The 57671-nt window shown below is 43.2% G+C and carries 54 protein-coding genes and 1 riboswitch (1 of these 55 running past the window's edge); of the genes, 17 read left to right on the top strand and 37 right to left on the bottom strand.

From position 1 onward, the window contains the following. The 4 genes from ABD734_RS00650 to ABD734_RS00665 form a co-directional block, all read left to right on the top strand. On the top strand, positions 1–519 hold a 519-nt coding region (locus ABD734_RS00650), incomplete at its 5' end, for an IS30 family transposase (RefSeq protein ID WP_344700688.1). Positions 520–1050: 531 nt separating this feature from the next. Beyond that, on the top strand, positions 1051–1428 hold the full coding sequence (locus ABD734_RS00655) for a hypothetical protein (RefSeq protein ID WP_344700689.1): 378 nt from the start codon (positions 1051–1053) through the stop codon (positions 1426–1428). 479 nt (positions 1429–1907) lie between these two features. After that, positions 1908–2528, top strand: a complete 621-nt coding sequence (locus ABD734_RS00660) for an NAD(P)-dependent oxidoreductase (protein WP_344700690.1) — start codon at positions 1908–1910, stop codon at positions 2526–2528. Positions 2529–2626: 98 nt separating this feature from the next. Beyond that, positions 2627–4333, top strand: a complete 1707-nt coding sequence (locus ABD734_RS00665; protein WP_344700691.1) for an ABC-ATPase domain-containing protein — start codon at positions 2627–2629, stop codon at positions 4331–4333. Between the two features lie 94 nt (positions 4334–4427). On the opposite strand, the gene ABD734_RS00670 is transcribed toward ABD734_RS00665, so the two are convergent. Then, a complete protein-coding gene (locus ABD734_RS00670) occupies positions 4428–5201 on the bottom strand; it encodes an SDR family NAD(P)-dependent oxidoreductase (RefSeq protein ID WP_344700692.1) in 774 nt (257 codons plus the stop codon). 130 nt (positions 5202–5331) lie between these two features. After that, on the bottom strand, positions 5332–6411 hold the full coding sequence (locus tag ABD734_RS00675; RefSeq protein ID WP_344700693.1) for an aldo/keto reductase: 1080 nt from the start codon (positions 6409–6411) through the stop codon (positions 5332–5334). Between the two features lie 178 nt (positions 6412–6589). Between ABD734_RS00675 and ABD734_RS00680 the strand changes: the two genes are divergently transcribed. Further along, positions 6590–8848: an excinuclease ABC subunit UvrA gene (locus ABD734_RS00680; protein ID WP_344700694.1), complete on the top strand. Its 2259-nt coding sequence runs from the start codon at positions 6590–6592 to the stop codon at positions 8846–8848. Between the two features lie 156 nt (positions 8849–9004). Here ABD734_RS00680 and ABD734_RS00685 read toward each other — a convergent pair whose 3' ends face one another. The 3 genes from ABD734_RS00685 to ABD734_RS00695 form a co-directional block, all read right to left on the bottom strand. Continuing rightward, positions 9005–10051: a C45 family autoproteolytic acyltransferase/hydrolase gene (locus tag ABD734_RS00685; RefSeq protein ID WP_344700695.1), complete on the bottom strand. Its 1047-nt coding sequence runs from the start codon at positions 10049–10051 to the stop codon at positions 9005–9007. Between the two features lie 196 nt (positions 10052–10247). Further along, complete coding sequence (locus tag ABD734_RS00690; protein WP_344700696.1) at positions 10248–10604, bottom strand: SpoIIAA family protein; 357 nt, start codon at positions 10602–10604, stop codon at positions 10248–10250. Between the two features lie 348 nt (positions 10605–10952). After that, the gene (locus ABD734_RS00695; RefSeq protein ID WP_344700697.1) at positions 10953–12443 is read right to left on the bottom strand and encodes a peptide MFS transporter; all 1491 of its coding nucleotides are present in this window, start codon (positions 12441–12443) and stop codon (positions 10953–10955) included. 305 nt (positions 12444–12748) lie between these two features. Between ABD734_RS00695 and ABD734_RS00700 the strand changes: the two genes are divergently transcribed. The 3 genes from ABD734_RS00700 (at position 12749) to ABD734_RS00710 (ending at position 15686) form a co-directional block, all read left to right on the top strand. Beyond that, positions 12749–13639: an RluA family pseudouridine synthase gene (locus ABD734_RS00700; RefSeq protein ID WP_344700698.1), complete on the top strand. Its 891-nt coding sequence runs from the start codon at positions 12749–12751 to the stop codon at positions 13637–13639. A 150-nt stretch (positions 13640–13789) separates the two neighbouring features. Continuing rightward, the gene (locus tag ABD734_RS00705) at positions 13790–14479 is read left to right on the top strand and encodes a FadR/GntR family transcriptional regulator (RefSeq protein ID WP_344700699.1); all 690 of its coding nucleotides are present in this window, start codon (positions 13790–13792) and stop codon (positions 14477–14479) included. 4 nt (positions 14480–14483) lie between these two features. Next, positions 14484–15686 carry a CynX/NimT family MFS transporter gene (locus tag ABD734_RS00710; protein WP_344700700.1) on the top strand — a complete coding sequence of 401 codons (1203 nt, stop codon included), beginning with the start codon at positions 14484–14486 and terminating at the stop codon, positions 15684–15686. 99 nt (positions 15687–15785) lie between these two features. On the opposite strand, the gene ABD734_RS00715 is transcribed toward ABD734_RS00710, so the two are convergent. Together ABD734_RS00715 and ABD734_RS00720 are read right to left on the bottom strand one after the other, a co-directional pair. Continuing rightward, entirely contained in the window at positions 15786–16910 is a 1125-nt protein-coding gene (locus ABD734_RS00715; RefSeq protein WP_344700701.1) for a tyramine oxidase subunit B, read from the bottom strand. Between the two features lie 54 nt (positions 16911–16964). Next, positions 16965–17426: a GNAT family N-acetyltransferase gene (locus tag ABD734_RS00720; protein WP_344700702.1), complete on the bottom strand. Its 462-nt coding sequence runs from the start codon at positions 17424–17426 to the stop codon at positions 16965–16967. 219 nt (positions 17427–17645) lie between these two features. On the opposite strand from ABD734_RS00720, the gene ABD734_RS00725 reads away from it, so the two are divergent. Together ABD734_RS00725 and ABD734_RS00730 are read left to right on the top strand one after the other, a co-directional pair. Continuing rightward, positions 17646–17984 (top strand): PadR family transcriptional regulator, encoded by a 339-nt coding sequence (locus ABD734_RS00725; protein WP_344700703.1) that lies wholly within the window; start codon positions 17646–17648, stop codon positions 17982–17984. Continuing rightward, the gene (locus ABD734_RS00730; protein WP_344700704.1) at positions 17974–18753 is read left to right on the top strand and encodes a hypothetical protein; all 780 of its coding nucleotides are present in this window, start codon (positions 17974–17976) and stop codon (positions 18751–18753) included. The genes ABD734_RS00725 and ABD734_RS00730 overlap by 11 nt, the downstream gene beginning before the upstream one ends. A gap of 119 nt (positions 18754–18872) precedes the next feature. On the opposite strand, the gene ABD734_RS00735 is transcribed toward ABD734_RS00730, so the two are convergent. The 4 genes from ABD734_RS00735 to ABD734_RS00750 all read right to left on the bottom strand — a co-directional run bounded on the left by ABD734_RS00735 (position 18873) and on the right by ABD734_RS00750 (position 23375). Then, entirely contained in the window at positions 18873–19760 is an 888-nt protein-coding gene (locus ABD734_RS00735) for a glycine betaine ABC transporter substrate-binding protein (protein ID WP_344700705.1), read from the bottom strand. 21 nt (positions 19761–19781) lie between these two features. Then, positions 19782–20612: an ABC transporter permease gene (locus ABD734_RS00740; RefSeq protein ID WP_344700706.1), complete on the bottom strand. Its 831-nt coding sequence runs from the start codon at positions 20610–20612 to the stop codon at positions 19782–19784. After that, entirely contained in the window at positions 20602–21642 is a 1041-nt protein-coding gene (locus tag ABD734_RS00745) for a quaternary amine ABC transporter ATP-binding protein (RefSeq protein WP_344700707.1), read from the bottom strand. Before ABD734_RS00745 ends, ABD734_RS00740 begins: the two co-directional genes overlap by 11 nt. Positions 21643–21917: 275 nt before the next feature. Further along, positions 21918–23375, bottom strand: a complete 1458-nt coding sequence (locus tag ABD734_RS00750; RefSeq protein WP_344700708.1) for a flotillin family protein — start codon at positions 23373–23375, stop codon at positions 21918–21920. A 401-nt stretch (positions 23376–23776) separates the two neighbouring features. Between ABD734_RS00750 and brnQ the strand changes: the two genes are divergently transcribed. Continuing rightward, the gene (gene brnQ / locus ABD734_RS00755; protein ID WP_344700709.1) at positions 23777–25123 is read left to right on the top strand and encodes a branched-chain amino acid transport system II carrier protein; all 1347 of its coding nucleotides are present in this window, start codon (positions 23777–23779) and stop codon (positions 25121–25123) included. Positions 25124–25163: 40 nt separating this feature from the next. Here brnQ and thiE read toward each other — a convergent pair whose 3' ends face one another. The 8 genes from thiE to ABD734_RS00795 all read right to left on the bottom strand — a co-directional run bounded on the left by thiE (position 25164) and on the right by ABD734_RS00795 (position 32820). Next, entirely contained in the window at positions 25164–25784 is a 621-nt protein-coding gene (thiE, locus tag ABD734_RS00760) for a thiamine phosphate synthase (protein WP_344700710.1), read from the bottom strand. Continuing rightward, positions 25781–26566, bottom strand: a complete 786-nt coding sequence (gene thiM, locus ABD734_RS00765) for a hydroxyethylthiazole kinase (protein WP_344700711.1) — start codon at positions 26564–26566, stop codon at positions 25781–25783. Before thiM ends, thiE begins: the two co-directional genes overlap by 4 nt. A gap of 3 nt (positions 26567–26569) precedes the next feature. Beyond that, positions 26570–27364 carry a bifunctional hydroxymethylpyrimidine kinase/phosphomethylpyrimidine kinase gene (thiD, locus tag ABD734_RS00770; RefSeq protein WP_344700712.1) on the bottom strand — a complete coding sequence of 265 codons (795 nt, stop codon included), beginning with the start codon at positions 27362–27364 and terminating at the stop codon, positions 26570–26572. Then, on the bottom strand, positions 27357–28043 hold the full coding sequence (gene tenA, locus ABD734_RS00775; protein ID WP_344700713.1) for a thiaminase II: 687 nt from the start codon (positions 28041–28043) through the stop codon (positions 27357–27359). Before tenA ends, thiD begins: the two co-directional genes overlap by 8 nt. A gap of 70 nt (positions 28044–28113) precedes the next feature. Continuing rightward, a riboswitch (TPP riboswitch) is annotated at positions 28114–28213 on the bottom strand. 178 nt (positions 28214–28391) lie between these two features. Beyond that, complete coding sequence (locus ABD734_RS00780) at positions 28392–29339, bottom strand: metal ABC transporter solute-binding protein, Zn/Mn family (protein WP_344700714.1); 948 nt, start codon at positions 29337–29339, stop codon at positions 28392–28394. Between the two features lie 37 nt (positions 29340–29376). Beyond that, positions 29377–30222 carry a metal ABC transporter permease gene (locus ABD734_RS00785; protein ID WP_344700715.1) on the bottom strand — a complete coding sequence of 282 codons (846 nt, stop codon included), beginning with the start codon at positions 30220–30222 and terminating at the stop codon, positions 29377–29379. After that, positions 30219–30965: a metal ABC transporter ATP-binding protein gene (locus ABD734_RS00790; RefSeq protein ID WP_344700716.1), complete on the bottom strand. Its 747-nt coding sequence runs from the start codon at positions 30963–30965 to the stop codon at positions 30219–30221. The genes ABD734_RS00785 and ABD734_RS00790 overlap by 4 nt, the downstream gene beginning before the upstream one ends. Positions 30966–31167: 202 nt before the next feature. Then, a complete protein-coding gene (locus tag ABD734_RS00795) occupies positions 31168–32820 on the bottom strand; it encodes a YhgE/Pip domain-containing protein (protein ID WP_344700717.1) in 1653 nt (550 codons plus the stop codon). Between the two features lie 149 nt (positions 32821–32969). Between ABD734_RS00795 and ABD734_RS00800 the strand changes: the two genes are divergently transcribed. Both ABD734_RS00800 and ABD734_RS00805 read left to right on the top strand, forming a co-directional pair. Further along, the gene (locus tag ABD734_RS00800) at positions 32970–33560 is read left to right on the top strand and encodes a TetR/AcrR family transcriptional regulator (protein ID WP_344700718.1); all 591 of its coding nucleotides are present in this window, start codon (positions 32970–32972) and stop codon (positions 33558–33560) included. Between the two features lie 92 nt (positions 33561–33652). Then, positions 33653–35071 (top strand): polysaccharide deacetylase family protein, encoded by a 1419-nt coding sequence (locus ABD734_RS00805; RefSeq protein ID WP_344700719.1) that lies wholly within the window; start codon positions 33653–33655, stop codon positions 35069–35071. 78 nt (positions 35072–35149) lie between these two features. Here the strand turns inward: ABD734_RS00805 and ABD734_RS00810 are convergent, their stop codons facing one another. The 4 genes from ABD734_RS00810 to ABD734_RS00825 form a co-directional block, all read right to left on the bottom strand. Continuing rightward, the gene (locus ABD734_RS00810; protein WP_344700720.1) at positions 35150–35809 is read right to left on the bottom strand and encodes a metal-dependent transcriptional regulator; all 660 of its coding nucleotides are present in this window, start codon (positions 35807–35809) and stop codon (positions 35150–35152) included. A 201-nt stretch (positions 35810–36010) separates the two neighbouring features. Beyond that, positions 36011–36721 carry an aggregation-promoting factor C-terminal-like domain-containing protein gene (locus ABD734_RS00815; protein WP_344700721.1) on the bottom strand — a complete coding sequence of 237 codons (711 nt, stop codon included), beginning with the start codon at positions 36719–36721 and terminating at the stop codon, positions 36011–36013. 384 nt (positions 36722–37105) lie between these two features. Beyond that, on the bottom strand, positions 37106–38857 hold the full coding sequence (locus ABD734_RS00820; RefSeq protein WP_344700722.1) for a GMC family oxidoreductase: 1752 nt from the start codon (positions 38855–38857) through the stop codon (positions 37106–37108). Beyond that, positions 38858–39640 carry a gluconate 2-dehydrogenase subunit 3 family protein gene (locus tag ABD734_RS00825; RefSeq protein WP_344700723.1) on the bottom strand — a complete coding sequence of 261 codons (783 nt, stop codon included), beginning with the start codon at positions 39638–39640 and terminating at the stop codon, positions 38858–38860. Between the two features lie 288 nt (positions 39641–39928). Here ABD734_RS00825 and ABD734_RS00830 point away from each other — a divergent pair, with 288 nt between their 5' ends. Both ABD734_RS00830 and ABD734_RS00835 read left to right on the top strand, forming a co-directional pair. Continuing rightward, a complete protein-coding gene (locus ABD734_RS00830; protein ID WP_344700724.1) occupies positions 39929–40240 on the top strand; it encodes a rhodanese-like domain-containing protein in 312 nt (103 codons plus the stop codon). A gap of 178 nt (positions 40241–40418) precedes the next feature. Continuing rightward, on the top strand, positions 40419–41090 hold the full coding sequence (locus ABD734_RS00835; protein WP_344700725.1) for an RluA family pseudouridine synthase: 672 nt from the start codon (positions 40419–40421) through the stop codon (positions 41088–41090). Between the two features lie 119 nt (positions 41091–41209). Here ABD734_RS00835 and ABD734_RS00840 read toward each other — a convergent pair whose 3' ends face one another. From ABD734_RS00840 to ABD734_RS00890, 11 genes are all read right to left on the bottom strand, one after another. Further along, positions 41210–42763: a BCCT family transporter gene (locus ABD734_RS00840; RefSeq protein ID WP_344700726.1), complete on the bottom strand. Its 1554-nt coding sequence runs from the start codon at positions 42761–42763 to the stop codon at positions 41210–41212. A 101-nt stretch (positions 42764–42864) separates the two neighbouring features. After that, positions 42865–44379, bottom strand: a complete 1515-nt coding sequence (locus ABD734_RS00845) for an ABC transporter permease/substrate-binding protein (protein ID WP_344700727.1) — start codon at positions 44377–44379, stop codon at positions 42865–42867. Next, positions 44379–45329 (bottom strand): ABC transporter ATP-binding protein, encoded by a 951-nt coding sequence (locus ABD734_RS00850; RefSeq protein ID WP_344700728.1) that lies wholly within the window; start codon positions 45327–45329, stop codon positions 44379–44381. Before ABD734_RS00850 ends, ABD734_RS00845 begins: the two co-directional genes overlap by 1 nt. Before the next feature lie 51 nt (positions 45330–45380). Continuing rightward, the gene (locus ABD734_RS00855) at positions 45381–45929 is read right to left on the bottom strand and encodes a DUF488 domain-containing protein (RefSeq protein ID WP_344700729.1); all 549 of its coding nucleotides are present in this window, start codon (positions 45927–45929) and stop codon (positions 45381–45383) included. A gap of 69 nt (positions 45930–45998) precedes the next feature. Then, positions 45999–46613 (bottom strand): helical membrane plugin domain-containing protein, encoded by a 615-nt coding sequence (locus ABD734_RS00860; protein ID WP_344700730.1) that lies wholly within the window; start codon positions 46611–46613, stop codon positions 45999–46001. After that, the gene (gene fdhF, locus ABD734_RS00865; protein ID WP_344700731.1) at positions 46613–49561 is read right to left on the bottom strand and encodes a formate dehydrogenase subunit alpha; all 2949 of its coding nucleotides are present in this window, start codon (positions 49559–49561) and stop codon (positions 46613–46615) included. Before fdhF ends, ABD734_RS00860 begins: the two co-directional genes overlap by 1 nt. A 485-nt stretch (positions 49562–50046) precedes the next feature. Continuing rightward, complete coding sequence (locus ABD734_RS00870; RefSeq protein WP_344700732.1) at positions 50047–50541, bottom strand: CHAP domain-containing protein; 495 nt, start codon at positions 50539–50541, stop codon at positions 50047–50049. 100 nt (positions 50542–50641) lie between these two features. Next, the gene (locus tag ABD734_RS00875; RefSeq protein WP_344700733.1) at positions 50642–50992 is read right to left on the bottom strand and encodes a hypothetical protein; all 351 of its coding nucleotides are present in this window, start codon (positions 50990–50992) and stop codon (positions 50642–50644) included. Positions 50993–51072: 80 nt separating this feature from the next. Next, a complete protein-coding gene (locus ABD734_RS00880; RefSeq protein WP_344700744.1) occupies positions 51073–53004 on the bottom strand; it encodes a fructose-1,6-bisphosphatase in 1932 nt (643 codons plus the stop codon). Between the two features lie 385 nt (positions 53005–53389). Continuing rightward, positions 53390–54340 carry a TDT family transporter gene (locus tag ABD734_RS00885; protein WP_344700734.1) on the bottom strand — a complete coding sequence of 317 codons (951 nt, stop codon included), beginning with the start codon at positions 54338–54340 and terminating at the stop codon, positions 53390–53392. A gap of 132 nt (positions 54341–54472) precedes the next feature. Further along, positions 54473–54907, bottom strand: coding sequence for an antibiotic biosynthesis monooxygenase family protein (locus ABD734_RS00890; RefSeq protein ID WP_344700735.1), 435 nt, complete (start codon positions 54905–54907; stop codon positions 54473–54475). A 187-nt stretch (positions 54908–55094) separates the two neighbouring features. Here ABD734_RS00890 and ABD734_RS00895 point away from each other — a divergent pair, with 187 nt between their 5' ends. Continuing rightward, entirely contained in the window at positions 55095–55418 is a 324-nt protein-coding gene (locus tag ABD734_RS00895; RefSeq protein ID WP_344700736.1) for an antibiotic biosynthesis monooxygenase, read from the top strand. Between the two features lie 91 nt (positions 55419–55509). Here ABD734_RS00895 and ABD734_RS00900 read toward each other — a convergent pair whose 3' ends face one another. Together ABD734_RS00900 and ABD734_RS00905 are read right to left on the bottom strand one after the other, a co-directional pair. Beyond that, a complete protein-coding gene (locus tag ABD734_RS00900) occupies positions 55510–56505 on the bottom strand; it encodes an NADP-dependent oxidoreductase (protein ID WP_344700737.1) in 996 nt (331 codons plus the stop codon). 108 nt (positions 56506–56613) lie between these two features. Then, complete coding sequence (locus ABD734_RS00905; protein WP_344700738.1) at positions 56614–56832, bottom strand: heavy-metal-associated domain-containing protein; 219 nt, start codon at positions 56830–56832, stop codon at positions 56614–56616. 250 nt (positions 56833–57082) lie between these two features. On the opposite strand from ABD734_RS00905, the gene ABD734_RS00910 reads away from it, so the two are divergent. Beyond that, a complete protein-coding gene (locus ABD734_RS00910) occupies positions 57083–57619 on the top strand; it encodes a class I SAM-dependent methyltransferase (RefSeq protein ID WP_344700739.1) in 537 nt (178 codons plus the stop codon). 24 nt (positions 57620–57643) lie between these two features. On the opposite strand, the gene ABD734_RS00915 is transcribed toward ABD734_RS00910, so the two are convergent. Then, a protein-coding gene (locus ABD734_RS00915) for a recombinase family protein (protein ID WP_344700740.1) crosses the window boundary here: on the bottom strand, positions 57644–57671 show its end. It continues 512 nt past the right edge of the window; 28 of the gene's 540 nt are visible here — the last part of the coding sequence; its start codon lies beyond the right edge, outside the window; the stop codon is at positions 57644–57646.

Here is a 57671-nt window from a genome sequence, read left to right on the forward strand (position 1 = left end):
TTTGATGCGGCCAAGCTGCCAATGCAGGGCAAGCGAAAACCGAATGGCCATCAGGAACGCCGGGGCAGACAAGCCTTCAGGCGTAATATCTCTGAAAGAGTGGATGACTATCCCACTTTCAATGAAGAGTTCGGCCACCTTGAAGGCGACACCATTGTCGGTGTCCGTCACAAGAGTGCGGTCATCACGCTGGTTGAGCGTCTGTCAAAAGCCATCATCACATTAAAACCCAAAGGCAGAACCGCACTGGATATTGAGTCTGCCATTAATACATGGTGTCAAAAGATGCCTAGAAACCTATTCAAATCCATCACCTTCGATTGTGGCAAGGAGTTCTNCGGCTTGCTCAGAAGGGGTGGCCTGCCTAAAGATATGGATTTCAACACGGTCGACCAAGCTTTTATCTCATCGGTTGCCGCCAGAAGGAATCATATCCCAAGAAAATCATTGAACTATCGTACACCATTGGAAGTTTTTTTGGGTTACATGGGTGAGAAAGAACTGTCTAGCTTATTTTGACAAACGAAATATTTAAAAAACGATAATTTATGTCTCTTTATCCTAGAAAAATATAAGGTGAATAATAACGGTTAGACTATAACAATAATTTTGCAATTATAACTTCTAATTCTCGAAACAAACAATTTTGTAGTAGTATTTCATCAAGGGCGCTTTTATTTAAAAAATGATATCATTGTGAGGAAGTATCTGTGTGTGACAAAGAATTCACAACCAGGGATCGATACATATATAGACACTAAGTTATTCTACTTTTTGAACCTTAGTTACCATTCACTGGTAATTGAATGAGTGATTTGATGCAGTGTTTAAGAGATGTAAGGTGTCAATTATAATTGAGTAAATAACTTGAAAATCAAGGTTAACTAAAGTGAATGCTACCAAGCAGAATCACAACTTATGAAACGTTCGATTTTCTAAACTCCTTTGAAAGCAATTATAAGTCATATGTGTAGGTTATTTCATTAAGGAAACAGGTGTAATTTATGCAGATTCTCATTAGATATAATATTTATAGGGGTTGAATTTGACTTGAATTATAATAAATCATTCAAAGAATTATTTGAAGATAAATTGTTGAGAGACTATCCTGAAAAAATTATAAAGGGTATGAACGAACAAACAGTTGTACTTCAACAGATAAAAACCTTCTGTGAACTTAACTCATTGGATTATAGACAGGAGCTTAAGAATTTAGGTTTTCAGCAATATAGGAAAGGTACAATATTAGAAAATGAGATTCCCGATCTGCTAGAAGATATTTTTCCTGATAAAACAATTGAAAAACTGGGTTCGATTAGAGAATGTCATTCTCAATTAGATACAAGGATTAATAAATTTCATAAAGAAAGAAAAATGTCTAAAAAAGAATATTTAAAATCTATAGGATTTAATGTACGCCGATTGTAAAATTAAGCTAGACACCTAAAAAGGGTCACGCGTGATACACTCAAAATGAGTTTTCCGACCAAAGAAAATCATAGGAGTGATCACGCATGACCTACACCCATATTACCACGGACGNCATCATTTAATTGCGCATCGATTATCAATTCAGTTTTCATGGAAGTCCTCCTTACTACATAGTGCATTTATAATTGAGCCAAGCACTTACCTGGATTAAAAAGTGATAAGTGAAGTTCTTGAGTTGTTAATACAAGTATATAATGAAAAATACTATTGTCGGGCATTTTTGTACAAGCGGTCATAAATCATACGCAACCGGTCAATCGAAGTGAATAATATACTAAAAAAACGATGAATAATTGAAATGGGTAGAGGCATCAAAGAGAATGTAAGTGGGTATATTTAGGGAAGAGACGAAAAAGAGATATATGATTAGTTCTAATTTAAACTGATGCAAATCATTAAAAAGGTGGAGATTTGGAATGAACATTTTACTATTAGGTGCGACCGGACGGGTCGGCAGCCATATATTGAAACATGCACTTGATGAAGCGCACCACGTCACAGTCCTTGTGCGTGATGCAGAGAAATTACAAAGTGAAAGCGCGAATTTAACAGTTGTCGAGGGTAATGTAATGAACAGGTCAGATGTACTGAATGCGATGAACGGTAAAGACATGGTGATCAGTGCACTTGGTACGGATGGCACTACTACGCTCTCAGAAGGCCTCCCTTCAGTTATAGAAGGGATGGAAGAAAGAGGCTTAAAACGTCTCATCACCATCGGGACTGGTGGGATATTGAACAGCAGGACAGAGCCCGGGTTGTTGCGTTATCAATCGAACGAATCGAAAAGAAAAACGACACGGGCGGCAGAGGAACACCATAAAGTCTACAACCTCCTTGAAGACTCACAACTTGATTGGACGATCGTCTGCCCTACCTACTTGCCGGATGGTGAATATACGGGTCAATATCGGGCAGAACGTGACTATCTTCCTGAAGGTGGTAAAATGATTTCTGTTCCTGACACGGCGGAATTTGCATACAGCCAGATAGAGGATGAGAGATATATAAGGAGCCGCGTAGGACTGGCGTATTAATATCCCTTGCGTCTAACGGCACAACCCTAATCAGACGACAGGTCTATTTAAAATATTAAATAGACAATAGACATATATTTTCCAGGAGGCGCATATGTATGAAAAACGCTGAACAACTTAAATCTGCACTGAACAAACTGGACGGACAGAAGTACGGCACCTATAAACAGTTGAAAGGGACTTATCAGTTCGACCGCTTCAAGTTGGCAATCGATCACGTACAGGTCGACCCTTACGCCCCGCCATCCAAAATGCGGATTATAATGAATCGTGATACAGCAGGAATTCCAGCCGAATTGCTCGATTCAAAGGACAAAATCATAGCAGTAGCGGATTTTCTGACACGTGCATTTGGTGAGAGTATTAAAAAACATAAAAACGGCGCTAAAATGAACAGTAAAAACATCAAGATCCTGATTGACCGCCCCGGTGAAGAAATTTTGGAGCGGACTTCTGTCGTCATCGGTGAACATGAGCTCGAAGTACGCTTCGAAGTCGGTCTGCCGGCTGCAGGCCGGAGGATTCTGGGCAAGGCAGCAGCGGATATAATTACTGGTATACTGCCTAAAATTGCAGATGACTCCCTGCTGTATCAGAACCTTGACCAGAAAGGACTTGAGAAGCAGGTGAGTCTGGTGCTCGATCAGATGCATATTCGACAAGTGCTTAATCAAAAGAATCTAGTGGCATTTGTGGCGAACGGTGCCATCCTGCCCCGCAATAGCGGTGTATCGGATAAGCCTTTAGAGGGGGCGGTGCCTTTTTCAAGCCCAGACAATCTTAAGGTTACAATCGATCTCCCGAGCGGAAATGCAGTTACAGGGATGGGGATTGCTGAAGGCATCACCCTGATCGTCGGGGGTGGCTATCACGGCAAGTCCACCCTGCTCCAAGCGTTGGAACGCGGTGTCTACAATCATGTTCCGGGGGACGGCCGCGAGATGGTCATTACACGGAGTGATGCAGCGAAGATCCGAGCGGAAGATGGCCGTAATATCGAGAAGGTGAACATCAGTACATTCATCAATAATCTGCCTGCGAAAAAGGATACACGCGCCTTTTCAACGGAGAATGCGAGCGGCAGTACATCCCAGGCTGCGAATGTGATGGAGGCACTGGAATCAGATGCCAGCCTCCTATTGATCGATGAAGATACTTCAGCGACCAACTTCATGATTCGGGACGCCCGGATGCAGAAGCTCATTGCCCCTGATAAAGAACCCATCACACCTTTTTCCGAAAAGGTGAAACCATTGTACGATGATGAAAATGTCTCAACCATACTGATAGTAGGCGGCTCCGGCGACTATTTCGATGTCGCGGACCAGGTGCTGATGATGGATGAATACAGGTTGAAAGACGTGACGGATGCCGCAAAGGAAATTGCTGCGTCAGATGCAGATAAAAAAGGAAATATGTCAGACGAGAAATTCGGCGAGATCAGCCAGAGGATTCCACTGAAGTCAGGGTTCTCGAAATCCGGAAAAGATGATCGGCTGAAAGCAAAGGGGCGCACTACGATAATGTATGGCAAGGAGCCGATTGAGTTGGCAGGGCTGGAACAGCTTGTAGATGACAGCCAGACGAACTGTATTGCAGTCATGATTGATTATCTCAGACACAACGTACTGGATGACACTCTGACATTATCCGAGGCCTTCGACCAGGTCTACAAGCATATGGAACGTAATGGACTGGATGCGCTCTCGCCCTACTCCGGTCATCCTGGTAACTTGGCGCGGCCGAGGAAGCAGGAATTCATCGGTGCACTCAACCGTTATCGCGGTTTCAAAATCAAAGGATGACCTATAAGGACTTTTATGAAAAGTACACAAACCAATATTAAAGAAGGATAGATTCGATCAACGAATCTATCCTTCTTTTTTGGTTTCACATATTCTATTGCTGCAGTTTTCCGGCCGTGTATCCGCCATCGACAGGTATCGTAACCCCACTGATCTGTCTGGCCAAATCCGAGCATAGAAACATAACAGCGTTGCCCTGGTCCTGAGGGGTCGCCATCTCACCTCTAGGCAGGGATTCGAGCACGCCATTATACTGTTCAGGATGACTCTCCGCCCATCCTTCAATCGCTGGAGTGATTGTGGCACCCGGAGCAATTGCGTTTATCCTTATATTCTGTTTGCCGTATTCGAGTGCGACTGATTTCGTCAGTCCAACTACACCGTGTTTAGAGGCGGTGTATGGAACCATATTTGGAGACCCTTCCAGGCCGGCTCCTGAAGCGGAATTGACGATGGCGCCGCCACCTGTCTTCAGCATCGCATTGACTTGGTGCTTAACGCAGTAGAAGACGCCATATAAGTTTATTTTTATGGTCTTATCCCAGTCTTTCGCGTCCATATCTCCTATTTTGACCTGGCCTGCATTGATGCCGGCATTGTTATGGGCAAAATCCAACTTGCCGAAAGCGGAGACGGTTTCATTCACCAGTGCTTCAACCTGTGTTTCATCACTCACATCACATTTGAAGAATTGTGCCTCGCCTCCGTTGTCTTTTATGATTTTGACGGTTTCCTGGCCGCCTTCTTCACTGATATCGGATACCATCACTTTCGCACCCGCTTCTGCCAAAGCAACAGCGCTTGCACGCCCGATGCCTGAACCAGCTGCTGTGACGAGCCCGGCTTTATCCTTCATAAGTCCTGTCATGGGAACATCCCTTCCTTAAATGGTTTTACATCATTATATTATCCTAACTTTGGATTTGGAGAAAATAAAATGACATGCAAGAAAAATGGCGATCCAATCCGACAAAGGAATGCATCACCATTATCTTATCTTATAACTCTTTATCTTTCTGATCCATAAGCTTATTGTATGCTTCAAGATACGTTTTTTCTGAATCGGAAGCCCGATCCATCGCATTCATGGCTCTGTGCCATAGTGGATAGATCGGCTCTGGTTGCGTCAGATCATTTATCTGGACGATTTCATTATCCGTCAGCTGCAAATCGTACGACGCAATATTTTCCTCAAGCTGAGCCTTGTTCCTCGTACCAAGAATTACAGAATCGACATTCGGTCTGTCCCGCAGCCAGGCCAAGACGACTTGCGGAACAGTGGCGTTATGGCCGGAAGCCACGTCCTGAAGCATTTCGACGAGATCAAAGAATAGTTTTTCATCTTTGACATAAGGTTCCCCCCAACCTTCACCTTGGCGGGTACCTGGTTCTGCTTTTTTATCTCTTGAAATCTTGCCGGTCAACAGACCTTCACCAAGCGGTGACCATATCGTATTGCCGATGCCCAGTTCTTTTGCTGCGGGCAGCAGTTCATACTCCGCTTCCCGGGATTCAGGCGTGTAATAGATCTGATGGGCAATTGGTGGCATCAAATTATTTTCAACGGCGAATGTGTGGGTTTTGGCCAAGGCCCATCCACTGTAGTTGGACACACCCCAGTATCTGATCTTGCCTCTTCTGATGAGGTCATTCATCGCCAGAACGGTTTCTTCAACTGAAACCTGGCCATCCCATACATGGACGTAATAAAGGTCCAGGTAGTCGGTGCCGAGCCTATTGAGTGTCTCATCGATGGATGCCTCGATATTGATGCGGGTCGCGCCGACATCATTCGGATTATCGGTCAGCTGGAAACCTGTCTTGCTGGCGATCACCATATCTTTGCGCTTATCCCGAATTGCTTTGCCGAGCACAATTTCAGCATCACCCTTGGCGTAAAGGTTCGCAGTATCGAAGTGGTTGATGCCATGCTCCAGGGCATAGTCGACCAACGCATCTGCGGTACTCTGATCCATGTCTCCTGCGGCTTCAAAACCTTTCGTTCCGCTGAACGGAATGGTTCCGAGTGCATATTTGGACACGTTCAGACCAGAATCTCCTAGTAGTCTATAATCCATCTTCATCCCTCCATTGCTTTTTCTCTACCCTGCTCTTAATTTAGTAAAACTTGAAGACGAGATGTCATCCCATCACCCATAGAATCCTAACCATTTCATTCGATATGCTGCCGAAGTGATATATGCTAGAATACATGCAAGCAACAACTATTGGCAAAACAGCAGAAGGGGCGGTAATATGTCGAATGAAAAAGACGAAATCATTTTGCGTGGTCTTAGAGCGAATAACCTGAAGAATATCGACCTCAACATCCAAAAGGAAAAGATTACGGTTTTCACAGGCATTTCGGGTTCAGGGAAAAGTTCTGTCGTCTTCGATACACTCGCAACGGAAAGCAGACGGCAGATGACAATGAATTATCCGATGTATGTAAGAAATCAGATGCCTCGATACGAACGTCCGAAAGCGGACCTGATGAAGCAACTCAGCTCCGTGGTCGTCGTCGAACAGCGGCCGATCAGCGGAAATTCCCGCTCGACAGTCGGTACGTATATGGATGTCGACCCACTCATCAGACTTTTGTTCTCACGCATCGGCGATCCCCCGATTGAATCTGCAACGGATTTCTCCAATCAAAGTTCTTTCGGAAAATGCCCATCGTGCAACGGTTTCGGTGAAATTGTCGCTCCCGACCTCCATAAATTGGTCGACGTCGATAAATCGCTGAAGGAATATGCGGTACGGTTCAAGCCACTGTCGCCATCTGGCTGGCAAGGTAGATGGATGATTACAGGAGAATTGTTCAATCCCGATATTCCAATCAAAGAATTTTCAGAAGAAGACTATCAACTCTTCATCTATGGACCACCTGAAGGGGAGCGTGTTTTCGCCCCCTTCCACACTAAAGACGGACCGCATCCTCATGAATGGGATGGCTTGCTGCCACGCTTCACGCGCCTGTACATCAATCGGGATGTATCAAAACTCGCCCAGACTTCACTGGATGACGTGTTGGAGATGACCAGCCGGCAACCTTGTCCGACATGTCAAGGCTCCGGATTGAATCCGGAAGTATTGGCATGCAAGATCAATGGTTCTAACATCGCAGATTATGATGGATTCGAGCTGATGGAATTATTGACGGAGCTTGAAAGGATCGACGACCCTATTGGTTCTGCAATCGCCCTCCAAACAATCCCCTCCATCAGACAACTTATAGACTTGGGGCTTGGCTATCTGAGTCTCTCCCGGAAGATGGAGACGCTCTCCGGTGGAGAGGCCCAACGTGTAAAAATAGCGCGTCACCTAGGCAGCAGCCTGAACAACATCACATATATATTTGATGAGCCTACTGCGGGTCTACACCCGGAGGAAGTGGCATTGCTCATACAGATGCTGGAGCAGATTAAGGCGCAACATAATACTGTCGTCGTCATTGAGCATGACACCTCTGTCATCAAGGTTGCTGATGAAATTGTTGAAATGGGCCCAGATGCCGGGACGCATGGCGGAGAAGTCATCTATCAGGGAGATCAACAAGGCTTGGAGCAGTCCCCCGCTGCGACAACGCTCCAGCGTACAGTTGAAATCAATGAACAACCGCGTCAGGCTGAAGAATCGTTTTCCATCAAACATGCATCAATGAATAACTTGAAGGATATAACAGTCGATATCCCGAAAAATATCCTCGTTTCTGTCTGTGGGGTATCCGGTTCCGGCAAGAGTTCATTTATGCTGGAAGCATTTCCTGGGAAATATCCAGAAGCAATTATGGTCGGTCAAGCACCGATCGGCATCTCGAGCCGTTCGACACTGGCCACATATATGGGGATCATGGACGATATACGGGCGATATTCGCGCGGGAAACAGGCGAGCCTGCCGGATTGTTCAGCTTTAATTCACTGGGCGCCTGTCCAGTCTGCGACGGCAAGGGAATCACTAAGCCGGATGTCGCGTTTGCCGACCCTGTCACGGTGACTTGTGAGGCTTGTGGGGGCACAAGGTATTCCGACGAGGCATTGTCACATTCGTACAAGGGGAAGAATATCGTGGAAGTTCTCGACCTTACAATCGAGGAAGCGAAAGCCTTTTTTGAACTGCCGAAAGTGATAAAACGCATCAGTACTTTAATGGATGTCGGCTTGGAATATCTAACCCTCGGACAGACCACAAGTTCCCTGAGCGGAGGAGAAGTGCAGCGGCTGAAGCTGGCGAGCCATCTGAAAAGAGAAGGACAGATCTATATTCTGGATGAACCTTCCCTAGGTCTGCATGCGCAAGACAACGATAAACTGCTTGATGTCTTCCAACGTCTTGTGGATCAAGGGAATTCAGTCATCATCATTGAGCATAATGTCGATTTCATAGCGGCAAGTGATTGGATAATCGAACTTGGTCCGGGTGGAGGCAAGAATGGCGGTGAAGTGATTTTTGAAGGAACGCCACAGAAAATGGCTACTGCTGACACACTGACTGCAAAGTGGCTGAGGCGCTGAAGGCGTAGTTCAGCTGAAAATATGAATATGCAATAGAAAAACCATCTCTTAAGCAGGTTGATACCTTAGCTTATGAGATGGTTTTCATTGTACATAAAAAAGCTGGAGACAAGCATATCTCCAGCTTTTTAAAACCGATATTTAAAATTAACAGTTCTATAACCCCATATTGACGAACGGACGATGATAGTCAAGAGTACCTTTAATCTGTTTCACGTTGACATCTGTACCTTCGAGCCATTTCTTAAAATCAAAGATGACAGGTTTTTTGTCCGGTCCGATGACGAACCATGCTTTTGATGCTTTAGGGAAATAAACCGATGTGTGGATAGTGCCTGCAGAGGCGTCATATTTATTTGAAAATACGCCATGTTCGGGATTGTTCATAACCTTGAAAGCTTCGTAGGGATTCGTGGAATATTGCTGCTGTTCCTGTATCGTCTGCTCGCGCTGGCGTGTTTCTTCCTGGCGGTAGCGGTTCTCTTCATCAAGGAGATGGAAATGGTTTGTACATACATTTGACCTTCTGGCCACGACTTTTCTCGGAGAGGCTTCAATGACATAGGAAACGCCCTCCGGATCCAGAACTACATAACTGAACGACTGCCGGTGGGGTATCTCTTTCAATAGTGCGACAGCCTCATCCACATTTGCGCATGTTTCCAATATCAGACGGCCGATCATATTACATAGGAAGCCATCATCTGAATTTTTACTGTGGGTGAAGTTGTATCCCATCACAAGCCCCTTCTCATTCATACCATCTATACGTCCAGTAATCTGCATGGATGGGCCGATTGTAGCGTATCCATGATCTGTTGGGGCATAGAATAGATAACGGCCTTCATACCCACGCGGGTGGCTGTCGTAGTTGCGGACCATGAAGTCGCTATCAGTGAATATCGAGCATCCACTCCTGACGTATTCCAGATAATAGCCGCCAAATAACCGGAATGCTTCTTCCATCTCCGTGTCGAGGGCATCTGCGAGACCATAGATTTCATCAAGGATGGCCGGCGAGAATTGTGAGATGATGGATATGAATTTTTCCGGGTTGATGAGGAAATGCCGATCTTTTTTAGGCCCCCACTGTTTTTCACGATTTGGAAGTATCAGGGAGTCTCTGAGCTGTACGCCCTGATAGTAGCCAAAATCATAATGCGTGCCTCTATATTGGAAGACATCGCTGTAGAATTGTTTCATTATATCTCCGCCTCTAAATATTCTTCATATCAGTATACATATTTTATGGGAAAATACATTAATATTGCTTGTATAAAGTAACTGCCATCTAGTCGGCAGATCTACTCTGCCCGAACAAAAAAGCAGATGGGAAGATTTAGGCACTCTTCCCATCTGCTTAATCCGCAAGATTACACGCAGTAATGATTTTAATATTTTATTTTTGTAGCCATTCCCAGGCCTTATTGATTTCAGCCTTATCGAAGTGCTGAACTTCTATGCCGGGAAGCCAATCGACCACGCTTGCTCCCATATCCACCCACGACTGGTTGGATACGAAGGCAAACTTTTCATATTGCTTCCAATGTTTAAGGTCTACAGCACCCCCACTCAGGAAGGCATCTGCGTCTGTTCCTTCCACATCCTTTATATAGATGAGGCCACTGAGTCTTTTATCATCCCCATACTTACCATCCATAAATGCTTCCGCATTTTCTACGTCATTTTGCGTCAGTTCGCCATCCATTTCGATATATACAATATTCGGGTAACGACTGTCTTCAATCTTCATCATCGTTAAACCAACTCCTTGGATGATGTTTCTACTCTCTATGATTTTACCCGTTACTAGGCGATCTGAAACAGGAATGGGGTTGGTTACAACAGTGGAAACTGTGCGATACAAGGGCGTTATCTGCATATTATGGAACTGTATTTGATAACGCTGTTACTTATGGCCAATCCCTTTAAAACGCTTTAATAGCAGTGTTAATTGATATCTAAAAATGGTATTAAAGTGTGCATAACGCTAGTGCGACCGCCGTTATATATAAGGAAATACCCGCATCCTTTACATGCGGGTATTTTGAGTAGGACTCCGTATAGAAGTCCGATATTCATAGGTTGTTTTGATATGAATTATTTAAGTTTCACTCATCAAGTTCTTAAGTTTTGGACTTACAAGTATTAGGAGCACCCCGATACCTAGAGCAGTAAGGCCAGAATATAGGAAGTAATCTTCTGTACTGATGATGCTGTAGATTTTCACCATCTGCGCGTTGAGCCCCTGAGCCATGGCGTTCGATAGGAACCATACGCTCATCATCTGTGAAGTGAATGCCTTAGGAGCAAGTCTGGTCGTTGTAGAGAGCCCGATAGGTGAGATGCACAATTCCCCGAGTGTGATGAGCATAAAGCTCAAGACGAGCCATATCGGGTTGATCAGTTCCTGTCCGCCCGTCAACGGTATTATCATCAGAAGGTACGCTGCTGCCGCCAATATGACGCCTAAGGCGAACTTGATTACGGTTGAAGGGTTGAATCTGCCCAATTTAACCCAAAGCAATGAAAAGATCGGTGCAAATATAAGGATGAACATTGGGTTCAGTGATTGGAACCAAGCAGCTGGAATATGAAAATCTATCAATCCGTTAGTCAAGTTGGCCATGCTCAACTCCGTCTTCTTATCGGAGAATTGGGCCAGAATCGTTGAACCTTGTTCCTGGATCATCCAAAAGGCGACCGAAGCAATGAAGAGAGGTATGTACGCAAATACATTACGCTTTTCACTTTTTTCAACCTTTTTACTTTTTAAGATTACAATAATGTATATAGTCGGCAATAGGACACCGATCAGAGTGATTACATTGGAAAAATTGCTTATTTTAAGTTCATCAGTCAAATACGCAATGATGACGAGCGCTGCAATGATTACCGCAGCTATGGTCAAATACTTCAGTGCATTGAGTTTATCGCTTTTACTCAATGGATCAGGCACGTCTTTACCCAAGTCTCCAAGGAATTTATTGCCGGTGAGAACATAGATGACGAGCCCTATGAACATACCGATTGCTGCTGCAGCAAACCCTGCATGGAACCCAACGTTCACCTGCAACCACCCTATAATCAATGGAGAGATGAGCGCGCCCATGTTGATGGACATATAGAAGAGTGTGAACCCTGAATCGATGCGGGAATCATTCTTTTCATATAGCATGCCTACTGTTGTACTTATGTTTGGCTTCAATAACCCTGACCCGATTATAATGAACAGCAGGGCAACCATCAGAAGCGTGAAGTTGCCTGGTATTGCCATTAGAATATGTCCGATCATAATCAGGACCCCGCCATAGAATAAGGCGTTTCGCGTACCGGTGATCCTGTCAGCCACCCAGCCGCCGATGGTGCCGGTCATATATATTAAAGCACCATATATGGAAACGATCTGCAGTGCTGTGCTCTGATCGAGTCCAAAGCCGCCTTTAGTGACAGAATAATAAATATAGTAGGCCAGTATGGCCTTCATGCCATAGTAGCTGAATCTTTCCCAGAACTCTGTAAAGAATAGTGTAGATAGGCCTTTTGGATGACCAAAGAAACCTTTATCTGGAACGTTAGTATTTTGATTTGCCATTGTTATCCTCCTCAATATTATAAATTTAAACATTGGATATTATAATTTTCAAACTAAAATTGGTCGAAAAAGTATGAATTATGGATTATTACAATAATTATTTAGTTCAATAGAGATAAATGACTATATACAAGTATAATGTAAATTTAAGTTAAAAATGATTATCATATGATAGAAGCACAATACATCATGCAAAATTGATAGTATAGTAGTATGAGATGTAAAATATTTTAGGCTTCTGCCCGGAAGAATCATGAAATAAACGAGAATAGCTTAAAATTATGGTGAAATAAAGGAGATTTATAATGAAACGGAGAGATAATCGGAAGCAAGGAGATCTGGAATGGATTGTTGAAGAACCATCAGAGCTTCTGAAGTTTTTGTTTGCAGCTATGCCCTCCCGCAGCAGGAAATCAGTGAAGGATCATTTGAGTCATGGTCAGGTCTTCGTCAATGGAGAAGGTACAACGCAGTTCAACGAGGCACTGAAGCCAGGCGATCATGTTAAAATTCTTCCCAAGATAGCGTCGAAGAATGTAAAGATCAAAGGCATCAAGATTCTGCATGAAGATGATGACATTGTCGTAATCGAAAAGGAGGCAGGGATTCTTTCTATTGCATCAGATAAAGAGAATCAGATGACCGCGTATCGTCAATTGGCAAGTTACCTGAAGGAGGTCAATCCCAAGAATCGGATATTTGTTGTTCATCGTTTGGATCGTGAGACCTCCGGCATCATGATATTTGCGAAAAGCAAATACATTCAGCAGAAGCTGCAGAATGCATGGAAAGAGGCTGTGCCGGAACGGATGTACATTGCGCTGGTCGAAGGAAAAGTGAAGGAGAACGGCACGATCACATCATGGCTGACTGAGAATAAGGCATTGATCATGCGCTCGAGTAAAAATCCGAATGAAGGAAAAAAGGCAGTCACTCATTATAAAATAGTGAAGTCCAATCGCAATTTTACATTGCTGCAGGTGAATCTGGAGACTGGGCGTAAAAACCAGATCCGCGTGCATATGCAAGACATTGGGCACCCTATCGTGGGGGATAAGAAATACGGTTCAAGAATCAATCCAATCGGCAGGATTGGATTGCATGCGCATGCGATGACTTTCATCCATCCGACAACTAAAGAAACCATGCGATTTGAGTCGGAGATACCTAAGTCATTCACGAAAAAAATAAATTGATGAAAAATCTTTATCCTGGCATGTCTCATTAGGCATGTCGGGTATTTTTTTGACTGAATATTATGGCTATATAAATCGCATTGCGAGTAATTATGAGGCATGATAATATGACCACTATACCAATCATCCTACAAATTTAAGGAGAAAAATATGATACATAAAACGAACCGTGTTCATCTGGTAGAACAAGTGGCCATACAGATGGAAGATCTGATAGTGTCTGGCGTGTGGCCAGTAGATGAAAAAATACCGCCGGAGATGGAGTTGATGAAAGAGTTTGATGTCAGTCGAAACACATTGCGTGAAGCGATACGTGCTTTAGTCCATGCAGGGTTACTTGAATCCAGGCAAGGCAGCGGCACCGTCGTCCGTTCTGCAAATGCGCTCAGCGCGACTTTAAAGCGCTACATCAAAAAATCAGCTTTACTGGATACGCTTGATGTTCGTTTGGCTCTGGAGCAGCAGGCTGCACAATTGGCAGCCAGGCATAGGAATGAGACAGATTTGGCAACACTTGAACAATGTATTGAGGCTTGCCGACAAGCGGTACGGGATAAAGATCGTAAAAAGTTCGTCGCAATGGATACACGCTTTCATCAGACTGTAGTCCAGGCCTCTGATAATCAATTGTTGATTGATCTATATGAACCGCTCCTAGAAAACATTTCGGAATCGATAGAAGCACTGATGGATTTAAAGACACCATTAAAATATGAAGAAGAACTGCATCTTGATTTATTTGCAGCAATACAGAATAAAGACAAAAGGGCAGCTTCAGTGTATGTCGAAGAGTACATCGGCGCACTGAAAAAAGACGCCGCTGAAATGATGGAGGAATAATTGCATGGATAGGAACGGAAGATCATATGGATCAAAATTTGGTTCAAAGCGTAATTGGCTGCTGGTCATAGGAATTATTCTGGTGGGAGCCAATTTAAGGGGGCCTCTGACCTCGGTGGGAGTTCTGATCCCATTCATCAGGGAAGATCTTGCAATCAGCAATGCGGTCGCCGGCGCCATCACCACATTACCGCTGTTGGCATTCGCCCTCCTCTCCCCGATCGCCCCTAAAATCGCCAATCGGATTGGTATGGAGCGGACTGTCGCCTTATCGCTAGTTATACTTATTGCAGGAATTGCAGTCCGCTCGATTTCAGGAATCAATTTTCTTTTCTTGGGCACTTTCTTCATAGGCCTGGCAATATCAGTAGGAAATGTACTGATACCTGGCATCATAAAAGTGAAGTTTCCATATAAAATCGGTTTGATGATGGGTATCTATGCCATCTTCATGAATGTGTTCGGAGCGCTTGGCTCAGGAGTCAGTGCCCCACTTGCCTCAATGGGAAATTTCGGGTGGCAAGGTTCCTTGGGCATGTGGCTCATACTGGCTGCAGTATCACTACTGGTCTGGTTGCCCCAACTTAAAGAAAAAGAAGATAGGCAAGCGGGCGTCAAGAAAGATAAGGATAGTAGTTTACTGCGCTCTCCGCTAGCATGGAAGATTACGATATTCATGGGGAGTCAATCGTTGATTTTCTATACATTGGTCACTTGGTTGCCGGATATTCTGCAGCAGAATGGCTATGATTCCAATGCAGCCGGCTGGATGGTCTTCCTGATGCAGTTTGCCATCATCCCTGTTACTTTTGTTGTGCCAGTAGTAGCGGAGAAGATGAAGAATCAGGTTGCGTTGAGTTTCATGACGGGCGCTCTGTTCATTACCGGCTTAGCCGGATTGCTCCAAGGCAGTGCATTGCTTGTGCCGCTATGGGCAATCCTGATCGGAGTGGCAGCAGGGAGTGCCTTCAGCTTATCCATGATGTTCTTCACTCTGAGGACGAAAGATGGTAAAGAGGCTGCAACATTGTCAGGAATGGCTCAATCATTCGGTTATCTACTTGCTGCGGTCGGCCCGGTGCTGGTTGGTGCCTTGCATGATATAACAGGTGGTTGGACACTGCCCCTCACCCTCCTGATCGCTTTGGCGGTCATCATATTGATTGTAGGAACTGCTTCAGGGAAGAAAGGTCAGGTGACTGCCTAAAAGCAGACTGGAAAAACATTTAAATATCTAAGGAGCAAATAAAAGTCGTATCCATGATGGATACGACTTTTATATTTGAGTATCGGAAATACTATACGGTTACCTTGCCTGATAAGCTTTATCCCAAAGGTTCAACTTTGTTCCTATGCCTTTTTCCAAAGCATTCTGATAGACTCTATAACCCCATGCCACATCATAGACTGGCTGCCCGCCTAAGCCGTATAGGATGATATCGTCCTTAGATGTCCGACCTTCGACTTTTCCGGTGATTATATCTCCAATGTTGGTGATGATGCTAGAATCCATTTTTTCTTCCTCAATCCAATCCAGAAGCTGTCTGCCGATTACACCCATTGTAGGATTATAGTAAGGATAATGGTCTTCGTCTATTGTCGCTTCATACATGGCCCAATTATCGACGATCAGTTTCATCTTCTCAATCGCAAATTCGGGATCGAAGTCGCCGCTTGATGAGACGGTGAATAATGCACCCGGCTTGATCCATTCTTTTTCAATTGTGGGATTTGCATCCCCGGCTGTCGCTAAATTTATGACATCACTTTCTTTGATGGCATCTTCAAGAGTATTTATAATCTGGATATCAAGACTGGTAAACTCTTTGCTCAGCCTATCCTTCAATGTTTGTGCAGTAGATTCACGGGCATCAAATATTTTGACTGTTTTTATGTTCTCACATACATCCAATATGGCTTCTGCACTAGAAGTGCCGATTGATCCTGCCCCGACCACCCCGAAAATTTCAGAATCAGGATTTGCCAAATACTTCGCACCTACTCCGGGAATTGCTCCGGTCCTCCAGGCGCTTAGCAGATTGGCGGATTGGTAGGCCAGGGGCGCCCCTGTATCAGCATCATTCAAGGTCATCATCAATATGGAACGTGGGAGTCCTTTATCTACATTGGCGATGTTCGAACCGTACCACTTACAGCCGGTTACTTTGTAGTCCCCACCCAAATATGCTGGCATTGCCATGAATCTCCTATCTGGACCGTCTTTTGGCATGCTCTCATGTACTGGATTGGTCGGAAAGTCAATCAACATGCCGTGGGAGTTATCATTGGCGCCACCCATGACATAGTCTCCACTACTCAATAGACGAAAGACCGCCTCCATCTCCTTGATGCATTCGTGCATGTTGAGTACACCCGCATCAATCATATCCTGTTCATTCAAATACAAGAAATCGACTCTGGATTGTTCCATGTATATTCACTTCCTTCCATACTTCTTCACAATCACAATCCTGGTGAGTTGCGCTTACTGGCTGTATGGCTGACCCACTTCGTATCTATAAATCAGCTCTCCTTGCGGGTCACGCTTGCCAGTAAATTTAAACCCGAGTTTTTCATATAGTTCTTTGGCGACATCGTTGCCTTCGACAAAACTGAGATAAATTTCCCCGACATCATATGTTTTTGTAACAACGTCGATTAAATGCATCATGGCCTTTTGTCCCAACCCTTTACCTTGTTGGGCTGAATCTATCATGATCCTGTCTATCCAAGCTTCCTTTGGGTCCCCCACAAAACCGTACATGGCAAACCCGACCAGTACATCGTCTGCATAGATGGCGACAGGCCGCCATGCACTACATTCCCTCGCTTCTTCAAGGCACTCATCGATTGTTTCTATAAAAGATAACTGATGGTCCTTCAATTTTATTTTTCCGCTTATGATCTTGTCATCCGGTTGAATATTTTCCAATGAAATTACACTCATGTTAAACGTCCTCATCTATATAAATTTTTAGAATATGTTAGTTATGGTTTTAAAGTCTGAAACTGTTAATTCTATAATTATATCCCTGAACCATAAAATTTTCAAAATAATGAATTATTATGCATGACATAAGCTTAAAAATCCAATTATATTTTAACATTTGACAACTATCTTTTATAGAACTATATTATATTATAAGATAGTTGAAGGGAGAAAAAGATGTCAGTTTCAGATCAGATTATGAAAGGGCTGCTGGATGGTGCAATTCTTGCTTTAATTGCTGAAGATGAAACTTACGGGTATCAAATAGCTGAGAAACTTAAAGAAAAGGCATTTCCTGATATCAGTGAGGGAAGTATATACCCTGTGCTCTTGAGGTTAAGCAAAAAGGGTTATGTTGAAACACGCATGGTGAAATCGGACAGTGGTGGTCCGAAACGTAAATACTACAGCATCAGCACCAGCGGTAAAGAAGAATTGAGAAATTTTAAGGATAAATGGTTCAAGTTGAACCAGGGGATGTCTAATTTATTTGGGGGAGATGAAAATGTTAAGTGAAAAATCGGAGAAGTTCCTAAAGAAATTCCGCATTGAAATGATGGCGCGGGGTAAAGACGATGAATATAGGGACAATCTGGAAGAGGAGTTAAGAGATCATCTGATGTTGGCAGAACAAAATGGAGAAGATCTGGAAAGCGTGACCGGTGGTTCTGTAAAAAATTATATGAAGACACTTTCGATTGAATTACCAGAGACTAATCACTTGAGAAGGAAAATACTTCTGATCTTTATTTTTTTAGTAGGGATGTTCACTATACCGAGTCTAATCGGAGGAGATTTTGATTATACTCTTTCCATGTTCATCTATTATGTTTCCTTGACCTTATTCGGTCCGTTTCTGTTCTATCTGGTGATTAAGTTCATATTCATCCATTTTACTGATTTAGAAACGGAAAAAATAAGTACAGTAGGAATTGTCCTATGCGGATTGTATGGGGTAATCTACATGGCACTTCTAGTTGGTGGACTCTACTTGGCAGACCGTTATCCGATATATGAATTTATGACGCTTTCATCAAAAAGCAATATGATAGCAGGGTTATTCTTGCTTGGTATATTCGTCTTCGGAACAGTGGTGATGGGCCGATGGTTCTATGCATTTCTGATTATTGCTTTGAGCCTTCCGGCACTATCAGCAAAGATTTTTGTGGGCGGGGATCCTACAGATAAAAATTATATCATCGTATCGGCTATTGTATTATTTGTAGTCAGTGCAGTTGTAATGACAGTTCTGTTTTTCTACTCGAAAAAAGAGGTTGATGACTAATTGACTGTGTATTTTGAAGAATGGCTGCCAGTTGATCCAGCAATTTTTCCTCGATATCAAAATATCAAAAATATAAAAAATAGGCATCCAATTTTGGATGCCTTATTGTCTGGGTCAAACTATTCAGTCCACTCGGAGACTTTATCAGCGTTATCTTCTACCCAATTCGCCGCAGCGTCTTCAGGAGAAGTGCCCTCTTCTATATCAAGCATTACTGATTCCATGTCTTCTGTTGTCCAATTGAAGTTATCAAGGACTTCATAGGCATGTGGGCTTTTATCTTCGAGCTCTTGGCTTGCGATGGTAACGATGTCTTCCGCTTCGCCGAATGTGCCTTCAGGGTCTTCGAGGTATTTAAGGTCGTATTTCTGGAATTTCCAGTGTGGTGACCACCCTGTCACTACGATTTCTTCGTCATTTTCGACTGCTTGGCCAAGTTCGGTAGCCATTGCACCTGAAGAAGATGTCTGAACTTCCCAATCACTCAAGTTATCGTAATCTTCCAAAGCTCTCTCGGATGCTTGCACGACACCTGCACCCGGTTCGATGCCAGTAATCGTCTGATCGGCCTGATCACCCAGGTCTGCAATGGACTCAGCTGGGAAGTCTTTAGGTACTACCAGACCGATGGCCGCACCTTCAAGGTTAGCACCTAAATCCTCAATCTGGTCTTCATACTCGTCATACAGATCGCCATGTGTAAGCGGTAGCCATGCACTTACGGAAGCATCTGCTTCATCGGTAGCGACTGACTGCCACATTACAGCGTTATCCAGAGGCGTGATTTCTACGTTATAGCCTTCATCCTGCAATACTTTCTGCATTACATGGGTAGAAGCAATTTCAGAATCCCACTCTACATAAGATAAAGTAAGTTCTTCTTCACCCAGATTGCCATTGTCGCTTGAGCCTTCTTCATCCGCAGATTCCTCTTCGCCTGAACCGCCACAAGCAGCAAGTACTATTGATAGTACAAGCGTCAATACTAAAAGATTCCATTTCTTCATGAATATATCCTCCTATAATAATTATTTTTTTGATTGAGTAAATCTATCTATAATAATCGCTAATATAACGATTCCCAATCCAGCAACAAATCCAGTACCTACTTGAGCCCTTTGGAGGGAACTCAACACTTCTGTACCTAACCCCGGCGCACCAATCATGGAGGCAATGACCACCATTGAAAGGGCTAACATGATCGTCTGGTTCACCCCAGCCATGATGGAGGATCTTGCCAAAGGCAATTGCACTTTGACCAGTTTCTGCATCGGGGTGGTGCCGAATGAATCACTTGCTTCAATGAGCTCAGCAGATATCTGCCTGATTCCCAAGTTCGTCAGACGAATTGTAGGGGGTGCTGAGAAAATGACGGAAGCGAACACTCCCGGCACCATGCCAATTCCGAAAAACGCAACTGCGGGAATCAAATATACGAAAGCGGGCATCGTCTGCATAAAATCTAAAATTGGTTTCATGACAGTTTCGAAGCCAGTGCTTTTGGACATCAGTATGCCTAAAGGAATACCGAAAACTACCGATATCAGACCACTGATGATGACCAAGGTCATAGTATCAATCAAGTTTGCCCATAGCCCTTGGTTATATATGAATAGAAGACCAACTCCGATCAGAATAGGAGAAAGTACCTTATTCTTCATAAATATAAATGCAAGCGCCATTACTATGACTATAAACAATGTGGGCGGAATGAATTCCAGTATTTGAATGATCCAATCCATCAGTCCTTCTAAAACTTCTTTGATCGGGTCGAATATGAAGCTGAAGGAACTGGTGAGCCAATCGACAAAATCTGATGCCCACTGGGCTACCGGGAGGCGAGGCAGATTATCCAACATTGTTTTCCACCTCGTTTCCTTGAGCCAACACTTCAAACACTTTATTGAACTCTAAAATACCGATGTTTTGTCCATTCGCTTCTACTGTCAGCTCATGCACCCCATCTTTGAACAATGGATATGTTTCATAAAGTAAAGCCTCAGAATTTATGGAAGGAAGATCAGTAGAAATACTTTCCCCATCAACACGCTTCATGACATGCTTTACTTTAAGGACTTTCGAACGGTCAATATCCTTAACGAAAGACTTGACATAGTCATTCGCCGGGTTTGTGACGATTTCTTCAGGTTTCCCGACCTGTGCGATTTCCCCATCTTTCATTAAGGCGATGCGGTCACCTATGCTCAGTGCTTCATCGAGGTCATGGGTGATGAATACTATTGTTTTCTGCATTTTCTGCTGAAGTTGTAACAGCTCCTGCTGCATCTCTTTTCTGATCAGGGGGTCTAGTGCCGAGAATGCTTCGTCCATGAGTAGGATATCCGTATCATTGGCCAGTGCTCTAGCCAATCCGACACGCTGCTGCATGCCGCCGGAAAGTTGATTCGGCAACTGTTTTTTATAATTTCCCAGACCTACCAGGTCCAAAGCTTCTTCAGCCTTCTCCCTCCTCTGCTTTTTTGGAAACTTCCGGACTTCCAGTCCAAATGCCGCATTCTCCAGGATGTTTTTAAAGGGGAAGAGGGCAAAATTCTGGAAAACCATACTAAGGTTCGATCTTCTGAATTCCCTTAATTCACTAGGGCTCAGCTGTGCAACGTTTTTGTCTTTGATCAGAAGATCGCCCTCGGTTGGGTCAATCAGCCGATTGATTAGTCTGATCAAAGTGGATTTACCACTGCCGGAAAGTCCCATGACAACAAAGACTTCCCCTGATTCGATGCTTAGATTCGCTGATTTGACCGCAACCGTAGCACCAGTTTTTTTAATGATTTCATCTTTGGATGCATTATTATGCAATAATTCTTGTACTTCCTCGTCATATGTACCAAATACTTTAGTGACGTTCTTGATTTCAATTACGCTCAAAAAACTCAGTCCTTACACTTGACGTTATTTCAACACTTTAAAACTAGTACGTTCTTAAACGTACCATAGAGATTCAGCTAAATCAAATGCGCTTACCATAGAATATGGCTATAACAAGCAATAGCAGGTTGCATAGAGTAACCATATATCGAGTATCGATCATAATTTCTAACAGATTAATAAAAAGGGTCAGAACCCCCTTTAATTAAGATTTCTGACCCTTCTATCTGAAATGGTATATACAAATGTCATGGAAGGATTATTTTTATTAAAGTCTATTGGGCGTCGTCCGTGTCTTCTGATTTCGGCTCTTCGTCCCCTTCATCATTGCCATCTAAGATCTGTGATTTCCCGTCAGATAGATTATTCAGGAAATGATCCAGATCGAATCCGGTCATCTGCCCCATGCTCTCCTGAAGTTTGGCCATCGTACCAGTGACGGTATTCGGCAGTGATTTCAGCTGTTCACCACCTCCGCTGTCCATTATGCGTATGGATTCTACGTTGCTCATGGATTCACTGACAGCTCTGGCGAATTCAGGCATTATTTTGATGAACTGCTCCAGGATGATGACATCTTTATGTTCAGACATCGCCTCTGCACGGCGCTCGATTGCTTCGGCTTCCGCGAGGCTCTTTTCTCTTATGACTTGTGCTTCGGCGTTACCTTCTGCAATGCGGGCTTCGGCTCTGGCCTCAGCTTCTTTAGTTCGTGTATAGTAATCCGCCTCAGCCTGCTGCCTCCTCACTTCGACTTGTTGCTTTTCGATTTCAACGTCATTTTCCCGTTCCAGTTTCAACAGTTTTAATTCATTCTGTTTTTCCTGTTCCCGGATTTCCAACCGTTGTTGTTCCACTTCGAGACGTCTTTCTTCTTCTTCCAATTGCCCGGAAGCTTTAGCAGAAGCATTCGCCTTTTCCGTTTCAGCCAAGTTCCTTGCTTCCTTCAGATCTTTCTCTTTACGGCTATCTGCTATGTTCATTTCTCTTTTATATTGTTCATTTGAAATGGTTTCATTATCTTTTGCTTGTTGTATTTCAGTTTCACGCCTGTTTTCGGATTCTGCAATCTCAGCTTCTTTTCTGATCCGGGCGATTTGAGGACGTCCAAGGTTTTCAAGATAATTCTCATCATCCCTCAGGTCGGATAGACCAAGCGAAGTGATTTTGAAGCCCATCCGGTTCAACTGATCCTGCGCAATCTCACGGACCTGTTCATTGAAGCTCTCACGGTCCTTATTGATCTGTTCGACAGTCATCTTCGATAGGATGGCGCGGAGGTTGGAGTTCAGCACTTCAGAGATTTCATGTTCGATTTCTTCTTGTTCCTTTCCAAGGAACTGCTCGGCGTATTTGACGATGCCGTCCAGGTCATCAGCCACTTTTACAGTCGCAACCGCCTGACCGTATATTCCGACGCCTTCTAGAGTGTAGACTTTTGGCGTAGATATTTGCAGCTGGAATGATTTAAGGGAGACCTTTGTGCCCGTCTGGAACATCTTGAGCCTGTGCCCGCCCCCCCGGATGACTTTCATGTAGCGCCCTTGGTCATCCTTATAGATGTTGGTTTCTTTTGCCTCATCCCCAAGGTTTGGCCCTGTAACGATGAGCGCTTCGTTGGAAGGTACAGTACGGTATCTGGCTTTCATGAAGATGTACCATCCAACGGCAGCGATGATGGCAATTAGTATGATGGCGATTACTGCAATCAAAGTACCGGTCAATTTGAACATATGTAAGCTCCTATCCCATTAAATTATTTAAGTATCAACATCACATTATTACAAATATTTATCATTGTAAAGCACATTGGTTAGAATTGTCTGAATATATTAGAATAAGTATATATGTTTCAATAATATTGACTTTTCTGACAAAGTTCTGCTAGATTATATAAGTTGGATTACATGGACGTTGTATATGAAGATAAAGGATGGGAAAAGTTGCCTGTCCCTGAAACATCATGTCGGTTGAGTGAGGTTCATCAATATGACTCTACGGAATAGCATGGTAGAGTCGCTATCGTATCGTCCCTGAGCAGGGGCGTTTTTTAACGGGGAATGATTCGATTCCAAATAATTGGCAGCAATCCAAAAATCCTCTAGGAATCAAATTGAATCAAGGAGCTATAATAATGAAAAGATCTAATATAATATTTGCGGGATTTATGCTTTTTTCCTTATTTTTCGGTGCGGGTAACCTTATCTTCCCACCGCTTCTTGGAATGGAAGCAGGTGACGGCTTCGGCCCTGCAATAATTGGCTTTCTGATTACTGGCGTACTGCTTCCTATCATGGCGATCGTAGCAGTGGCTTTGTCCGAGGATGGCCTGGTGTCCATGGGGCAACGGGTGCATCCTGTATTTGGTGTGGCTTTTGCAGTCATCATCTATATGTCCATCGGGGCGTTTTATGGCATACCGCGTGCATCCAGTGTTGCCTATGAACTTGGGTTCAAACAGATCTTTAATGTGGAAAGCAGCCTTGTACTTGCGATTTTTTCCATCGTATTCTTTGGAATTACATACCTGATAAGCCTCAATCCTAAAAAGATAGTGGACCGCATCGGACAGTATCTTACGCCGCTTCTGTTGTTGGTATTGTCGGTGCTCGTCGTAAGGGCTTTCTTTACTTTTGAGAATCCCGGAGCCCCTGCTGCAGAAAAGTACACTGGTTCGCCATTGGTCACCGGAATATTGGAAGGCTATTTCACCATGGATGCGGTCGCAGCATTGGCATTCGGAATCGTGATCATCAATGCCCTGAAGGATAAGGGTGCAGAAACAAAAGGAGAATTGGTAAAAGGAACTTTCGGTGCAGTGCTGATAGCAGGACTGGGTCTGGTAGCCGTATACTTCTCGCTGGGTTGGATCGGGCGTGTCATACCAGGGGGAAGTGGGCTTGAAGACGGTGCAGAGATATTAACACATTCAGCGAATCTTCTATTCCCGGCGGCGGGCGGATTGCTCTTTGGCATCATTGTGCTCCTGGCATGTCTTACGACCTGTGTGGGACTGATCAGTGCCTGTTCAAGATTCTTCAACGAAATCTACCCTAATATTGCATATTCTACCTATGCGGGCATCTTCGTTCTAATTGGTTTGTTGGTATCGAATTTGGGGTTGGATCTGATTTTAGAGCTTGCGCTTCCCCTATTGGTATTCATCTATCCAATCGCGATTGTCCTGATAGTCCTCTCTTTAGTTGAGCGTGTAACGGGGGAAAGCAGGAAGATGTATCAGGCTGCGGTATTCGTGACTGCCGTCTATGCATTATATGAGGTGTTGATCAGCATCGGCATTGAATCAGAAACTGTTAGTCTCCTCCTTGGACAGACACCATTCTTCGAACAAGGTCTGGGCTGGATGGTTCCGGCCTTTATTGCGGGGGCAGCGGGCTATGGCATAGATAGATATAAAGGTAGGGCGGCCAATGGGAAGAAACGGAAGCCTGCAGTACAATTCAATGATGATATCAAATAGGTGAAGGTCCGCACGGACCTTCACCTATTATTTTTCAACATCATAGGAAGCGATGTACGGCATCCCTTATATCCGGTGCGTTTGCAATGGCGGAAATCACGCAGATGCCATCAGCTCCGTTTTCCAGGCAGGCCATGTAGTTGTCCGGGGTGATGCCACCTATTGCCACCATTGGCTTGTCGCCAATTAGGCGTCTCATATCAGCCAGACCTTTTGGCGTAATGGCCTTGCCGGCATCCGCCTTTGAGGGTGTGGCATAGACAGGCCCCGTGCCTATATAACTGACTTTTTTGAGATTGCTTGATGCCAATTCTTTTGCATTACCTACAGATAGACCGACGATCTTGTCGTTAAAATAGGGAGGGAGATCTTGGACCCTGATATCATCCTGACCGAGGTGTACCCCGTCGGCTTCAATCTGTTCGGCCAGTTCGTAGTCATCGTTAATGATGAAAGGCACTTCATAGCTATCGCATAATTTTTTTATTTCAGAAGCTGTCTCCACCAGTTCATCGCCTGTCAAGGATCTGCTGCCCTTTTCCCTGAGTTGGAACAGTGTGATGCCAGCATCCAAAGCTTTCTCAACCACGGCGGGGAGGTGCTCATCCGTATCGGAACTTCCACAGATAAAGTATAATTCAAGTGCGTTTTTATCCATCATCTGGTCGTTACATTCCGTTCTTTGAGCAAGTTGTCATCATTCAAATACAGCTCATCGATCAGCCTTGTGGCGAATGTACCTGGGGTTGGATGTTCTTGGGCCAAAGCCGCCTTCTCAGCGCACAGGTTATAATAGCTGACCGCATCGATGATGGACTGGTCATCAAACCGGTCTGAGGTTCCAAGGAATGCACAGATGATTGCACCAAGAAGGCATCCTGAGCCTGTCACTCTCCCCTGTAGGGCATGGCCGTTACCCATTATCGAAAGTCCGCTGTCAGTCATAAGGGCGTCTTGCTCACCTGTAACAAGTACAGGGGTCCTGTACCGATCATAGGCCTTGCCTGCAATTTCTTCGGCAGGAGTCTCTTCTTTAGAGTCGACCCCCTTCATATTGCTTTCAGCTCCTGATAGTGCATGCATCTCTCCGGGATTCCCCTTTATGAGTGAAACTTTATGGCGTGACAATAATTGTTCTGTAATCTCGACTCTGAAGCGTGAAGCACCAAATCCGACTGGATCAAATACAATCGGCACATCATTCCTGTTTGCTTCCTTCATCATCTCATCCATGACCTGTAGTTTGGATTGATCTGCAGTACCGATGTTGATGAGGAGTGCAGAAGCGGATTTCATCAGATCTGAAGCTTCTGCGACTTCCCCGCCTACAAGTGGCGAAGCGCCAATCGCAAGGAGCCCATTAGCCGTGAAGTTTTTGACGACATCATTTGTGATGCAGACAACAAGCGGGTTCATCTCTCTGAGTCTATTTACATTATCCATGAATTACTCTCCTTTATAGCTGAAATGGCTGACCGGTCCATTACCTTTTCCGATATTTGGGTTATGTCTGATTGCCGAAGTGATATAGCGCTTAGCGGTACGGAAACTTTCTTCGATTGATTTCCCCTTGGCCACCTCTGCTGTCATCACTGCTGAAAATGTGCATCCTGTGCCATGTGTGTTGGTTGTATCGATACGCGTTTCACTGAGTTCTATTGCGTTGTCTGCAGTAAATAAATAGTCTGTGGGGCCTGAATCCAGATGTCCGCCTGTTATTACAACGCTCTGCACCCCGATGTCATTCAGGAAAATATCGGCAGCTTTCTTGATATCCCCCTCACTACTGATTTGTTGGCCACTGATCTTCTCTGCTTCATGTATGTTTGGTGTAACGGTCAAAGCAAGGGGTAAAAGCTGTGTTCTGAGAAATTCAGCAGCATCTCCATCTATGAGTGGATCACCGCTTGTGGCAATCATGACCGGATCGATGATATAGGGGACTTGGTGGCGTTCAACACACTCTTTTATGACTGCCATCATCTCTTCGTTGGCAATCATGCCGCTTTTCATGGCGTCTGGTACTTCGTCGGAAAAGATGCTGTCCAATTGCTCCTGTAGAAACTGTCCCGGGATATTATGGACATCTTGGACGCCTATGGTATTTTGTGCGGTCAGGGCGGTGATTGCAGCCATTCCAAACACCTCTTGTGAATGGAAGGTTTTGATATCAGCCAAAACACCAGCGCCGCCAGTCGGATCGGTCCCTGCAACAGTCAACGCAATGGGCATTCTAGACATTCATATCCACCCCCGCCCAGTGTTCTCTTGTCATCGCCATATTGAAGAACCGCCTTTCATGCTCTGCACTCTCTCTGAAATTTTTGCGCAGCAGGCCTATTTCATCATCATTCATATTCTCCGCTTCTTTGTCGATGGCGTTGAACATCACATCAGCCGTCTCATCGATATTGCTACTGTAGAATTCGAACCATCCCCGGTATTGGTGGTTTTCCTGGAATACGTTTTGCGCCATCGCCTTTTCCGCCAACTTTTGATAGATGTAGGGGCACGGTGCCATGGCACTTAATGTGAATGCGATATTTTCCTTAGCATAGGCGTTATAGTACATATGTTTAATATAATGATCGGCAGAAGGATACCATTCTCCATCCTTTATGATTTCTGCATATGGCTTTCCTACAGCTCTTGCCAAAACTTCATGTGCCTCGACCTCTCCCCCAAGTATGAAACGCATCTCTTCGAGAAGATATTCCATCATGTCCTTGGAAGTGGTCTTCGAGATCAGCATGGCATAAATATTTGCGAATTCTTCAAGATATAATGCATCTGCCTGAAGATAGTGGATGAGTGAAGCGTGATCAATATCTTCATTTATGAGCCCCTGGATGAAATCATCCCCGTATATTTCGTCAATAAACTGCTCTGCATCCTGCTTCAATTGTGTACTTAACATCATAATCCTCCTATTTAGAATGATAAAAACCCATTTCCAGCGTAGGAAATGGGTTTAGTATGAAGACAGGATATGTCCGACCATCCCACATTCCTTACGCTGGCATTATCCAGATCAAGTCAAAGGGATCGGTCTGTGACCGTCTCAGCTAAAAAGCACCCCTAGTGGTGTTGCGTATTCAGTTGATTATCATGTTAGCCGACTCATTCCTCAAAGTCAAATATGGATATGAGTCATCAGACTGTCAATGTGTTTCAATGATTTCCCGGGAAATTTGACGACATCAATGATAGATAGAACATCGAGGGTCATCAACCATTAAAAAAAGATATGGCCACACGGCCATATCTTTTACTCGGCGCTCAACTCGTCATGGATCAGATTGATGTTGTAATTCAGATACTTGATATAGGTGTCCACTTCTTCTCCCGGTTTTCCAATTTCATCGGAATAGATGGGTTTTTTGGAAAAAGGAACGCCCGTCTGATCGGAGACGGTCTCCATCGGACGCGGATCGACGTTCGATTCGATGAAGAGTACAGGCACGTCATTTTCTTCAATGAATGAAACAAGTGAATTTATCTGGTTGGGTGAACCGGTATCTTCAGTATCAATTGCCCATATATACCCTTCCTTCAAACCGTAATCACTGGCAAGATATTGGAAGGCGCGTTCACTTGTAACAAGTACCCGACCTTCTTTCGGAATGTCATCTATCTTCTGTTGGTACTCCCCTTCTACATCTTTCAATCGTTTAAGATATTCGTCAGCCCGCTTCTCGTAGTTTTCTTTTCTTTCCGGGTCTTTTTCAATGAAAGCGTCACGCATATCCTCTGCCATCTTTATCCCCACTTTAGGACTGATGAAAGCATGCGGGTTGATTTCTTCTGCTTGGGTCTCTTCATCAGTGATGTACATCGGTTCGATGCGGTCTGATAGGGAGTAGACATCGTCTAGGTCCTGATTGACGGAATCGATCATTTTAAAGAACCAACCATTTCCACCACCCTCAAGGTTCAAGCCATTATAGAAAAGAATATCCGCGTCAGTGGCCTTTTTCATGTCTTTAGGAAGTGGTTCGTATTCATGGGGATCCGTGCCGGTCGGTACGAGGTTATGAATGTCGACATCCTCGCCTCCAATCTCACGGGCGAGATCCTCTAGAATCGTAAAGGATGTGACCACTTTCAATTTATCATCCTCATTCGCTTCACCCGCAGCACTGCTTTCATTTGAACAAGCATTCAACACTAGTACGACCATCAACAGGCCGATCAGATAAGTAATCTTATTCTTCATGTTTAATCTCTCCTAAAAATTTATAATGGCTCATCAATTATGATTTTTTCATCTTGCGAAGCTTTGGCCACAGTACGCCTTGCCTTGGAGAAAAAATCAGCACCAATACAAAGAGGATGGCAGAAGCAATCGCTATGATAGGGCCGGACGGCAGATCATGCATGTAGCTGTAATAGATGCCGACCACTGCAGCGCTGGCTCCAAAAATTGAAGATAATACGATCATGATGGATAGGCGGTTCGTCAGCAGATAGGCGGTCGAGGCCGGCGTAATCAGCAGGGAGACTACCAGTATCACCCCGACTGTCTGCAGGGAGGCGACTGCAACAAGTGTCAGCAGTACCATCAGACCATAGTGGATGAAACGGGTGTTCAAGCCATAAACCCGTGCCATCGTCTCATCGAATGTTGCAATGAGAAGTTCTTTATAGAAGACCACGATAATGATGATGACCAGAAGGCTGACCCCTGCAGTGATCCACATATCAGAAGTCCTGACGTGGAGGACGTTACCGAACAGTATCTGCGTCAAATCTGTTGCACTCTGCGCTTTTGTAATCAGTATGATCCCTAGAGCCAAAGCAGTTGAGAACACTATTCCGATTGAAGCGTCTGTCTTGATTCTACTGTTTTGGCTGATGCCACCTATACCCACAGCAGCGATCACTCCTGCTACTACAGCACCATAGAAATACGAAATACCCAACATGTAAGAAATGGCGATGCCAGGCAGTACTGCATGCGAAATGGCATCCCCCATCAACGACATTCCGCGCAGTACGATGAAACTGCCGATTACACCGGATATGATGCCGACCATTATTGAAGTGATCAAGGCTTTCTGGAGGTAATCATAGAACAATAGGTCATTCAAAAAACTCATGATAGTTTACCTCCCATGTTCTCTAAAACAGCTAATGGCGCATTAAAAGTTTTCTCCATCAGATCTGGGGTGAACACTTCAGCAACCGGCCCTGCAGCAACCAGACCGCCATTCACTAAGATCAAGTCATCAAAATAATCTTCTACTTTGGTCAGGTCATGGTGGATGACGAATAGCGTTTTTCCCTGATCCCTCAATTCCTTCAGAATTTTGATGATGACTTCCTCACTGTGGATGTCGATTCCAACAAATGGTTCATCCATGAATAAGATATCGGCATTTTGAGAGAGACTTCTCGCTACGAACACCCTTTGCTGCTGTCCACCTGAAAGTTCACCTATCTGTTTATCGGCGAATTCTTCCATTCCGACTTTTTTTAATGCTTCCATGGCTATTTTCTTTTCTTTCTCTTTAGGGCGGCTGAATAGGCCCAATTTAGGATAGGTGCCTTGTATCACCGTGTCTTTGACCAGGATGGGGAAATTCCAATCTATATGTGATCTTTGAGGAATATAGGCGATATTCTTACGGATTTTATCGATGGATTTTCCAAATATCTGTACTTCCCCCGAATCTTTTGGCACCAGATCAAGGACTGATTTTACAAATGTTGATTTTCCGGAACCGTTCGGTCCGATAATGCCGATCAGTTTGCCCGAATCCACTGAAACATCAAAGTTTTTTATGGCAATTTTATTAGAATATGAAACGGTTAAATCTTTAACGTCGAGTGACTGCTCCAAAACGTGATCCCCCTATTACTATACATCCCTCTGGGATAGTGAATATTAGGGATCCCTAAGTTAGGGCTCCCTAAACTTAATTCACTATAACAAAAGTAATTGGTTTTTACAAATAAAATTACTAAAGATATGCAAATTTACAGTCATTTAAGTAAATTACATCAAAAAGGGGCCTACTTTGTTTAGTAGGCCCCTGCTAGAATCAACTTTCAAATTTGCTTAGTTTATTGACTTTTTCTTCATACTTCGGCATTTTATTCTTCAATAGCAGCACTAATGATATGAGGATGAAAGCTGCCAGTATCGTCACGAGCAATACATAGATCACCGTACTGAAATTATAATCGAATCCTTGATTGAACACTGCATCCCTGAAACCGGTTACTACAAAGGCCATCGGCACCACTTGATAGAGTCCTTGGTAGAAATCGCTTGAGGTCTCGATCGGGAAAGTACCGGCACTTGATGATAATTGAATGATGAGCAGTACAATGCCTAAAAACTTCCCGAAATTCCCAAAAATCATGACAAGCAGTCCAATCATTGCAATGGAGGCAGTCGACCACACTAGCATGGCCAAGAAAAATTTCCCGTGACTGGCGATTTCAATCTGCATAATCCAGACAATTACAATATATAACAGTGTCGACATCAATAAGGCATGGCTAAGGAACAGTGAGATTCTGCTCACCCACTGGCGTAGTACAGATTGTCTGTCTTCAAAAATCTTATTCATCGGATAGACGACATTGAAGGTGATGCTGCCGATGAACAAGCTTACTGCAATGATGAGCGGCGCAAAGCTCTGGGCATAATTCTGAGTATCTACAATACTTTCAATATCCAGATTGACGGGTGTGGCAATGGCTTTTGCACCATCTTCTGTAAATGCAATATCGTTTTCGTCCAACTGGGATAAAACTTCGTTGAACCTTGTATCAATTTCATCGAGTGCACCAGCAAGTTCTCCCGAACCTTCTACCAAATTCCCTGTGCCAGACTCAAGCTGTGATAAACCGGAATTCAATTCGCTAGCTCCTTGAGCCAACTGGGAACTGCCCGCTTCAATTTGCCCTGCACCGTCTTCCAGTTCTCTTTGTGCACCCAGGACCGCCTGGGCATTGTTGCCGAGAATTGGTGAAAATTGTTCCAATTGTCCTGTGAACTGCGTTTCACCATCATGAAGTGCTTTTGACGACTGACTGAGCTGAGCGGCCCCCTCATTAACCTCAGCAGAGCCCTGATTCAATTGGGCAGTGCTTTCTTCAGCTTCGATCAATCCATCATTGAGATCATGGGCGCCATTTTTTAAATCAGCCAATGCCTGCTTGGCTTCATCACTTTGTTCCGAGAGGTCATTCAGTTGGCCGATGAGTGTAGATGTATAAGTTTCAGTGACGCTCGTTTTTACAGTATCCGTCAGCATGGAACCTGCCTGTTCAGACATTATCGAGCCGATGAAATTATGCCCTGGGTTCGTTTTCAACACCATATCTACTGGTTTCGGATCATCACTCAAAAAAGTCATTGCATTGTCGGAGGCATCTTCAGGAATCCGCAGATAACCGTACGAATCCCCTTTTTGCAGCGCTTTTTTGGCCTCATTCAAGTCGGTGAACTGCCAATCAAGCTGATCATTCCGCTTAAGTTCCTCTTCTATTTCTGCGCCTAGATCAATATCTTCGTTACCCTTATCTTCGTTCACGACATGGAAAGCCATATCATCAGTACGATCATAGGGATTCCACATGGCACCGAGAAAGATGGATGCATATATGACTGGTAATAAAGAAATGACGAGAAGGGAAGTTAGAAGCATTGGTTTTTTGAAGATAAATTTAAAATCTTGGAACATTGAATCACCTTTCCATTATTTGTGCTAAAATATAATTAATGAACACTGTGTACAATAAAATATTATATGTCGTTTTACTTATTGTTCAATGGTTAATATAATCCATTGTGTAGGATAACCAACATAATACTAAGAAAGGTTGAGTATTTTTGAAGAAAGATCTAAGGGTACAGAAAACATTACAAAGCATAGATGATGCAATCATCAAGCTATTGAAAGAGAAGTCATTTGAAAATATTACGATAAAAGATATAAGTGATGAAGCGATGATCAACAGAGGAACTTTCTATAGCCATTACAGCGACAAATATGAGTTGATCGAGAGTTTTCAAGTCGCGCTTGTTTCTGACATCGAGGCATTGTTGTACGGTAACATTGTGGGTGAAAGCTACAGTGAAATTGCAGAAAGCCAGATTAAAGAGACTATCCTGAAAGTTTTTGAGTACCTTAAGGAAAACCGAATACGCGTGTTGACGGTAGCCAACAGTGTGGGTACCACAGAGTTTGCAAAGTATTTTTCCCGTCATATGTATGATTTCTATAAAGTGAAGAGTGAGGAGTTCGGTGTGGATTTGAACTCGGAAGGGTTTACGGATTACTTGATAACATATGTGACGAATGCACATATGGGCATATTTTTGAAATGGCTCAAAAATGACTGTCAGGAATCAACCGAAGAGATGGCGGGTCTAATTGAAACATTCACCATAAATGGCGTGTTTAAGGCAGTTGATATATGAACCGCTGCTGATAAGCTGAATAAGGGTTTGTCCGAGCAATAGCAAGATAAATATGTAAACCCAGACTGAAGAGTGGGCGGAAGGTGACTGAATTGAAGAAACTACTGTATCTATTTACCATTATCATTATATTGGCGGCATGCCAATCCCCCGAAAAGGCAGAGCAGAATACAAGTTCTGTAAAAGGCTCCCAAGGCGAAGAAAACAATCCGGAAGAGACAGAACAAAAAGAATCTAAGTCTATCGAAGAATCGAATTATCCAGGGATAGATATCATTACTGAAATTGAAGACACTGAAACATTGAATGCCAGCACGCAATATCCTGAAACCGCTGTTGATTCCATTGATGGTGCAATCAAGCAATATATTGAGGCTGAGAGGGGCTATTTCAATAAGCAACTTGAAGATTTTGAAGCGCCGCCTTCAGGCCAAGAGGCAATTTTCAACCTCAGCTATGAGACCGAGCGCGTAAATGACAACCTTTATACATTCGACTTTACTACGTATATGTTTACATATGGGGCCAATGGCGAGACGAGAAAGAATATAATAATGGCTGATGTAAAAGAAGGAGAAGTGATAGAAGGTCAGGAAATATTCGATGATACTGCAGAAAATAGGGGATTACTCTATGATTATATTCTTGAATATGCAGAAGAAGATGAAGACTTGAGCCGCTATCTATTTGAAGATGAATTGAAGGAATGGATTGAAGCACCGGATAATGACTTTAATAATGTTTATATAACCAATGTTGGATTGAGTCTGTCATTCAATCAATATGAAATAGCAGCGGGTGCTGCAGGGAGCATTGAGGTTGAGATACCTTCCGATAAAGCACGCAATCTTGTAAAAGAAGAATACACTCAATTCCTGACTGTGTCTGACGAGGAGGATGACACAGAGAAGGAAGAGGATGCAGAAGCGAAAGTATATACTGAACGATCCATTGATAAACAAGCAAAGAAAGTGGCACTTACTTTTGACGATGGCCCCCATCCAGAGCATACTTTGAATATATTGAACACACTTGACCAGTATGATGCAAAAGCAACATTCTTTATGCAAGGTAAAAGGATAGAGTATTACATGGATGTTGCGAAAGAGGTAGCGGAGAGAGGTCATGAGATCGGCAACCATTCGATGAACCATCCAGATTTCACCACACTTTCCTTTGAACAGATCGATATTGAAGTATCCCGGACCAATCAATTGATAATGCAGGCGACAGGGTTGAAGCCTACGGTCTTTAGACCACCGTATGGAAGTACGAATGAGGAAATCAATAATTTCATCGACATGGAGCCAGTGCTTTGGACGATAGACACGGAAGACTGGAAAAATAAGGACCCTAATATAATTGAGAAGAGAATAAGGGTTAACATGCATGATGACGCTATTATTTTGATGCATGATATTCATGGAACAACGGCTCAAGCACTGCCTGATATTTTGGAATATTTGTCTTCTGAAGGATATGAATTTGTAACTGTTTCAGAATTGGACTAATAAATTACCCCGCCGATATCATAAATTGATATCGGCGGGGTTTTAATCTATCTATTATTCATTAATGGAAAAGAATGATCAGCTATCAGATTGTTCTACGAATAGATACTGCGAAGCGGAACTGCTTAGCTCTATATCAATCCCTTGGGTTAGATTCTTGACCAACAGTGAATCATTGGCTAAGTCACGGCTGATGACTGTCAACTTATCTCCGACATTCAGCTTTTTATTTTTAAAATAGGATACGAGATCACTTTCATTGACTATTCTGGAAATAAACAATGTTTCTTCATCCCCAGCTTCTGACAGACGGTAGATATGATGTTCCTGATTGTCTATCAAATTCAATGGAATGGCACCTCCATGAGGGCAATATTCAGGGTGTCCAAGGTACCTCTCCAGACGATCAGCTAGAATATTGCTGGTGGCATGCTCCAAAACTTCAGCTTCATCATGGACTTCATCAATTTCAAACCCCAGATTATCGACAAGAAACACTTCCCATAGACGATGTTTATGGATAAGGTGTTTTGCACGCTCAGCCCCTTCGGGAGTCAATAGACTGCCTTTATAAGGAAAATATTCGGTCCACCCTATTTTTTCAAGACTGACCATCATTTCCGTGACTGTAGGCGGGGATGTACCCAAACGCTCTGCTATTTCCTTGTTAGACACTTTTGTCACCTGGCCACCCAAATCAAAAAGTGCTTTAATATAATCTTCTTTTTTAGGACTCATCTCGACTCTCCTTATATTCCGGGCTGGGAATAGGCATATTGGTATTTGTCTTATGACAACATCTGACCATTATTATAGTTTATAAATGGCGTGAGGACAAAGTTTATATGTACAGCGCAAGATTGGAACGTAAGAAAGAAAAAACCCTTACCACATGGAAATCATCCATACGATAAGGGTTGATATATGCTAGCTTACATCCTACCACCAGTTATTTTGCTGACGGAAAGCCATAGCTGCTTCTACAGAACCGTAACGCTCTTGAGCGTAGTTGATCATGCCTTTTGTCTGTGTTTCAACAGATCCAGTACCCCAGTGTTCTTTTGTTTGACCTAGGCCTCTGTAGCCGAGGTGATTGACTGCACTCGGGTTACCGCTTGATTCTGGCATAACGATATTACTCCACATTGCTTGCGTACCACCGGCAGCAAGGAATTGCTCTTTTACTGAACCGTTAGAAGATGCTTGTGGGCTTGGAGCAGATTGTTTTTGAGTCTGAACTGTTTCTTGGACAGGTTCAGGTGTAGAAGTTTCAACAGTTTCTGTTTGTTGAGGTGCTTGCTCTTGAGTATTGTTTTGAACTGTTTCCTGTGTATCGTAGGATTCAGTTACTTTTGGTGCAGGCTCTTGAGTCTGTGCTTTTGGCTGAGGTGCTACGCTTACGCTGTTATCGTAGTTGCCATAAGACCAAGTGTACTGTGTACCGTTGGACTCGAAGTTGTAGTCCACACCGTTAAGAGTGAAGTTATACTCATATGCGCCTTCATGGATTGGAGAGTTGTTCAATTCAGCAGCGCCGTTCTGAGCCATTGCCGCAAGTTCTTCTTTGTTGATGTCCTGAGCAGAAGCTTCTGCAGATTGGCCAGTAGCGAGTGAAGTGATTCCAAGTCCAAGTGCCATAGTAGTAGTCAATATTGTTTTCTTCATTAAATTTCATCCTCCAAAAAGGTATATATTAAACGTAGTCTTACCGTTGCGTTCATCAAGATTAAGGTGTTTATTTCTAAGACAATGAATAATATATCATGGATTAGAGGATAGTGGGTTACAGTCCAATAATAAGGAGATTACAATTTAGGGCTGTTAGTGTAATATTGACATCTTACTGTATTATTTCTGAATATTATCATGCGAAATATACGATATTGCCCTTTTTAATGGAATTTATAGCCGAAAATAGAAAAATTGGATGATAGTTGGTCTGAAATTAAAAATAATCCACATCATAGGGATGTGGATTATAACATGATCTGTATTCAGTTTGAGGGTGCCCTCTAAAGTTCAAGGCGTGGAGGGTTAGATATACTTGCGGCCTCTTGCAGTCGCAAGTTGTTCTCCTTCTTCCATATATTTTTCGATGCCTTCGGCTGCCCGATATGCCAATGCACCAATGGTAGGTGTCGGGTGGTGGCCGCCGAACTGCGGGAAGGCAGATCCGCCCACGACGAACAAGTTATCTACATCCCACATCTGAAGATAGTTATTTACTGCAGATGTTTCAGGGTCATCGCCCATGACGACACCGCCGGTATAGTGTCCACCGGAATATACATGGTCGAATTCATCTGGCACTTCCCCATCTTCAATGATGTCAGCACCCATTTCTTCCATGATTTCGTGACATTTTTCGATACCGAATTTACCGATGTTCCTTTCCTGATCGCCAAATTTGTAAGTAGCGCGTAAGAGAGGGTCACCGTACTCATCTTTATATGTTGGATCAAGATCGAGATAGTTATGCCAGTAGGACATGGTAATCGCTGTATACCATATTACCAATGAGCGGTAGGCATAATGGAGTGATTTGTCTTTGTACTCTTTTCCCCAGCTTGGTGTATCTCCCGGTACATGGCCACTGCTTGAAATAGCCCCGAACCCATATTGCCTCAATTCAATGGCACCGCCGCCGATGAAATCAAGGTCCGAGTGGTCGAAGTTATCTGCAGCATAATCGTTTACAGCAGCCCCGAGTGCCCCGGCCCCCATATAAAGGTTGAATTTCTCATTTTCGAAATAACCACGTGCGCCATGGAAAGCAGAGTTATACTGGCCATTGAAATTACGACCGATAGTCCCTTTTTTCGTCTCGGGGTCGTATTGTTCACCAATATCCGAGAGCATCAGCAGACGATTATTTGAAAATGCGAATGCTGCCAATACGACTACATCTGCAGGTTGTTCATATTCGTCACCAGTTGCTTCATCGACATACATGACGCCAGTCGCTTTCTTGGAATCATCATCGTACAGTACACGACGTACATTCGCGCGTGTCCTCAGTTCGAAGTTATCTTGTTTTGAAGCGGTTTTTACTACGGTTGCGATAGGATCTGATTTAGCCGAGAAATCACACCCAGCACGTGTACAGAATGAACAGTACATGCAGGCGTTGAGCTTTTCACCGTCTGGATTCTCATAATTTTGTGAGAGGTTGCCTGCTGCAATCTGGAAAGGATGTAAGCCGAGATTCTTTGCCGCATCCTTAAAAAGCTTCAGCGAAGGTGTTTCTTTTAGAGGTGGATTTGGCCATGGTTTTTTCCTCTCTGGTGCCATTGGGTCCTGCTCTCCTGAAATGCCGGCAGTATATTCCCACTTCTCGTAGTATTTCTCCATCTCATCATAAGTAATGCCCCAATCCTGAAGATTCATATCTTCAGGAATTTTATCTTCACCGTAACGGTCAATCGTCTGGCTCCGTATTTCGAATTCATATGGCCAATAGCGGTATGAGGCACCAGCCCAGTGTACACTAGCTCCGCCGACACCAGTTCCAAGCTGCATATCTTCCATCGTGCGTACCGGCAGAGCGGTTTCATCGATTTCATTTCTTGAAGTGATGGTGTCGCCAGAGAGTTCCTGCATGATTTGATAGCGGTTATCAAACCTCAGTTCATCTTTGACGCCAATATAATCTTCTCTGGTTTTGTCGGCACCTTTTTCCAGTGCTACGACCTTTTTCCCGGCTTTAGCCATCTCGGCGCTTACGATGCCTCCGGCCCATCCCATACCTACTACAACGACGTCCACCTTATCTAACTTTTCGGCCATCTATATGCCACCTCCCTGATATTGCCTCAATGCTTCCGGCTCCAATGATTGGAACTCTTTTGATTCTATTTCATTAATCCAACCCATACGGGGTCCAGGATATTCGATCATTTTCCATCCTTGCATATCCTTATTGCCACCATAGGCAGGATCAGAATAGACTCCTTCTATCGTCATATTTCTGAGCAAGTTAAAGAAGAATTCAGAAGTTACACCTTTAATGTCAACATCCCCTGCTTCGAAACTTTTCAGGATATCATCTTGTGCCGCTCCGTCAAGATCCGGGAACGCCTTATCATGTTTTTCATTGCTCACTTCATCCAGACGTCTCAAACCGAAAAGGAATATGTCCCCACGTATCAGTTTTGCCTGAAGTCCATGTGTGTCTGAAGCCATCGGTTTAAAAGGTCCCATTGTGTAATCTTGGCTGTTCTGCCCGTAGAATCCACTCATCTGTCGATCTATGAAGTAAGGCACGCCGAGCGCAATAGCCCCAGGGCCATTATCATCTTCAGGATAGATGCGTTCAGTAGCTGCAGCCAGCGTTTCGAAATCTTCACTTCGGCTGAAGAAGGTACGCGCAGCCATATTGCCGTCTTCGGCACCAGAATCTGATCCAGTTGTTTCATTGGAAGTTGCTGTTTCTTCATCATCAAGTAGATTGGTTTGATCCATGACGACACCACCGAGTAAAGAACCTCCAATGATTCCACCGGTAAATACCCCGGTAGTCTTCAAAAAGTCACGTCTTGAAAATTGCTTTTCATTATCATTGCCGCTCATTGTCATTCTCCTTCCATAAGGTTATTTAGACATAAATTGGACATATCCATACTCTAAGTCTAACTTTAAAATTGATGATGTCAATGAACATAATAAAGTAAAAAACAATATATTGATGGGCTATTAGGAAATGATTAAGTGTAGGGACACAGTTAATATAGATAGACTTATGTTAAGACAACTATGGTTCATAAAATTGAGTTGCCAGAGCAGTTTTTTAAAATGATGCCAGTTGTAAAAATAATACCGGGTAGGGTATAATGATATTTAATAGAAAGGGGGATACAGATGTTTTCAATCTTTAATCCAGTAAAATCTGTTTCCATAGAAGAGTTAGCTGAAGTATTGCAAAGGAATAGTAAGCTGCTCGATGTAAGAACTCCTGGGGAATACCGTTCCGGTCATATCAGAAAATCCATCAATCTGCCATTAAATAAAGTATCTGATTACAAAGATGACTCAAAACCAGTCTACATCATCTGCCAATCCGGCATGAGGAGTAAGAAAGCGACGAAAGTTCTCAGGAAAAAAGGTATAGAAGCAATAAATGTACGCGGGGGAATGAACCAGTGGCGGGGTAAGAAAGTGACTGGGAAATAAGAAGAAACTGGCATTGGCACATAAATTAATACTCGAGTGACTATAAAAGAGTGAATGATTCCACAATAGTCAGGATTGTAATTTGAGTAATGCGTGGTACATTGGAAAGTAATGGTTTACTCGGTGTAAAAGTATGTTTCGGCATCAATGGCCATATAAAAATAAAGGGAGTACGGATATGGATATTAAGGTTCTGTATGAAGATAATCATCTTCTTATTGTTGAAAAGCCAGTGAATCTATTGGTTCAAGGAGATGATTCGAAAGATGAAAATCTATTGGATATACTAAAAGAATACATTAAGGAAAAGTACAACAAGCCGGGGGATGTCTATCTGGGGCTTGTACACAGGCTTGATCGGCCTGTGGGAGGGGCGATTGTGTTTGCTAGGACTTCAAAAGCCGCTTCAAGATTATCCGAGGCATTAAGAACGCATCAGATCTACCGTAAATATGTTGCCGTAACGCGTGGACATTTGTCTGAAAATCATGGAAGATTGACTGATTATCTGCGGAAGGACCGCAGCAAAAATATTGTAAGTGTAGTCAAATCAGATAAAAAAGATGCTAAACAGGCAGTGATGGATTACAAAGTTCTAAAAAGCAATGAAGAAGGCAGCCTGATTGAAATCGAATTGAAGACAGGACGTTCCCACCAGATAAGGGTCCAGCTGGCCAATCAGGGGACCCCTCTTTATGGTGATCAGAAGTACGGCCGAAGTATAAATAAGCCGGGTCAGCAGATAGCACTTTGGGCCTCTAAACTGAGTGTGAAGCATCCTACTAAAGACGAAATGGTCGTTGTCGAATGCCCGCCACCGGAAACATATCCCTGGTCCTATTATATGTAAGTAATGAAGAAACCCAGTCCATATAAAACCCCTTCCTATGTCAAGAAACTGACTTAGGAGGGGGTTTTATGATAAATTCTGTGTGGTTTTTGTGTTTGGGTTGATGGCGGCATTTATAATTAATCTTCTTCTTTTGATCCAACCTTCAAATCTTTGGCTTCAAATACTTTAGTCCTAGCCGGATAACGGGGATGATCTTCCTTTAATGACCGGAACAGTGACCACATCATAAAGATGATGACAAGTGAAAATGGTAGTGCCGCGATAATCAGTAGGTTTTGTATACCTTGTGTGCCGCCCGTGTAGATCATGATGAGGGCGAAGGCGGATAAGGTGATGCCCCAGATGATCTTGACTATGCCACTTGGAAAATTATTTCCATTTGTCGTCAACATCCCGATCACGTATGTCGCCGAGTCGGCAGATGTGATAAAGAATACCGCGATGACGATAAGGGTAAGCAGACTCAACAGGAAACCTAAAGGATAATTCTCAAACATTGCAAACGTCGCAGTTTCCGTTGCGAATCCTGAAATATCCGCTATGCCATTCTCCTGCAGATTGATTGCCGAACCTCCAAATACCGCAAAGAATATGAAGCATACGAGTGTCGGAGCAAATAAAACGCCCAATATGAATTCTTTGATGGTCCGCCCTTTCGACACACGGGCGATGAAGATACCGACAAATGGAGCCCAGGAAATCCACCATGCCCAGTAGAAAACGGTCCAATTTTCAAGCCATGCAAATGCATCACTGTCATTCATGGGCAGTCTCAAGCTCATATCGAAGAATCCGGAAATATAATTCCCAAGAGAATTGGTAAACATATTAAGGACATAAAGTGTAGGGCCAACAAGGAAAAGGCCGATCAGTACTACCACTGCAATGACCATATTGAAATTGCTCAACATTTTAATCCCCTTATCGATCCCAGACCAGGTCGACCATGTGAAGAGCAGAGTCGCTACGGCTATGATGAGGAATTGGACAAGAAAATTAGCGGGAATCCCAAACAGGAAGTTGAATCCCTGATTGATCTGTAAGGCGCCAAAACCGAGGGTTGCAGCTACTCCCGTCACTGTAGCGATTACAGCAAGCACATCCAGGAAGGTGCCTAGGGCACCCTGCATCAATTTTTTCCCAAACAAAGGCGTTAACGTGGCGCTTACGAGGCCTTTATAGCCTTTGTGAAAATTAAAGTAGGCAAACACAAGTGCCACTATGCCATACACCGCCCATGCGTGTATGCCCCAGTGGAAGAAGGAGAACTGCATAGCCTGATCAATGGCTTGCTGCGACCCGGGGGATGCAATAGGTGATGAAGAAAAAGCATGGCTGATTGGTTCGGCTGTGGTCCAGAAAACTAGCCCTATGCCCATTCCGGCACTGAAGAGCATCGCAAACCATGAATGGAGGGAAAATTCAGGTTCTTCTCCTTCCTTACCAAGGGTGATGTTGCTGAATCTGGAAAAAAGAAGATAGATACAGACAAAAAGTATGGCCAATACCAACAGCAGATAGTACCAGCTGAAATTTGTGGATATGAGTGATGTTACATACTGCGTAGATGACTCCAGTCTCTTAGGTACGGCTGCTCCCACTGCCACGAAGAGGATACAGATGGCTAAAGCCCACCAAAATACTGAACTAATTGATTTTTTATCATTCAATTCAACCACTCCTATATATGAAAGAATATGATGTTTCCCGGGAAATGCCCATGGAGGTTGGAATGCCTGCTGATCTATCAGCAGGCATTCCAATCACATGGCTATTCTACCAAGTTGGCTTTAACAAGATAATCTTTTGCAACGCGGTAAGGGTCTTCATTTTCAACCGCAACTCTATAGTTCATCTCCTGCATTTCTTCGTTCGATATTTTACCTGCCAACTTGTTCAATGGTTCTACTATTTCGGGATGCTCCTCCAAATAGGCCTCCTTGAAAAGAGGTGCACCTTGGTAAGGGGGGAATACATTCTGGTCATCCTCCAGGATTACCATCCCGAATTGTCTGAGTTCAGCATCAGTTGAATATGCATCGACAAGATTGATGTCACCACTCTCCACCGCCTGGTACCTCAGGCTCGGTTCCATTGTGCGTACATTGTTGAAGTCGAGGTCATACGTTTCTTTTATGGCTGGATAGCCATCTGTCCTGTCGCTGAATTCAAGTGTGAAACCAGGTTTTATCTCATCTTCTATACTTCTTAGGTCCCCTATCGTTTCAAGATCATTCTCTTCTGCAAACTCTTCCTTTACGGCAAGTGTATAGGTATTATTGTATTCCATCGGTTTAAGAAGCGTCATATCAAATTCATCCTCCAGGCTGGATTTGGCCTGTTCATAGACAGCTTCTTCTTCTTTGGAGTCAAGCTCTTCCTTAGTCAACTCGCCAAGGACTGTCCCTGTAAACTCAAGATAGCCGTCAATGTCATCGGATTTCAAGGCACTGAATAGGAAAGAAGTCTTACCGAGTCCATCTTCGACTTTAACTGCATAGTCTGTTTCTTCTTCAATAAGTATTTTATACATATTTGTGATGATGGAAGGCTCTGTTCCAAGTTTTCCGGCGATGGTCACTGTTTCTTCCTTTTGGGAGAAGAGCGGCCCTACTGAGATCAGCAACATGGCCAGAAGTATTGCACCGAGCGTAATGGTTATTTTCTTATAGGATAGATTCTGGATTATCCGAAGCGCAACATCAAAGAATATCGCAAGCAATGCTGCAGGAATAGCACCGAGTATAATCAGGGAAGTGTTGTTGCGGTCGATCCCGAGTAATATCAAGTCCCCGAGACCGCCAGCCCCGATTAACGCCGCGAGTGTCGCTGTTCCAATGATAAGTACCATGGCTGTACGTATACCAGCCATTATGACAGGCATTGCAATGGGAAGTTCAACCTTTGTCAGACGTCTCATTGGCTTCATGCCTATCCCGCTCGCTGCTTCAACCAAGGAATCATCCACTTCATCGATGCCCGTAAATGTGTTTCTGAGTATTGGCAGCAATGCGTATATGACGAGGGCAATCACTGCCGGCACTTTACCAATGCCAAACAAAGGTATCATCAAGCCGAGCAGTGCGAGAGAAGGTATCGTCTGCAAGACAGCTGCAGTATTGATGACTGCTTCCGATAGCTTTTTTGTTTTCGTAAGTGCGATGCCAAGTGGTACTCCTATAAGGACTGCAATAAGTAAAGCGATGAATGAAATCTGGATATGTTCTATCAAAGTGGTGAGGAGTTCGCCTTTTCTATTGCTGAAAGTTTCGAAAAAAGTACTCATTAGCGCTCCTCCTTGCTGCTAGACATGTACCTGAAAACATCTTTGGGACGGATCCGCTTCCTGCCCTGGTCAGTAAGGACGATTACACTGTCATTTTCCGACAAGCGATCAAATGCATCACGAAGAGAAGCATTGCCTGAAAGTTCAGGAACACCGATATTTTCCTCCCCATCTAATGGGGGTATTTCTTTAGCCAATTCGCCTAAAGCCACTTGTTGCATACGATAATTATCCAGGTCGCCAATGAATTCCCTGACGAAATCATTGGCAGGTTGTGACATGAATTCGTCAGGAGTGCCGATTTGTTCAACTCTACCTTCCCGCAGCAAACAGATTCTGTCACCAAGTTTCAAAGCTTCCTGAATATCGTGTGTGACAAACACAATGGTTTTTTTAATCTTTTTCTGAAGGTCTACAAGATCATCCTGGAGTTTTTCCCGACTGATCGGATCAAGTGCGCTGAATGGTTCATCCATGAGGATGACAGGCGGATCTGCTGCAAGAGCCCGGACGACCCCCACCCGCTGCTGCTGACCCCCGGATAGTTCACCCGGATAGCGATTTTTAAACTGTTTGGGTTCAAGTCCGACCATATTCATCAGCTCGTCTATCCGGGCGTCAATCTCCTTGGTGGACCACTTCTTCATCTGTGGTACCTGAGCTATATTTTCTTTGATGGTCATGTGCGGGAACAATGCAATCTGCTGTAGGACATAACCGATATCCCACCGCATTTCATAGATCGGATATTCACTGATTGGATTATCCTTGAAATAGATATATCCATTTGATAAGGAAATAAGCCGGTTGATCATCTTCAAGGTGGTGGTTTTGCCACAACCTGAGGGACCAATCAGCACAAAGGTCTCGCCTTCTTCAATATTGAAACTTACATCGTCGACCGCTAACTTGTCGCCGTACCGCTTGGTAACATTTTCAAATTTGATCATAGAGTCTCTCCTAGTTAAATGACTTATTAGGTATGTGAATGGATAGGAAGGTCAGGTCTCGGCAGGATAGACGACTGTACCATCTTCTTCAATAATGGGCATGGCGCCCCACTTCCCGAGCTCGTGTTCAACAACCTGGGGGGCGTCCTTGTCATAGATCAGATGGTGCACATCCCAACCGTTTGCTGCCATCCAATTGCTGATTATAAGACGATGACAGCGTGCAGGGTGCCTTTCAGAACACATGCAGGCTACTTTATAGTCATCAGCTATGGCTTTGATTTCCTGCATTCCCTCCATAAATTCATCCGTCAAAGTGTAATCGGCGTAATTATGGAACGATTGATTGTGCCATCCATCGTTCAGGTTACTCCCTACTACGGAGGATGTGCTTTTTCTACCACCGAGAAGCGGGTGATGACGATAGGTTATATGTGAGTCTTCAAGCCATTCGCTCATTTGTTCTATATCAAAATGAGGGTGTTTACGGCTATGAGGAAATGCTCGTATATCAGCAATATAATCAATCTTTTCATAAGCGAGCAGTTTTAGGAATTCGGTTTGGCTATTTGTGGAATGCCCCACTGTATAAACGTCCATAACAGCCACTCCTCCAGTTTAACATTCTTGATTCATTAGAAGTCCCCTGGCAATAAGCAGGGGACTTTGTTAATTTTTAAATTTTAAAAGCAATGGCACACTTACAGCAGCGGCACCTAATACTAGTGGGTACCATTTCATGGATGAATTTGATCTGCTTGTGCGCGTGCTTCTTTTGCTGGAATCGGTGACAGAATTCTCTTTTTTCGTAGTTTCCTCCTGCCCCAGTCCTTTTAATATCTGCAGTGCCATATTGAGTCCTGCCACGACTTCCGGATCTTTCAATGCGGCGAAGAGCTCCCTGTAGCCGGAAGATCGATTACTTTTGTCATATTTGGCAGCCTGGGCAATGCCATTATTCAATTTATGGGCAACGGGCTCCAGACTATCCATATCGAGGCTACTGAGAAGTTCAAAAAGTAACAGCAGGTTATGGATTGAATGAGGCGCCCTGGAACCGTCCAAGGCCGTAACAAGCCGAGTGACGATTTTACTGCTTTGACCAAGCGAGGCATTTGCGATATTGAAAAATTCACGCTCACGCATTTTTTCCATCATCTCAAGAACATCGTTCAATGAGTCTTTATGTTCTATAAACAACTCTTCGATTTCGTGCAATGCCTTATCATGCTCAACTTCCGGGTCGACTTTCATTTTATGGATGACTTTTGTCGCTTTAGCCATTATTTATTCGACCTTCTTTCCTTTACGATATCACCTGGGAAGATATAGTCATCCCGTGCCCACTTCTCCTCGACGCGTACCCCTATCTGAGGCTGAGGATTCCCATTACGGTGGTTGATTCTAGGCATTGGGCTTTCCCCTTTCGGTTCGAGAACTTCCATTTTAACGGAGACTTCCTTATAGGCAGGGGTATCCGTATCTTTATCGGAATGGGAACTGGTCAAGTAGTTTATCGCTCCTTCACCATTGGTGTTCATCGGCAGGTAAAGTTGATTGCCGAACACCCGGTCTGTAACGATGCAGCTTACTTTGACGCTACCGTAAGGCGAGGTCAATCTGACTACTGTACCATCTTCCAGATTACGTTCCCTGGCAAGTTCATGTGAAACTTCCAAGAATACTTTCGGAGTTTTTCTGGTGATGCCTTCAGATTTATAGGTCATATTCCCTTCGTGGAAGTGCTCGAGTATACGGCCATTGTTGACATGTAGATCATAATCTTCACCAAATTCCACTGGCTTTGTCCAATCGACCGGCCACAGGCGGGCTTTGCCGTCAGGGAATGGGAACTTGTCTTCGAATAGAAGAGGAGTATCAGTACCATCTGCATCTACAGGCCACTGCAGACTATCATATCCTTCAAGTCGGTCATAACTGACACCTGCAAACATCGGTGTTAATGAAGCTGCCTCATCCATGATTTCTGAAGGATGGCCATAATCCCAATCAGCTCCCATACGGTTGGCGATTTCGACGATGATCTGCCAATCTGGTTTAGAATCTCCGAGTGGATCCAAAACTTTATAGAGGCGCTGGAAACGTCTCTCTGTATTGACAAAAGTTCCATCCTTCTCAAGGCTCGGACTGGCAGGGAGAACGACATCGGCGTATTCACATGTTTTTGAGAAGAATATATCCTGAACTACGAAGAAATCGAGTTTTTCAAAAGCTGAATGTACATAGTTGATATTAGAATCAACGATGCCCATATCTTCCCCTTTCAGATACAAAACATCTAATCTGCCATCATGCATGGCATCAACCATTTCATGGTTGTTCAAGCCAGGTTCCTTAGGTATGTCAGTACCCCAGCTCTTCTCAAAGCGGCCTCTTACTTCATCATCACTAACAAACTGGTACCCTGGGAAACGGTCCGGCATGCTGCCGAAGTCACTTGCTCCCTGAACATTATTGTGTCCACGCAGAGGATATGCTCCGGCACCTGGTTTCATATAGTTGCCTGTAACGAGCAATAGGTTCGATATCGCTGTACTTGTATCACTGCCCCCACCATGTTGTGTGACACCCATGGCCCAAAGTATGGAAGTGGTTTTGGCCTGGTGGATGGAGGTGGCTATCTCAATCAGTTCATCTTTCGACATTCCTGTGGTTTCGGAAGCATAATCCAGTGTGTATTTATCTAGACTCCTGATGTACTCTTCGACATCGTTGACATGCTCACTCAAGAAGGTTTCGTCATGCCACCCCTGATCGATGATATATTTCGTGACAGCAGATAGCCATACTAAGTCACTGCCAGGTGCGGGTCTGACAAACAAATCCGCGCGATCTGCCATTTCATGTTTGCGCAAGTCTGCGACAATCACTTTTTGGCCATAGAGTTTCTGGGCACGCTTGACACGTGTTGCGAGTACAGGATGTGATTCTGCCGTGTTGGACCCGATTGTAATGACAAGTTCAGCTTGACCGATGTCCGTTATGCTACCGGAGTCCCCACCGTATCCGACCGTACGCCATAGACCCATAGTAGCCGGAGATTGGCAATATCTGGAACAATTGTCGATATTATTTGTACCGATGACACCTCGTCCTAATTTCTGCATTAAATAGGATTCTTCATTCGTACATTTTGAGGAAGAGATGAATGCCAACGCATCTGGTCCCTTCTTACTCATTGTTTCTTTGAATTTACTTTCTATAAGGTCAAGCGCCTCTTCCCATTCTGCTTCGCGGAAGGCATCGCCTTCTCTTATCAGTGGTTTTTTCAGACGTTCTTCACTATTGACGTAATCCCATCCAAACTTCCCTTTAACACACGTGGAGATACCGTTAGCAGGGGCCTCTTCCTGAGGTTCTATTTTTAATATCTCGCGGCCTTTCGTCCAGACATCGAAAGAACAGCCGACTCCGCAGTAGGTACATACGGTTTTTGTCTTTTCGATTCTTTCTTCGCGCATCTGGGCTTCCATATCTGAAAGGGTCATCAAAGAGCCATAACCAGTTTCTACATCTTTAGTGATGTTGACCATTGGTCTGAATGATTCTTGAGCCATTCCGGTCAGGAAGCCGGCCTCTCCTTCCATACCAGTCTCCATCATAGCGTTACAAGGACATACCGTCGCACAATGTCCGCAGTTTACACACGATGATTCATCTATCGTCGTATCATTGTCCCATATGACTCTTGGTTTTTCGAGAGTCCAGTCAATCAGGAGTGTTTCGTTGACCTGGAGGTCTTGGCACGCCTCCACACAGCGTCCACATAGAATACACTGGTCAGGATCATAGCGATAGAATGCATTTCGATTGATTTCCGCCCCTTTTGTTTCATGGGGAGTATCCTGGTGTTCGATTCTCATCTCTTTTACTGTATTATGTATCTCACAGTTCCCGTTGTTGAAATCACACACTGTACAATAGAGCTCGTGATTACCGAGTATGCGGTCCATCGCGATAAGTTGCGCTTCATGAACATCATCGCCAAGTGTTTCCACTACATCTCCAGGCTGTAATTCTGTGGAACACGACCGTACAAACTCTCCATTGACTTTTATGATGCATGTATCACATGTTTCAATCGCACCAAGGCTTGGATGGTAACAGAGGTTAGGTGGTTCCAGGTTAGTATTTTTCAAATGATCCAATGCTGTAGTATTTTCTTCGATCGATTGTGTACTGCCGTTTAAAGAAACATCGAATGGCTGCATGATAAGATTCCCCCTTATTAGACAGATTTATAGAGTATTTCCCTTATGAAAACGAATCCAAACATTTTTACAAGCCTTTATATAGAAAAAGACTTTTCAGGATGTGAATAGCATAAGAGTTGCTTATCATTCTACTATTAATGTAAATAAATAGAAAGTTCGAAATTGACAACGAAATTAAGGGGAGCAGACCAGCCAGGATACTTAATGATAAGGAAGTGTCGGAGTTCGGTGATCTGGGAATCAAGGGAGATGATGCGGAAAAGTTGAAGCGGGTTTAAATAAAGGAGTCAAATTTATAACGCCATCTATTGAATAGCAATAAGGTAACGGGACAGAAATGCTTAAAACACTATTAAATAAACGTTCTCAAATAATAAATAATGTCATGCATTATAAATTTAAGTAATGCATGGCGTTATAAATACAGGAAATGAGATATATTGCTAAATATTTTGCTGCCTGTTGCCAGAGAAATAAAATTCCTATGTTCCAATACTTTTCGGACGAGGATTTTCTTTGGGATGGATATAGGAATACTGGTCGACTTTTTCGGAAGGTATAAGTCTTTCTGTTATTTCATAAGGGGTATTGTAGTTCATTTCAAAAATGACGAGTGAACCATCTTCTTTTACCGATTCTATATAAGCGACATGTCCCAGTTCCCCACGTTCCGTTTGTAGCACGGCCCCAGGAGCGGGTTTTTGGTCTACATTATAATCATCATCGGTTGCATTCGAAGCCCACAACTCAGCATCATGCCAGTCCACCCCTATCATATTGCCGTCTTTTTTAATTTCTTCAAATACATAAAAGGTGCATTCTCCTTTCTCGTAAGCGTTGTACGCCATAGGATCAGGAAGGATTATGTATTCTATATTAGCCCACAATCCATCTTCCATCTGTTTGTCTACATAATAAAGACCAATTGCGAGCGAGGTTATGGCGATGGCTGTAAACCATTTTTTCACGTGGAACATCTCCCTATAATTAATGGTGTTTGGTGGTCTAAATCAAGTACTTAGAAGTGCAGTTATTTTAAAAAAGCAGCTGATGGCAGCTGCTTTCCTATCTATTCATTCACTTTTTACTGAATGTTTCAATTAGACTCAATAAGCTGAGCGATGCCCATTTAAGAGCATTCTTGCTACCTTCGAATCCATGTCCTGCTTTAAGGTGCTTAAATACCGCAACAACTAAGACGCCACTGATCATCAGCGAACCGATACGATTAAATGATTTGCCAAGGAATGACGCAAACAGGAATAGTGAACCGATTGCTTCGAGATAACCCGCAACCTTCATCTGGTCTGGGGTAACATTAAATTCTTTTTCGAAATCCTCGCCCATTTGACCTTCATTTTCTATTTTTGCCAGGCCGCCTTCAATGACATTTTTGCCTATGTAGGCATTTAATAAATACTGTATCATTAACAACATCTCCTTTCATAATCTATAGTTTCTCAGACTGGATGAATAATGTCACTAAATGTGCTTACTTAATGTAAGTACTAACGGATATACCGATACGACATCAGCTTTTGTAACATATCAATCTCTTCCTGCAGTCGTATGCCGATATTTGTATCCTTTATTTTTTTTCTCTCAACTTCCTCATCAACGACTCGCCTGACGGAAAGTGCATCTGCTCCATGCTTCAGCACATTTTCTTTGGAATTGAAGTGCTGATGAGCCACTAGCTGCATGCCATATGAGTTGAATAGGAGGGTATAGCCAGCTATGCCGGTCGTTTTCTGGTAAGCTTTCGAAAAACCTCCATCGATGACGATCATTTTCCCATTGGCCTTAATTGGATTTTCTCCATCTCTTTCTTTAATAGGTGTGTGCCCATTGATGATATGTCCGCTAACAGGGTCCAAATCAAATTCTTCAAGCATTTTTTGGCACATCTCCACATCTTCCCTCAAGTGATAATAGGGGTTCTTCTCTTCTTTATGGGAGCTTTTGTCAGCGATGAAATACCGTTCAAACGTTGTCATTGCACGTTTTCCGAACAAGGAAGAATATTTTCCTGTCCATAGATACCAAACAAGGTCGGTGGCAAGATCATCCGTCTGTTCGATATTGGAGAATGATTTGCGTAGATAGTATTCAAATTTATCAAGTAGCTCCCGTCCTTTATAGACAGATCCATCTATTTCCATGGCTTCCATATCGCCGTTTTCATCAACCGGAATACATCCATGTATAAGCAAATTGCCATTGTACTTAAGGTAGAGGTTCCCTTTTTTCATAAGAAAATTCATATGCCGTTTTAACTTTTCAGATTGTTGTAAGGATAGTAGCAGTTTATCAATGACTTCCGCCTCTTCTTCAAGAAGTCGGGTCGGATCATCAGGGTCGACTGTAGAGAAGCAGGTATGCTGCAGAGAATAAGTTTTCCCATAAACTGTTATTTTTTGATTGTCGTAATCCACTTTTTCAAGTACCAGGCGCTCGTCCATATCAAAATACGGACGACGTTTTATTATGGGGGCCTCCAGTTTGAATTGTATCATCGCGATGGCTTGATGGATTTTAGTAATCTGTAGCTTTTCCTGTTCCGGAAGGGCAATGTCGGAGTGCTGTTTTGGATGGAACTGGGGATTATCATCATAATATTTCTCAGCCAAATTCAAAAGAGGCCGTAAGTTTATACCGTAGGCATCTTCAATGATATCCAGGTTATCATAGCGGGCACAGATGCGGATGATGTTGGCAAGGCACACTTTAGAACCTGCGTAGGCACCAATCCACAATACGTCGTGGTTGCCCCACTGGATATCGAGTGAATGGTAATCAATGAGCGTATCCATTATCTTATCGGGCTCCGGACCACGATCATATATATCGCCTACAACGTGGAGGTGGTCTACGACTAGGCGTTGAGTAGTATAGGAGAGACCGGTTATGAGTTTCTCTGCTTGTCCAAGCGCAATGATTTTATCTACGATGGTTTCATAATAAGATTTTTTGTTTGTATCTTCATCACTTTTGTAAAGTAGCTCTTCAATGATATAGACAAACTGTTTTGGGAGAGCTTTTCTAAGTTTAGAACGTGTATATTTCGAAGAGGCATATGAAATCAATTCAATCATATGATGTATTTTGGTTCTATGCCATTCATTTAATGCTTGTTTTGAAGCCATCTGATCCTTGACCAGCTTTAATTTTTCTTCAGGATAGTAGACGAGGGCTGCAAAATCACTTATTTCATTTTCAGTCATGCGGTGTTTGAAGACATCGTGGATCTTAACGCGTACGTTACCTGACCCATTCCTTAATACATGCTGAAATGCTTGAAATTCACCATGGAGGTCGCTGACAAAGTGCTCAGTTCCTTTTGGAAGATCCAGTATTGATTCAAGATTGATGATTTCGGTCACTACTTTTTCTTCGCTATCGAACTTGTCGGAGAGAAGGTCCAAGTATCGGGAAGTCATGTCTCTTCCCTTACCTGCCCCCTCATTGAAACCGTTACCAATAGAATTCGCCATTAAATACACTCCCATTTGTACGTTATATCCCCATTATACTTTAAATGACCATTTTCATAAATCGAATTTAAATAATTATATACAGATCATTTCCATGGAGAGTCTGTCCAAAAGTGGATTCAACTCATATGAGCAATGGTGTTATAGACATTGTTTTTAAAATACCAAAACATTACGGGAGTGTATAACGCTATAATAACGTCGATATATCTATATATGTTCAAAAGGGGGTTAATCAAAATTGATCCTTCAGCCATTTATAATTAAAAAAGAAATGAAAAAAGGCCTATATAGGCCTCTTTTTATGGTAAGTATACGAATAACCCGTTCATTAATTATAGGAATTTCTATCGTTACCATAGCATTGGAAGATAAAAATCGAATAGCGCACCAACACATAATTTACGATGACTACAGCTAAAGCCAATTCGAAGATCGAAGCGAATTTCAGTACTTCATTAGCTAGCTCCTTATCATCAACCAGTTGAAAGACTTTGATGATCGAGGTGGCTGAGATGACTACAGGGAACGTGAGGGCAGCATAGCTTGGATGAAATTTATACTGCATGATTTTAGGCAACATGAAAATAATGAAAAAATATAGTAGTTGCGATAGAGCGAGCAGTATATAGACGATACTCTCCGATGGTTGGTCTATAACAGATAGATAACCGGTCAAACATAATGATCCCGGGGCAGCAATAATGGCGATTAGCGGCAAAGTCGATTTTGTAGCCTCTCTTTTAACCAATTGGCTTATGACGATCGGCAAAAGTACAAGATAGAAGGCAAGCGCAAACCAAATGATGATTCGTCCAAATTCTGGACCGAAATTGCTTGATGTGGCTGGAATGACCCCGATACCTACAAACGTAACAAACCACCCTGGATTAATGTATTCCGACCTTATGTTTCTGGGTGCAAGGAAGTATAAAGTGAAGAACCCCATAAGGCTGAAGTGAAGTATTATAGCAATCCACCATATGAGCAATATAATCGAATCATGCACGGTAAAGCGGCTTAGTGTATGACAGAGCATCATCATGGACATGGGGAAGGTTGGAGAAATGGCTGCAACGATCGGGTTATTCAATGTTTTTAAAGTTTCTTTACCTGTAATGGTGATCTTTAGGAAAAATAAAAACATCATCAGTATCCCAATTACGGTGAAAGTCCATCCAATCCTGTCATAGTGTATTGAGAAAAAAAGATGGCCGAGCGATACTAAGCCAAGTATCAATCCACTTATGGAGACGGGGATTTGGGTAAGGAAATGTTTCATATCATGGCACTTCTTTTCTAATTTAATGATGAGGCGCAGTGTAAATGAACACAATGATATATTGTAACTAATCGACCGATGATTATCAATCTGAAAATTTTGCTCAAATATAAAGAGCGTAGAGTCCAATTTCTAATTTTGTATATGGAAACGTATATTGAAAGAGTGCTTCCGTGCCACCACTTCACGATCGAGTCCAGAAGAAGTGCCTCTTTTTTTATGGGTTTTCTGATACTGGCTCGATTCCTGCCAATTATGAAAATCCTGAGCGCTATCCCATAATGTCAGAATGACATAATAAGGGCCAGACTCACCTTTCATAACACGGAGTGCTTTAAAGCCTGTCACAGTAGCAAGGTTCGATTGACGATTCAAAAAGCGTGCTTCAAAAGCTTTTTCCATACCAGTATTGATATAGACATTATTCAAGACGCAAAATCCTTTTGTTTCCAAAGACCCTTTACTTTCAATTATTGAGTAGCTTTTTTCTTCAGAATTATTTCGTATTGTCGCCTTTTCTTCTCCTACTGAAACCTGATAGTTATTCTCTACATCTGTGAGAATCATATTGTCACCTCTTCGTTTGATTAGTTAGACACAGATATGACTGTTCCATATTGAGAATAGTAGATTAATCTGCATCATTTCTAGAAAGCGTATCATTTCTGTGGAAGGCTTATCCTGTCACGCATCATTCCATTCATGATATATTAAGTATACAATATATTATCTTTAAGGAGGCTTATTCGATTAAATGATTAAAGTAGTCAACGAGATACGTATTGAAAAAGGAAGAGTTGAAGAGGTAGCCAAACGTTTTTCCACGGCAAAGTCTGTCCATACTTTTGATGGTTTTGTACTGATGGAAGTTCTAATCAAAGAAGACACGGAAGACTATGATGTAATTGAGGTGTGTACAACTTGGGAAGATCATGAAAGCTTCGAAGTGTGGAGGCAGGATCGCGCCACAAGAAAAGCGCATGAATCGAGTGATTCCAAATCGAAAGAGGAAAATAATCCGATTCTAGGGGCAGAGCTTTCAATCTATGAAGTTTATGTACAGCATCGGCCGGAATAGCTTTAAACCTTATAATAAAATCATTATCGAAATGACAATGACGATACAAAAAAACGCCCATAAAATGGACGTTTTTTTGTATCGCAATGCATTATATCTTAACTACCTGCTTACCTAGGTTCTTACCTTCAAAAAGGTTATTGAACGCTTTTGGCAGATTTTCGAATCCTTCTTCAACGCTTACTTCTGTGTGGATCTTGCCGTCCTTTACCCACTCAGCAAGTGTTTGTCCGGCTTCTTGGAAATCATTGGAATAGTTACCGACTACAAAGCCCTGCATCAAAGCTTGGTTTTTAATGAGTATAGGCTGGATACGTGGACCGACATCCTGTTCAACGTCATTATAGTTTGAAATTGTGCCGCACACCGGGATACGTGAGAAAGTATTCAGGTGCTTGAACACAGCATCTGAGATTTTGCCACCGACATTTTCGAAATAGACATCGACTCCATTAGGTACAGCTTCTTCGAGGGATTTTTCGAAGTCATCCGATTTATAATCGACCGCAGCATCGAAACCGAGTGTATCCTTCAAATAAGCCACTTTTTCTTTACCGCCAGCAATACCAACGACTTTGGCACCTTTTATTTTAGCGATCTGGCCGACTACGGAACCTACTGCACCTGAAGCCGCAGAGACTACGACTGTTTCACCGGATTGCGGCTGTCCGATCTTCAGAAGACCATGATAAGCAGTCTGTCCTGTCATCCCCAGCGTGCTTAGATAAAGGTGTAGGGGAACATTAGCATCCTGCACTTTTTGGATATTATCCGTTGTAATGGTGATATAACGCTGCCAAGGCATTATGCCGACTACGTAGTCGCCTTCAGCAAAACCTTCTGCTTTCGAAGCAAGGACTTCACCGACTACATGGCCATGCAAAGGTTGATCGACCTCAAACGGTGCGACATAGGATTCTGCATCAGACATGCGTCCCCTCATATAAGGGTCGACAGATATATAAAGTGGTTTGATCATGACCTCATTATCTGATGGGTCTTTTTTAGATATCTCTTCCAACCGGAAAGTATTATCGTCTGGCGTGCCCTTTGGGCGGTTTGCAAGTACAAATTGCTCATTTTTCACTATAATTGCCTCCGTTCAAAATGAATTACATATTCATTTTAACTGGCGGATACTGAGACGGCAAAGAATCTGATTGAATAAGAAAATCCCCCGTTAGGGAGATTTAATCTAGCTTGATTTAACATTATGAACTTCGTAGCCCAACCTTTCTACAACATTTCTTATCTCATCGGGAGTAATTTTACTTTCGTCATGTTCAACTTTGACTTTACTTGAATTGAACAGTACTTTTGCGACTTCAACTCCATCTCTTTTGGATAGGTTGCCTTCAATTTTTTTAATGCAGCTTGGACAGGTGAACGTTTCTGTCTTCAGATTGGTTTTCACTTGATCTCTCCTCCTGTTAAGTTTGTATTCTTATCTTCTATCTATAGTATATAGGTAGAGCACAAAATAAAAATTGACGAGCGTCAACTAATGCGAAGAGTTCAATTTCAAGAAATTGATTTGGAATGATATGCTCGTATGTATATTCAGATATTGGAGGGGAATGGTTTGAACAATTGGGATAAGAAGTTTGATGAAGAACACTATATCTATGGCATAGAGCCGAACGAATGGTTAAAAGAAAACATTTATGAGAAGGGGAATCTGGAAGAAGGGGAATCTGGAGGTTGCCTTACTTGCTGAAGGAGAAGGACGCAATGCGGTGTATTTGGCGAAATTAGGCCACAAGACCGCAACATATGACTACTCCAAAGTCGGATTAGCTAAAACTGTCCGGTTGGCAGAGTCAGAAGGTGTCGACCTAGAGACCCATCTGCAGGTCCTCACAGTGGCGGATGCCCTTCCTAAAAATTTCTATGACCTCGCAGTCAATATATTTGGACATGTGCCCTCAGAAGGAAAGGAGAATATGCTTAAAAACCTTATAGACTGTGTGAAACCAGGTGGGAAAGTCATATTCGAATTCTATTCGAAGCGACAATTGGAGTTCCAGACCGGTGGACCGAAGAGAAGTGATATGCTTTATGACCTTAAGGAATTGGAAAAAGAGTTTTCATATTACGACATAGAGATCATTTCTCTCGACGAAAAGATCGTGGAACGTCACGAAGGGACCATGCATCGGGGTAGAAGCGCTGTTATCCAAGGCTATCTTAAGAAAAAATGAAGGGGTGGCTTAGCGAACCCTTACCTAAAGATCGAGATGGCGATATAGTGTC

This window comes from Salinicoccus jeotgali (assembly GCF_039538805.1).
Classification (GTDB): Bacteria; Bacillota; Bacilli; order Staphylococcales; family Salinicoccaceae; genus Salinicoccus; species Salinicoccus jeotgali.

Coding starts and splice junctions, on each gene's coding strand:
- ABD734_RS00660 (WP_344700690.1), top strand. CDS start 1,908: ATGAACATTTTACTATTAGGTGCGACCGGACGGGTCGGCAGCCATATA.
- ABD734_RS00665 (WP_344700691.1), top strand. CDS start 2,627: ATGAAAAACGCTGAACAACTTAAATCTGCACTGAACAAACTGGACGGA.
- ABD734_RS00670 (WP_344700692.1), bottom strand. CDS start 5,201: ATGACAGGACTTATGAAGGATAAAGCCGGGCTCGTCACAGCAGCTGGT.
- ABD734_RS00675 (WP_344700693.1), bottom strand. CDS start 6,411: ATGGATTATAGACTACTAGGAGATTCTGGTCTGAACGTGTCCAAATAT.
- ABD734_RS00680 (WP_344700694.1), top strand. CDS start 6,590: ATGTCGAATGAAAAAGACGAAATCATTTTGCGTGGTCTTAGAGCGAAT.
- ABD734_RS00685 (WP_344700695.1), bottom strand. CDS start 10,051: ATGAAACAATTCTACAGCGATGTCTTCCAATATAGAGGCACGCATTAT.
- ABD734_RS00690 (WP_344700696.1), bottom strand. CDS start 10,604: ATGATGAAGATTGAAGACAGTCGTTACCCGAATATTGTATATATCGAA.
- ABD734_RS00695 (WP_344700697.1), bottom strand. CDS start 12,443: ATGGCAAATCAAAATACTAACGTTCCAGATAAAGGTTTCTTTGGTCAT.
- ABD734_RS00700 (WP_344700698.1), top strand. CDS start 12,749: ATGAAACGGAGAGATAATCGGAAGCAAGGAGATCTGGAATGGATTGTT.
- ABD734_RS00705 (WP_344700699.1), top strand. CDS start 13,790: ATGATACATAAAACGAACCGTGTTCATCTGGTAGAACAAGTGGCCATA.
- ABD734_RS00710 (WP_344700700.1), top strand. CDS start 14,484: ATGGATAGGAACGGAAGATCATATGGATCAAAATTTGGTTCAAAGCGT.
- ABD734_RS00715 (WP_344700701.1), bottom strand. CDS start 16,910: ATGGAACAATCCAGAGTCGATTTCTTGTATTTGAATGAACAGGATATG.
- ABD734_RS00720 (WP_344700702.1), bottom strand. CDS start 17,426: ATGAGTGTAATTTCATTGGAAAATATTCAACCGGATGACAAGATCATA.
- ABD734_RS00725 (WP_344700703.1), top strand. CDS start 17,646: ATGTCAGTTTCAGATCAGATTATGAAAGGGCTGCTGGATGGTGCAATT.
- ABD734_RS00730 (WP_344700704.1), top strand. CDS start 17,974: ATGTTAAGTGAAAAATCGGAGAAGTTCCTAAAGAAATTCCGCATTGAA.
- ABD734_RS00735 (WP_344700705.1), bottom strand. CDS start 19,760: ATGAAGAAATGGAATCTTTTAGTATTGACGCTTGTACTATCAATAGTA.
- ABD734_RS00740 (WP_344700706.1), bottom strand. CDS start 20,612: ATGTTGGATAATCTGCCTCGCCTCCCGGTAGCCCAGTGGGCATCAGAT.
- ABD734_RS00750 (WP_344700708.1), bottom strand. CDS start 23,375: ATGTTCAAATTGACCGGTACTTTGATTGCAGTAATCGCCATCATACTA.
- brnQ (WP_344700709.1), top strand. CDS start 23,777: ATGAAAAGATCTAATATAATATTTGCGGGATTTATGCTTTTTTCCTTA.
- thiE (WP_344700710.1), bottom strand. CDS start 25,784: ATGATGGATAAAAACGCACTTGAATTATACTTTATCTGTGGAAGTTCC.
- thiM (WP_344700711.1), bottom strand. CDS start 26,566: ATGGATAATGTAAATAGACTCAGAGAGATGAACCCGCTTGTTGTCTGC.
- thiD (WP_344700712.1), bottom strand. CDS start 27,364: ATGTCTAGAATGCCCATTGCGTTGACTGTTGCAGGGACCGATCCGACT.
- tenA (WP_344700713.1), bottom strand. CDS start 28,043: ATGATGTTAAGTACACAATTGAAGCAGGATGCAGAGCAGTTTATTGAC.
- ABD734_RS00780 (WP_344700714.1), bottom strand. CDS start 29,339: ATGAAGAATAAGATTACTTATCTGATCGGCCTGTTGATGGTCGTACTA.
- ABD734_RS00785 (WP_344700715.1), bottom strand. CDS start 30,222: ATGAGTTTTTTGAATGACCTATTGTTCTATGATTACCTCCAGAAAGCC.
- ABD734_RS00795 (WP_344700717.1), bottom strand. CDS start 32,820: ATGTTCCAAGATTTTAAATTTATCTTCAAAAAACCAATGCTTCTAACT.
- ABD734_RS00810 (WP_344700720.1), bottom strand. CDS start 35,809: ATGAGTCCTAAAAAAGAAGATTATATTAAAGCACTTTTTGATTTGGGT.
- ABD734_RS00820 (WP_344700722.1), bottom strand. CDS start 38,857: ATGGCCGAAAAGTTAGATAAGGTGGACGTCGTTGTAGTAGGTATGGGA.
- ABD734_RS00825 (WP_344700723.1), bottom strand. CDS start 39,640: ATGAGCGGCAATGATAATGAAAAGCAATTTTCAAGACGTGACTTTTTG.
- ABD734_RS00830 (WP_344700724.1), top strand. CDS start 39,929: ATGTTTTCAATCTTTAATCCAGTAAAATCTGTTTCCATAGAAGAGTTA.
- ABD734_RS00835 (WP_344700725.1), top strand. CDS start 40,419: ATGGATATTAAGGTTCTGTATGAAGATAATCATCTTCTTATTGTTGAA.
- ABD734_RS00845 (WP_344700727.1), bottom strand. CDS start 44,379: ATGAGTACTTTTTTCGAAACTTTCAGCAATAGAAAAGGCGAACTCCTC.
- ABD734_RS00850 (WP_344700728.1), bottom strand. CDS start 45,329: ATGATCAAATTTGAAAATGTTACCAAGCGGTACGGCGACAAGTTAGCG.
- ABD734_RS00855 (WP_344700729.1), bottom strand. CDS start 45,929: ATGGACGTTTATACAGTGGGGCATTCCACAAATAGCCAAACCGAATTC.
- ABD734_RS00860 (WP_344700730.1), bottom strand. CDS start 46,613: ATGGCTAAAGCGACAAAAGTCATCCATAAAATGAAAGTCGACCCGGAA.
- fdhF (WP_344700731.1), bottom strand. CDS start 49,561: ATGCAGCCATTCGATGTTTCTTTAAACGGCAGTACACAATCGATCGAA.
- ABD734_RS00870 (WP_344700732.1), bottom strand. CDS start 50,541: ATGTTCCACGTGAAAAAATGGTTTACAGCCATCGCCATAACCTCGCTC.
- ABD734_RS00875 (WP_344700733.1), bottom strand. CDS start 50,992: ATGATACAGTATTTATTAAATGCCTACATAGGCAAAAATGTCATTGAA.
- ABD734_RS00880 (WP_344700744.1), bottom strand. CDS start 53,004: ATGACTTCCCGATACTTGGACCTTCTCTCCGACAAGTTCGATAGCGAA.
- ABD734_RS00885 (WP_344700734.1), bottom strand. CDS start 54,340: ATGAAACATTTCCTTACCCAAATCCCCGTCTCCATAAGTGGATTGATA.
- ABD734_RS00890 (WP_344700735.1), bottom strand. CDS start 54,907: ATGATTCTCACAGATGTAGAGAATAACTATCAGGTTTCAGTAGGAGAA.
- ABD734_RS00895 (WP_344700736.1), top strand. CDS start 55,095: ATGATTAAAGTAGTCAACGAGATACGTATTGAAAAAGGAAGAGTTGAA.
- ABD734_RS00910 (WP_344700739.1), top strand. CDS start 57,083: ATGAGAAGGGGAATCTGGAAGAAGGGGAATCTGGAGGTTGCCTTACTT.